At 55.2% G+C, this 57,671-nt stretch carries 52 protein-coding genes and 1 other RNA gene (1 of these 53 running past the window's edge); 28 read left to right on the forward strand and 25 right to left on the reverse strand.

All coding sequences use genetic code 11. The features are described 5' to 3' along the window. From IIA05_05630 to IIA05_05640, 3 genes are all read right to left on the reverse strand, one after another. Window positions 1-176 (reverse strand): hypothetical protein (locus IIA05_05630; protein ID MCH9026581.1); only part of this gene is annotated, 176 nt, incomplete at its 3' end. Window positions 177-443: 267 nt separating this feature from the next. Then, window positions 444-986 carry a hypothetical protein gene (locus IIA05_05635; protein ID MCH9026582.1) on the reverse strand — a complete coding sequence of 181 codons (543 nt, stop codon included), beginning with the start codon at window positions 984-986 and terminating at the stop codon, window positions 444-446. 350 nt (window positions 987-1,336) lie between these two features. After that, a complete protein-coding gene (locus IIA05_05640; GenBank protein MCH9026583.1) occupies window positions 1,337-2,281 on the reverse strand; it encodes a hypothetical protein in 945 nt (314 codons plus the stop codon). A 165-nt stretch (window positions 2,282-2,446) separates the two neighbouring features. On the opposite strand from IIA05_05640, the gene IIA05_05645 reads away from it, so the two are divergent. Continuing rightward, a complete protein-coding gene (locus IIA05_05645) occupies window positions 2,447-3,073 on the forward strand; it encodes a tyrosine-type recombinase/integrase (protein ID MCH9026584.1) in 627 nt (208 codons plus the stop codon). 66 nt (window positions 3,074-3,139) lie between these two features. On the opposite strand, the gene IIA05_05650 is transcribed toward IIA05_05645, so the two are convergent. From IIA05_05650 to IIA05_05670, 5 genes are all read right to left on the reverse strand, one after another. Next, window positions 3,140-3,610, reverse strand: coding sequence for a hypothetical protein (locus IIA05_05650; protein ID MCH9026585.1), 471 nt, complete (start codon window positions 3,608-3,610; stop codon window positions 3,140-3,142). A gap of 29 nt (window positions 3,611-3,639) precedes the next feature. Next, on the reverse strand, window positions 3,640-5,235 hold the full coding sequence (locus tag IIA05_05655; protein ID MCH9026586.1) for a hypothetical protein: 1,596 nt from the start codon (window positions 5,233-5,235) through the stop codon (window positions 3,640-3,642). Between the two features lie 316 nt (window positions 5,236-5,551). Next, window positions 5,552-5,908, reverse strand: coding sequence for a DUF1428 domain-containing protein (locus IIA05_05660; protein ID MCH9026587.1), 357 nt, complete (start codon window positions 5,906-5,908; stop codon window positions 5,552-5,554). A 339-nt stretch (window positions 5,909-6,247) separates the two neighbouring features. After that, a complete protein-coding gene (locus IIA05_05665) occupies window positions 6,248-6,592 on the reverse strand; it encodes a glutaredoxin family protein (protein ID MCH9026588.1) in 345 nt (114 codons plus the stop codon). Between the two features lie 207 nt (window positions 6,593-6,799). Next, entirely contained in the window at window positions 6,800-7,273 is a 474-nt protein-coding gene (locus IIA05_05670; protein ID MCH9026589.1) for a nuclear transport factor 2 family protein, read from the reverse strand. Window positions 7,274-7,386: 113 nt separating this feature from the next. On the opposite strand from IIA05_05670, the gene IIA05_05675 reads away from it, so the two are divergent. From IIA05_05675 to IIA05_05685, 3 genes are all read left to right on the forward strand, one after another. Then, a complete protein-coding gene (locus IIA05_05675; GenBank protein MCH9026590.1) occupies window positions 7,387-8,082 on the forward strand; it encodes an IS6 family transposase in 696 nt (231 codons plus the stop codon). Window positions 8,083-8,255: 173 nt separating this feature from the next. Next, window positions 8,256-8,552 carry an RNA-binding protein gene (locus IIA05_05680; GenBank protein MCH9026591.1) on the forward strand — a complete coding sequence of 99 codons (297 nt, stop codon included), beginning with the start codon at window positions 8,256-8,258 and terminating at the stop codon, window positions 8,550-8,552. A gap of 109 nt (window positions 8,553-8,661) precedes the next feature. Further along, on the forward strand, window positions 8,662-8,904 hold the full coding sequence (locus IIA05_05685) for a hypothetical protein (protein ID MCH9026592.1): 243 nt from the start codon (window positions 8,662-8,664) through the stop codon (window positions 8,902-8,904). A gap of 88 nt (window positions 8,905-8,992) precedes the next feature. On the opposite strand, the gene IIA05_05690 is transcribed toward IIA05_05685, so the two are convergent. Further along, the gene (locus IIA05_05690; protein ID MCH9026593.1) at window positions 8,993-9,379 is read right to left on the reverse strand and encodes a hypothetical protein; all 387 of its coding nucleotides are present in this window, start codon (window positions 9,377-9,379) and stop codon (window positions 8,993-8,995) included. A gap of 620 nt (window positions 9,380-9,999) precedes the next feature. Between IIA05_05690 and IIA05_05695 the strand changes: the two genes are divergently transcribed. Further along, window positions 10,000-10,272: a hypothetical protein gene (locus tag IIA05_05695; GenBank protein MCH9026594.1), complete on the forward strand. Its 273-nt coding sequence runs from the start codon at window positions 10,000-10,002 to the stop codon at window positions 10,270-10,272. A gap of 94 nt (window positions 10,273-10,366) precedes the next feature. Continuing rightward, entirely contained in the window at window positions 10,367-12,142 is a 1,776-nt protein-coding gene (locus IIA05_05700; protein ID MCH9026595.1) for a tetratricopeptide repeat protein, read from the forward strand. 33 nt (window positions 12,143-12,175) lie between these two features. Here the strand turns inward: IIA05_05700 and IIA05_05705 are convergent, their stop codons facing one another. The 3 genes from IIA05_05705 to IIA05_05715 form a co-directional block, all read right to left on the reverse strand. Continuing rightward, entirely contained in the window at window positions 12,176-12,604 is a 429-nt protein-coding gene (locus IIA05_05705) for a CBS domain-containing protein (protein ID MCH9026596.1), read from the reverse strand. Between the two features lie 174 nt (window positions 12,605-12,778). Beyond that, window positions 12,779-13,936, reverse strand: a complete 1,158-nt coding sequence (locus tag IIA05_05710) for a pyridoxal phosphate-dependent aminotransferase (GenBank protein ID MCH9026597.1) — start codon at window positions 13,934-13,936, stop codon at window positions 12,779-12,781. A 50-nt stretch (window positions 13,937-13,986) separates the two neighbouring features. Beyond that, entirely contained in the window at window positions 13,987-14,361 is a 375-nt protein-coding gene (locus IIA05_05715; protein ID MCH9026598.1) for a DUF2784 domain-containing protein, read from the reverse strand. Window positions 14,362-14,481: 120 nt separating this feature from the next. On the opposite strand from IIA05_05715, the gene ffs reads away from it, so the two are divergent. The 5 genes from ffs to IIA05_05740 all read left to right on the forward strand — a co-directional run bounded on the left by ffs (window position 14,482) and on the right by IIA05_05740 (window position 17,525). Further along, an RNA gene (ffs, locus tag IIA05_05720) (signal recognition particle sRNA small type) lies at window positions 14,482-14,578 on the forward strand. 49 nt (window positions 14,579-14,627) lie between these two features. Beyond that, window positions 14,628-16,199, forward strand: a complete 1,572-nt coding sequence (gene dnaX / locus IIA05_05725; protein MCH9026599.1) for a DNA polymerase III subunit gamma/tau — start codon at window positions 14,628-14,630, stop codon at window positions 16,197-16,199. Between the two features lie 37 nt (window positions 16,200-16,236). After that, entirely contained in the window at window positions 16,237-16,560 is a 324-nt protein-coding gene (locus IIA05_05730; protein MCH9026600.1) for a YbaB/EbfC family nucleoid-associated protein, read from the forward strand. 16 nt (window positions 16,561-16,576) lie between these two features. Continuing rightward, window positions 16,577-17,176, forward strand: coding sequence for a recombination protein RecR (recR, locus tag IIA05_05735; GenBank protein ID MCH9026601.1), 600 nt, complete (start codon window positions 16,577-16,579; stop codon window positions 17,174-17,176). A 1-nt stretch (window position 17,177) separates the two neighbouring features. Continuing rightward, the gene (locus IIA05_05740) at window positions 17,178-17,525 is read left to right on the forward strand and encodes a histidine triad nucleotide-binding protein (GenBank protein MCH9026602.1); all 348 of its coding nucleotides are present in this window, start codon (window positions 17,178-17,180) and stop codon (window positions 17,523-17,525) included. Window positions 17,526-17,532: 7 nt separating this feature from the next. Here IIA05_05740 and rsgA read toward each other — a convergent pair whose 3' ends face one another. Together rsgA and IIA05_05750 are read right to left on the reverse strand one after the other, a co-directional pair. Continuing rightward, window positions 17,533-18,453 carry a ribosome small subunit-dependent GTPase A gene (gene rsgA, locus IIA05_05745; protein ID MCH9026603.1) on the reverse strand — a complete coding sequence of 307 codons (921 nt, stop codon included), beginning with the start codon at window positions 18,451-18,453 and terminating at the stop codon, window positions 17,533-17,535. After that, complete coding sequence (locus IIA05_05750) at window positions 18,446-19,696, reverse strand: M48 family metallopeptidase (protein ID MCH9026604.1); 1,251 nt, start codon at window positions 19,694-19,696, stop codon at window positions 18,446-18,448. Before IIA05_05750 ends, rsgA begins: the two co-directional genes overlap by 8 nt. Before the next feature lie 83 nt (window positions 19,697-19,779). Here IIA05_05750 and orn point away from each other — a divergent pair, with 83 nt between their 5' ends. The 4 genes from orn to IIA05_05770 all read left to right on the forward strand — a co-directional run bounded on the left by orn (window position 19,780) and on the right by IIA05_05770 (window position 24,512). Further along, window positions 19,780-20,349, forward strand: a complete 570-nt coding sequence (orn, locus tag IIA05_05755) for an oligoribonuclease (protein ID MCH9026605.1) — start codon at window positions 19,780-19,782, stop codon at window positions 20,347-20,349. Beyond that, window positions 20,350-20,964: a DUF938 domain-containing protein gene (locus IIA05_05760; protein MCH9026606.1), complete on the forward strand. Its 615-nt coding sequence runs from the start codon at window positions 20,350-20,352 to the stop codon at window positions 20,962-20,964. Next, window positions 20,954-21,910 carry a pyridoxal-phosphate dependent enzyme gene (locus IIA05_05765; GenBank protein MCH9026607.1) on the forward strand — a complete coding sequence of 319 codons (957 nt, stop codon included), beginning with the start codon at window positions 20,954-20,956 and terminating at the stop codon, window positions 21,908-21,910. The genes IIA05_05760 and IIA05_05765 overlap by 11 nt, the downstream gene beginning before the upstream one ends. A 238-nt stretch (window positions 21,911-22,148) precedes the next feature. Next, a complete protein-coding gene (locus IIA05_05770; GenBank protein ID MCH9026608.1) occupies window positions 22,149-24,512 on the forward strand; it encodes a TonB-dependent receptor in 2,364 nt (787 codons plus the stop codon). Here the strand turns inward: IIA05_05770 and IIA05_05775 are convergent. From IIA05_05775 to IIA05_05785, 3 genes are all read right to left on the reverse strand, one after another. Continuing rightward, entirely contained in the window at window positions 24,484-26,283 is a 1,800-nt protein-coding gene (locus IIA05_05775; protein ID MCH9026609.1) for a tetratricopeptide repeat protein, read from the reverse strand. The genes IIA05_05770 and IIA05_05775 overlap by 29 nt on opposite strands. 316 nt (window positions 26,284-26,599) lie before the next feature. Further along, complete coding sequence (locus tag IIA05_05780; GenBank protein MCH9026610.1) at window positions 26,600-27,646, reverse strand: efflux RND transporter periplasmic adaptor subunit; 1,047 nt, start codon at window positions 27,644-27,646, stop codon at window positions 26,600-26,602. Between the two features lie 72 nt (window positions 27,647-27,718). Further along, window positions 27,719-30,817, reverse strand: a complete 3,099-nt coding sequence (locus IIA05_05785; protein MCH9026611.1) for an efflux RND transporter permease subunit — start codon at window positions 30,815-30,817, stop codon at window positions 27,719-27,721. Window positions 30,818-31,052: 235 nt separating this feature from the next. Here IIA05_05785 and IIA05_05790 point away from each other — a divergent pair, with 235 nt between their 5' ends. From IIA05_05790 to IIA05_05805, 4 genes are all read left to right on the forward strand, one after another. Then, the gene (locus IIA05_05790; GenBank protein ID MCH9026612.1) at window positions 31,053-31,520 is read left to right on the forward strand and encodes a GNAT family N-acetyltransferase; all 468 of its coding nucleotides are present in this window, start codon (window positions 31,053-31,055) and stop codon (window positions 31,518-31,520) included. After that, window positions 31,517-32,500 carry a hypothetical protein gene (locus IIA05_05795; protein ID MCH9026613.1) on the forward strand — a complete coding sequence of 328 codons (984 nt, stop codon included), beginning with the start codon at window positions 31,517-31,519 and terminating at the stop codon, window positions 32,498-32,500. The genes IIA05_05790 and IIA05_05795 overlap by 4 nt, the downstream gene beginning before the upstream one ends. A gap of 22 nt (window positions 32,501-32,522) precedes the next feature. Next, window positions 32,523-32,915, forward strand: a complete 393-nt coding sequence (locus IIA05_05800) for a GFA family protein (GenBank protein ID MCH9026614.1) — start codon at window positions 32,523-32,525, stop codon at window positions 32,913-32,915. A gap of 114 nt (window positions 32,916-33,029) precedes the next feature. Then, the gene (locus tag IIA05_05805; GenBank protein MCH9026615.1) at window positions 33,030-33,695 is read left to right on the forward strand and encodes a TIGR04211 family SH3 domain-containing protein; all 666 of its coding nucleotides are present in this window, start codon (window positions 33,030-33,032) and stop codon (window positions 33,693-33,695) included. 32 nt (window positions 33,696-33,727) lie between these two features. Here IIA05_05805 and ppsA read toward each other — a convergent pair whose 3' ends face one another. Further along, complete coding sequence (gene ppsA, locus IIA05_05810; protein ID MCH9026616.1) at window positions 33,728-36,091, reverse strand: phosphoenolpyruvate synthase; 2,364 nt, start codon at window positions 36,089-36,091, stop codon at window positions 33,728-33,730. Between the two features lie 37 nt (window positions 36,092-36,128). On the opposite strand from ppsA, the gene IIA05_05815 reads away from it, so the two are divergent. The 3 genes from IIA05_05815 to IIA05_05825 all read left to right on the forward strand — a co-directional run bounded on the left by IIA05_05815 (window position 36,129) and on the right by IIA05_05825 (window position 38,672). Beyond that, on the forward strand, window positions 36,129-36,995 hold the full coding sequence (locus IIA05_05815; GenBank protein ID MCH9026617.1) for a kinase/pyrophosphorylase: 867 nt from the start codon (window positions 36,129-36,131) through the stop codon (window positions 36,993-36,995). Between the two features lie 123 nt (window positions 36,996-37,118). Beyond that, window positions 37,119-37,607 carry a DUF1249 domain-containing protein gene (locus tag IIA05_05820; GenBank protein ID MCH9026618.1) on the forward strand — a complete coding sequence of 163 codons (489 nt, stop codon included), beginning with the start codon at window positions 37,119-37,121 and terminating at the stop codon, window positions 37,605-37,607. A 15-nt stretch (window positions 37,608-37,622) separates the two neighbouring features. Beyond that, window positions 37,623-38,672, forward strand: coding sequence for a hypothetical protein (locus IIA05_05825; protein ID MCH9026619.1), 1,050 nt, complete (start codon window positions 37,623-37,625; stop codon window positions 38,670-38,672). Between the two features lie 17 nt (window positions 38,673-38,689). Here the strand turns inward: IIA05_05825 and IIA05_05830 are convergent, their stop codons facing one another. The 5 genes from IIA05_05830 to IIA05_05850 all read right to left on the reverse strand — a co-directional run bounded on the left by IIA05_05830 (window position 38,690) and on the right by IIA05_05850 (window position 49,496). After that, window positions 38,690-41,740, reverse strand: a complete 3,051-nt coding sequence (locus IIA05_05830; protein MCH9026620.1) for an efflux RND transporter permease subunit — start codon at window positions 41,738-41,740, stop codon at window positions 38,690-38,692. A gap of 10 nt (window positions 41,741-41,750) precedes the next feature. Beyond that, complete coding sequence (locus IIA05_05835; GenBank protein ID MCH9026621.1) at window positions 41,751-44,954, reverse strand: efflux RND transporter permease subunit; 3,204 nt, start codon at window positions 44,952-44,954, stop codon at window positions 41,751-41,753. Window positions 44,955-45,004: 50 nt separating this feature from the next. After that, the gene (locus IIA05_05840; protein ID MCH9026622.1) at window positions 45,005-46,075 is read right to left on the reverse strand and encodes an efflux RND transporter periplasmic adaptor subunit; all 1,071 of its coding nucleotides are present in this window, start codon (window positions 46,073-46,075) and stop codon (window positions 45,005-45,007) included. 36 nt (window positions 46,076-46,111) lie between these two features. Next, window positions 46,112-47,170: an efflux RND transporter periplasmic adaptor subunit gene (locus tag IIA05_05845; GenBank protein ID MCH9026623.1), complete on the reverse strand. Its 1,059-nt coding sequence runs from the start codon at window positions 47,168-47,170 to the stop codon at window positions 46,112-46,114. Window positions 47,171-47,378: 208 nt separating this feature from the next. After that, complete coding sequence (locus IIA05_05850; GenBank protein ID MCH9026624.1) at window positions 47,379-49,496, reverse strand: carboxy terminal-processing peptidase; 2,118 nt, start codon at window positions 49,494-49,496, stop codon at window positions 47,379-47,381. A gap of 129 nt (window positions 49,497-49,625) precedes the next feature. Here IIA05_05850 and IIA05_05855 point away from each other — a divergent pair, with 129 nt between their 5' ends. Then, complete coding sequence (locus tag IIA05_05855) at window positions 49,626-49,916, forward strand: hypothetical protein (GenBank protein ID MCH9026625.1); 291 nt, start codon at window positions 49,626-49,628, stop codon at window positions 49,914-49,916. 15 nt (window positions 49,917-49,931) lie between these two features. On the opposite strand, the gene IIA05_05860 is transcribed toward IIA05_05855, so the two are convergent. Continuing rightward, entirely contained in the window at window positions 49,932-50,513 is a 582-nt protein-coding gene (locus tag IIA05_05860; GenBank protein ID MCH9026626.1) for a DUF1232 domain-containing protein, read from the reverse strand. Window positions 50,514-50,825: 312 nt separating this feature from the next. Here IIA05_05860 and IIA05_05865 point away from each other — a divergent pair, with 312 nt between their 5' ends. The 3 genes from IIA05_05865 (at window position 50,826) to IIA05_05875 (ending at window position 53,295) form a co-directional block, all read left to right on the forward strand. Then, window positions 50,826-51,287 (forward strand): hypothetical protein, encoded by a 462-nt coding sequence (locus IIA05_05865; GenBank protein ID MCH9026627.1) that lies wholly within the window; start codon window positions 50,826-50,828, stop codon window positions 51,285-51,287. Continuing rightward, entirely contained in the window at window positions 51,265-51,561 is a 297-nt protein-coding gene (locus IIA05_05870) for a hypothetical protein (protein MCH9026628.1), read from the forward strand. The genes IIA05_05865 and IIA05_05870 overlap by 23 nt, the downstream gene beginning before the upstream one ends. Before the next feature lie 81 nt (window positions 51,562-51,642). Further along, window positions 51,643-53,295 carry a M28 family peptidase gene (locus IIA05_05875; protein MCH9026629.1) on the forward strand — a complete coding sequence of 551 codons (1,653 nt, stop codon included), beginning with the start codon at window positions 51,643-51,645 and terminating at the stop codon, window positions 53,293-53,295. 29 nt (window positions 53,296-53,324) lie between these two features. Here IIA05_05875 and IIA05_05880 read toward each other — a convergent pair whose 3' ends face one another. Next, the gene (locus IIA05_05880; GenBank protein MCH9026630.1) at window positions 53,325-53,906 is read right to left on the reverse strand and encodes a hypothetical protein; all 582 of its coding nucleotides are present in this window, start codon (window positions 53,904-53,906) and stop codon (window positions 53,325-53,327) included. Window positions 53,907-54,428: 522 nt separating this feature from the next. Between IIA05_05880 and IIA05_05885 the strand changes: the two genes are divergently transcribed. Both IIA05_05885 and IIA05_05890 read left to right on the forward strand, forming a co-directional pair. Beyond that, complete coding sequence (locus IIA05_05885) at window positions 54,429-56,051, forward strand: amidohydrolase (protein ID MCH9026631.1); 1,623 nt, start codon at window positions 54,429-54,431, stop codon at window positions 56,049-56,051. A gap of 24 nt (window positions 56,052-56,075) precedes the next feature. After that, window positions 56,076-57,671, forward strand: the 5' portion of a protein-coding gene (locus tag IIA05_05890; GenBank protein ID MCH9026632.1) for a hypothetical protein. It continues 348 nt past the right edge of the window; 1,596 of the gene's 1,944 nt are visible here — the first part of the coding sequence; it begins with the start codon at window positions 56,076-56,078; its stop codon lies beyond the right edge, outside the window.

A 57,671-nucleotide genomic window follows, 5' to 3' on the forward strand; every position in this document is an offset into this window, starting at 1 on the left:
GCCAGCGGGAAGCCCACGATCACCAGGAAGGTGAACACCTGCATGATCCATTCTGGAGCCTTGAATGTGGGAAGGACGACGGAGGCCACTTCCACCAACAGCCAGCCAACGATGGCATAGGCCACCGCGACCTTAACGACGTTGCGTCGTCTTAACTCCGTCCAGACTGAGGCCATGCCTCCCCCCGCGTACGAGAGCAAGAGATAAGTCGGATTCTACCTAGATTGGGGCCCTCGAAGGCCCAAATTGGATGAAATCTCACCAAATTGTGGTCGAAGTCGGTCCACTAGAGGGAAATTTTGAATGTCCGCTTTGGGTCGTAAAGCGACCTTTTACCAGGATTAGAAATCTTCAGGCTTTAATGTCCGCTTTCGGCCAGAAGCGGACAATACGATTTAGTGCGCATAGGCAGCAAGTGCAGCACATTTTTGGGCGATTCTTGATCAAATCAAAAACCGCCGTACGAGCAAGGACCAAACAGCTATAGAAACTAAAAAGTACCACGCTATCCAGCGATGAAGACTTGGCCTATTGACGAAAACCGCGAGCAACGCGAGAGCGATCCAGTGCAACACGAAAGGCAAATAGAACCATGGCGAAAATACATCGCCCCGCGCAGCCGTTTGCAAAATATCCATCGAGGCAATACCAACGAAGGCCCACAGGAACCAATTTCGCCGATACTCGAATTGACGATCGATACCCGCCGGTTGCGGCGGGTACAGAGTAATAGCTGCGAGATAGTGTGAAACAGACCAAAGGATGATCACAAGAAATAGATCAAAACTCCATACCTCCTGACTTTGCCAAGAAAACCCAGTCCACCAATTAAGGACCATCACAAAAAACAAAAAGGCGGTTAATACGAGGCGAGTTTCGTCAAATTTCCCGTGATATACAGAGCGGATTAAGCCCGCAAGTATATGAGTCAGGCTGATGCCAAAGATTATTGAGACGAAGACTGCAAGATATTCAAATTCATTCATTGGCCGAAGTCTCGTCTGATCTTAAATTATCTTACAAAAGTGCTGCATATCATGCCGTGCAGTATATAGGCCGAACGTCCGCTTTGGGTCGTTAGCGACCCTTCGTGGCAATATTAGCTGAATGTCCGCTTCCGGGGGTAAAGCGGACGTTCGATTTGAGCAAGAGCCGATTTTTGACAGTCCGCTTTCGGCCACAAGCGGTCGTTCAATTCGCTGGCAATTTGATACAGTGACGGGTGGCACACGGCCAAAATGAGACGTAAATCAGATTGTTGAAATATGGCGCCAGTCTCCGATGCAGCGTCGCGAGCAATGACTTCATCTATCTCCGCCCTAAACTATGCTGGATTTTATAATTGTCCGGACAGCCATCGATACACGTTAACGGTGAACTGGGGGTTGTAAACGCCGAGAACGGCCTCTTTCTCACTTTCCAGGTAAGGAGGGGCAAGTTGCGAAGGTGGTATATTCAGGAAATTGTCACCCAGCACGGCCAGGCGCCCCTTTCCGACTTTCATGACACCGCCCTGCGACCATCCCGAAACGGATCGGCGAGGAGTCGTGGAATCAAACATCCAAGATACAGATGGCTCAAGGGATATAGCGTCTGATCCAAAAGTCATAAGCGATACGGCACGTTCCGGCAATCGAAAGGCAGACCCATGATCTGTTGCAACAAACTCAATGCGTTCATGGGGTTGCCGGCCCGTCAGAATTGGATGCTCACTCAATGATCCGTTATCTTTGCTAAACACGAACCAACCGGCAATCGAAATAATTTCCTTTGAATAACCATTTAAGAGACGTTCATCGAATACGAATCCGTTGTTGGTCTCTACATTAAATGCTTTTGCCAAGTCCTCATACGAACCACCAAACGGCATGTGTTCGATGATCATCAGCAGCGAGCCGCCGTCGTGGACCCAGTCATAGATTATGCCGATTTCTTCAGGAGTGAACGCAGATGGTGTCGGTAGAGTCCAGTTGTCCTGATTCTGATTCTCTGGTGCAAGAGCGTTGTCAGTATGAAGTACGCTCACGCCTTGAAGGGCTTCTCGAGTTATTTCTCCCATATATTGTCTAAGCTCAAATCCCTCCCTAGCGAGAAACTGTTCCATCTCTGCATTAGAAGAATCCCTATCGTCACCAAAATTATTGTGGCCTTCGGCAAAAACAATGATCGGACGTACAGTGTCATCGACCAATGGATCAGATAAATCCGAGTACGTGGGGACAACATATCCCTGACACGAATTTAGAAGGAGAATTACGGCAATTGTGAGGTATGCGCGCATGCAGAAAATTCCTTACACTAATAACCCCCTAGGCGTTAAATTATTCGCTGGATACAACAATTTCGCCTCTAAATAGAAGTAGTTGACTATGTCCGCTTTGGGTCATAAGCGACCAATTGACGCGTCGCACAATACATCTCCATTCACAAAAAAATGGAGACAGTGATGCACCTACCCGAAAATAACACGAATCGCAGGATTCCCTGGAATAAAGGCAAATTGGTCGGCCAGAAGCCACCGTTAAAGCTCCGAGAAATCTGGGCTATAAGGATCCGGCTTCAACTTGCCTGCCGGACTCGCGATCTGGCTCTTTTTAACCTGGCAATAGACAGCAAGCTCCGAGCCTGCGATTTGGTCCGTTTACGAGTCAGGGACATTGCGCACGGCGATCAAGTGGCCCGAAGGGCGATGGTCATGCAACGGAAGACTCAGCGACCGGTTCAATTTGAGATCACCGAGCAGACTCGCCAGGCAATTCGCACATGGATTGACGAGGCAAACTTAGGAACAGCTCAGTACTTGTTTCCTAGCTGTATCAACGGCGCGGATCATATTTCGACGAGGCAATATGCTCGACGCCTTCGGTCTTGGATTGGCGACATTGGGCTCAACCCGATGGACTACGGCACTCACACAATGCGAAGAACAAAAGCGACATTGATTTATCGAAGGACCAAGAATTTGAGGGCCGTTCAGCTGCTACTTGGGCACAGCAAGCTAGAGAGCACAGTCAGGTACCTCGGAATCGAGGTCGAAGATGCGCTCGAAATCGCTGAACGCACAGACGCCTAGTTTACTAGCCGGGAGCGGCCTTCAAATGGTCGCTTTCTGGCCACAAGCGGACGTTTGACTCATACTCTATTCGTGTTCCGGTTCCGGTTCGGCTTCCGGCTCCGATGCTGGCAGCGCCAGGTTGCTGACCCAGTTGTCGACTTGATCCTGACCCATTTCCGCAAGCAATACCGCCAGCATCTCATCAGACAATCCTTGCGGAAATCGGGCGACCAGGCGCAACCGGTTCACTTGCTCCTCATCCAGTTCCTTTCGCTTTGATCGTACTTTCACTCGGTACATCTGTTCAGGCTCGGCAGTTTTCACCATCGACACCGGTATCAACACCACTCGACTTTTAGCGTTCGGAGAATCCGGGTTATCAATGACATTCAAAAGTATGCGATCTGCACGGACCGCCAGAAGCTCTCCCGAGATCGTGTTTCCACCAATCACCTTGCCTTTGAGCCTTAGCTCAATATGCACACCCTGCGGTCCCTGAGCTGGCTTGAAATCCTCAATTTGGACGCCAACGCTACATCCCGCAACGAACAGCATCAGCAGGAATAGTAATGAGTGTACCGTCCTCATCGAACGTTTATCCTTGTCGACTCGAATCGCTCGCGAAATTCCTCACGTTGTGGCTCCCAAAGTTGCAAGGCGGCTAGCAGGGCGGCCTGCAGCGAGACATCATTCGGTACGAAAGCAGAGGCACTTGTTTTCTCCAGCCATTCCTTACGCATCCATTCAATATAATAGCCTTCGGCGGCCAAAAAATACGTTCGTTTGAAGTCTTCTGGGGCGTCGCCGACCTCGAACCGCAAACGGATATATTCGCCCGGTTTAGTAATGACATATGCGGCGTCCGCCGCATGCAGGTTCTTTCTTGCCTGTTTGAGCTCATCTCCCGCTGCGCTGGTTACTTGGGTGACCGGGATTTTTTTGGCTTTGGCGTGGCGTACCACCGTCGCGAGCGCGAGGTGATCGATGCGCCAATTATCGGCGACGAAAGAGAGGCGTAACTGCAACTTTTCACCTTTTACGGCCGGCAACGGTATTGCCAGTTCAGTCCAGGCAATGGGTCCGGTATCGCCAATCGTAGCCACTTGCCTGTATCGGCCTTTATCCCAAATCGAGACGCGCATGCCCATTGTTTTTCGGTACCAGCGCGCCAACTTATACTTCGGGCCCAATCGATCCAGGTCATCGCTCATCCAATCGAGTGCTCTGAAGCCTTGGCCCTTTAACATGACGTCGTAGAACAACACGGTATTCAGAAGACTGTTTTTTAGGCGAAGAACGAGCGCCGCCTTGCTACCGGCAGTTGGAATTTCGAACTCCAGATCGATATAGTCCTCCATATCGTCAGTGGATACGTTCTGCAGACGCACCTCATCGGTACGCCACGCTTTTCCGTCAGCGGCGCCCACAATTCCATCGATATGACGACCGCTGCGATCGATAACCAGATCCGGGGCCCTGAGCGAGCCGACGATGATCGGGCGGCCTTTGGGGTCCGGAAAGACCGATTCGGCATCCGAATGAACAACTTCTATTAACTCGATGTGATTTATGTAATGTGTTTCCAGCGCCTCGTTGCGTACCTCTAACTCAACCGAATCTCGCGTGCCAGAATCAATGCCCAGTCGGTCAATGTCTCTTGCCTCGAAGCCCGGCGCGATGCTGTAGGAGAATAATTCCGCTTCGAGTAGTGGTTCCGCGCCCTCGAGTGAATAGATAGTGGGGCAGGAGCCGAAAATAGCCACTGCGAGAGCAGTACCGGCGGCAACGGCGACGACAGTTGTCACGGAGCTGTAAATGATGGTTGCCCCGGTATTCACTGGTGTCTGGTAGCTTTCCATTGCCGCGACTTCGTCGAAATCAACTTCGGTCACCCGTTCACCGTGATCGAGAGTGATGTCGTACTTGAATCCCTGACCTTTGACGATGCCATCTTCGATGGTAACGCCGTTTGGGAATACGACAGTGGAACCATCTACAAGATGCGCCTTGACAGGTGATTCAACGGTTATAGGGGACTCGGTTTCCTCATATTCGACGGCCGTAATCTTAAGATTGGTGACGACGCAGGACACCAGAAATAGACAAGCCAGCGAAAGGAATAGGCGCATAAATTTCCCCAATCGAATAGGTGGCGCTCGGCCGTCGATTTTTGTAGTCATTTTCAGTCTCCCGCGCAGCGTTTCTTATCGGTTTCTGGCTACTTCGGGAGGTCTTCCATGGCGTCTCAACGGAAGCGACGATCTGTGGCTTTGCGTCCCTGACTTTTGGGGGTTTGGCTATATAGTTGCAGTTACTAAGTATAGCAGAAGGTTATCGGATTGCCGGATGGTTAACATGATCGGGACGTATCCGGGGCCCTAGTAATGTCTGCTTTCGGCCAAGAACGGACCTACGCGTTCAGCTTCGCCCGAATCTGATCAAGCGCCTGACGAAATATAGGGCGCCCTCTGGAAGTCGAGCGCCTTCGCCTAAACCTCAGCCCTTGTGGTAGGTAAGGATCGGTTCGAAGCCACCCATGATCATGCGCTTCCCGTCAAAGGGCATTTTGCCCATATCCTTCATCCGGGGGTCGTCCCACATGCCTTTATGCGCAACGGCACCCGTTTTCCGGTCGGGCCAGACGACCCAGGAAAAGACTATCTTTTCACCCGGCAAGGCCTTTACGGCCCGGCGGTAATCAGTCTGTTCGCCATCGGGGACCTCGAGTTCCCAATTCTCGAAAATCTCGAGTGCCCCGAAATCCTTGGCGACCTCGGCGAATATCTTTGTCGCCGCGACATAGGCATCCTTCTTTTCCTCGGGCACTGCCAGAATATATCCGTTGACATACATGGTCTTATCTCCCTCCAGGCTAGAGATTTATTCAACGGCCGTTCTGGATCATTTGCTGCCGTTCAACATTTTACAATACGAATGTCCGCTCTAGGTCGTAAACCGACCTTACACGGGACCATTAATTAGGCCGTAACGGGCGGCCAATCAGTCAAATCCCGTTTGGGCCCGATCAGGACCAAAATTTATCCCTCTTACAGCCCAATGATAGCAACGGTTGCAAGACCGGATGCTCACGATTTGGCCGGCGAACACGTTGCTGAGGTTGATTTTGCGTCTGCCGAAGCAGATTCGTCCGCAGCGGGTTACGCGGACGGATCGATGTAACGAGTGAACGGGTTAGTCTGAGTTCACAGCCACGAGAATCGATTGCGGTCTGTAGCCGTGGATTACATAGCCGTTGATCTTCAGCAAGGGGACGCCCCTTCCACCAAGGCGCCTGTGTTCCTCCGCGTGCTTTTCTGATTTTTCGATATCGTACTCCACATACGAAATATTGTTCGCTTGGAAAAGTTCGCGAGTTTTCTGGCAGTAGCCACACCACTCGGTGGCATAAAGAATGACTTCGCTCTCGACTGACGAATAGGTGGGCGGCCCGAAAACGAAATGGTCAATGCGATCCCAATTTTGGTAGGCCCCCACCAACAATGCAAAAAAAACCAGTTTTTTGATAGCAGATTCCATTTGGTCAAGTACACCAAACGATCTCGCACATAAAGCCTGTACTTTTGTGGATTCGCTGGTCCTGCACACCTCCGTCCTACGTAGGTACGACAGTTTCGCTGTTTCCGGCCAACGATTCGGTGATTCAGATCACAAGATTGAGTTTGAGGCGCTGTGCCGCTCACGCCGGCACAACCGTTGGTATAGGAATTCGCATTGTTATGTGAGTTACATGTCTATAGTGCCAACCACCTTGGTAATTAACGGCTTCCCGTCTATTAACTTCATGGTTACTTTTTCAAACGTTCTGGTGTTAATATTCCGGCCTCGAACGGTCATTGACTCTCTAATAATTGCTGTGACTAACGCTTTATTGCCTTGCATATCGATTTTCAGGTTTGACCTCGTATATTCATAATTCGAAGCCGCAGCCCATCCTTCCTCCAGCATTACGATATATTCTTGCTTGGAGGGTCTGATAACCTGGCTCTGCCCTTGAAAATTAATGGTGATAACTATTTTTACGTCGTCACTTAATGCATCTGAAAATACATTCGCATCCATATTTTCAGTAGCATCGTCAAGTTCAGAAATTACGCTCCTGACAAGCTCTTCTGTCAGGCTATCGTAAGAGGATGAGCAGGAAATTACTGTGGCAAAAGAAATAAAAACCAGGAAACTTACTCTCACTAAATTATTCATAGTTCACTCCAGTAAATACTCCCGCGGTTAAGTATAACGGAACTGGTGCGGGTGCCGAGTTATTGGTTTATCGGGTATTGACAAGTTAAATGGTGATAAAGCGTAATTGTTGGATGAAAAGATCCACCACGATGTACAAACGCCACCGATTCCCACCAGAAATTATTCAATATGCTGTATGGATTTATCATCGCTTTAGCCTGAGCCATCGGGATATTGAAGATTTGCTGGCTGAACGTGGAATCACCGTTAGCTATGAATCAATTCGTCTATGGTGCAACAAGTTCGGATTGAAATATGTGCGTCGTTTGAGGAAAAAGCACCAGGGATACGGAGATACATTTTTCATTGATGAAGTGTTCATGAAGATCGATGGTAGGCAGTATTATTTATGGCGCGCTGTAGATCAGGATGGAGAAATCGTCGACATATTTCTACAGCGTCGACGCGACGGCAAGGCGGCAAAGCGCTTTTTCAAACGGCTGCTTAAAAATAACCGCGGTGAACCGAGGAAGATAGTGACGGACAAGTTGAGAAGTTATGGGGTCGCACACCGAGAACTCATCCCAGACACTATTCATGATACAACCCAGTATGCCAATAACAGGGCAGAACTTTCACATCAACCGACGCGGGTGCGGGAGCGGGGCATGCGCCGCTTTAAATCGACGCAGCAGGCCCAGCGCTTCTTGACCGTTCATGCGGCTGTTTACAATTTATTCAATCTTGGCCGTCACCTTGTTTCGGCCAAGAACTATCGATTTTTCCGATTGCGTGCTGTTGCGTCTTGGAATTACGCTGCAGCGTGATAGGCGATAGCTGCCCAAATTTGCTTAGGCTGAGTATTTAACTTGTCAATACCAGAAATTGCCCATCCAGCTACCGTTTCAGGATACAATGACGCGTTCAGCCGCTCCATTGAGACTTCGGCATTTTGTGCCCCGATCCTCTCTTACGCGGTTTTAAACCATAAGGAGATATCGTGGGTAGGAAACTTTATGTTGGCAATTTGCCTTACTCGGCGACTGAGCAGGATCTTTTGGATAAATTTGCGGCAAGTGGAACCGTGGAGTCCGCCAAGCTGATTACCGATCGGGATACGGGTCGGAGCAAGGGCTTTGGTTTTGTCGAAATGGCGAGTGACGCCGAAGCTCAGGCGGCAATCGATGCTCTAAACGGCACCGACTACGATGGTCGGCCAATGACGGTTAATGAAGCCAGGCCTCAGCAAAAGAGATCCGGCGGCGGTGGTGGTTACGGCGGCGGAAATCGCTGGTAAGCCCTTTCCCCGACTGTCAAAGATCCACTGACATTTTGCGTTACCCGGCCTCGAGGCGGGTAGCCGTTCGATCTGCACGTGACTATCTGTGACCAAGGAATTTTCAGAAATGGGACAACCCTATGAGATTGTATCGGTACAGCGAGCCGAGCCTCCACCCGGCGTGGAAGGTGCTACCTGGTATCGCTATGTAATTACTCAAGGCAACAACACGATCAACGGTTGCCGGCAAGGGAGTCTCAAGGCGGTGACGATAGCGGTAGAGGAGATCGTCACCCAATTGAACGAACGAAGACTGGGCAAGCGCGGTCGCGTCAACCTGGTGCCGACGCCGAAGAAGAAAATCGAATAACAAGGCTCGATCACCCTGTCCAGACCGAGTCTTGTAGGTCTGCCATTCCAAAACGGACATAGTGATTGCTCAAAAGAATTATCGTTTCTTATTGCGCCCCCATCGACACCACCGCCGCTAACGCAAGAACAGCGATCGCGATCACGGCGCCGGCAATCACAACGGGCGTGACCAGGATGGATTTGCCGACATCGATCTTCGTCACTTCGATCGAGTGTACTTCGTCCCAGTAGATCGTCTCGCCAAGCCCGGCTGCGTCGGTACCGATGAAGTACTCGTCCTTGTTCTCGACGACCTCCAGTTCATAGCGGTCGCCGGTCACCAGGATTACCGTCACTTTGTCGCCTTTTGCGATGGCTGTTTCACCCACCTTGGCGGCAGCCGTTTCGACGCCACTGGTCGTGGTGCAGGCGATGTTCAGCAACATGCACAAGCAGGCCAGTGTGGATGCAATCGTGCTTGTTTTCGGGGTCATTGCTCCCTCCCGCCGAGCTTTTTCTTGCTTGGTTTCGACGCATAAGCATCGCCCCGCAGGCCGCGGAAATCAAATTGTCCTGGATCCACGGACAAAAGTGGTCGTTGAAATTGAGAATCTTGCAATCCCGCAAACCCTTGACTATGCTTTCTAACAAAGAAAGACAAGGTGGATTCGACGAATGTCGGTGATGAAAGGCGGAGGTCTTCGCTTCTACGGGGTACCGTATTTACCCAAGGTACTTGGCGGATGAATTTCAAGAGGGCATGACGTATATGAAAACGGGCGTTGTGATATTTCTTTTTCTGCTTATCACTGGTTGCGTTTCTTCACGGGATTTTTACGTTTCAGAAGGCCAGCTAGCGCACAGCATCGATTGTTCGGGCGTTAGTTTCGATTGGGGTCTGTGTTATGTGGAAGCAGGCGAAATATGTCGCGAAAAAGGCTACGAGGTTCTGGAGACAAGTGGCGACACGAGCGGAGCCGCGCAAGAAAACCAACCGGGGCTCCATAAAGGCATTGTTACAAACCGCAAAATGATAATTCAGTGTAAGAGCTGATTCCTGGCTCCGCATGGCCAAAAAGCGATCGTGGTCAAGCAGCAGTAAAGGGATGGCGATATGAAAACGGGTGTTGTGTTATTACTTGTCGGGCTGATATCAGCGTGTGTGACTTCTCGTGAGGTTTATACATCCGAAGGCCACCTGGGGCACCGGATCGAATGTTCAGGTAACACACTTGGCTGGGATCAGTGTCTGGAAAAAGCAGATGAACTTTGTGGTGAAAAAAGATATGAAGTCCTGCACTCAAGTGACGACCAAACAAGAATATCGCTTGCTGCGAGTTACGTACGTATTCAGCACCGTAACATGATCATTGAGTGCGAAAGCTGATCCCCAACCTGGCAAGCACCAAGGCTGAACTGCTAGCGTCGGAATAATGAATGACGTAGGCTTGGCGGTGAACCAGGATCGGATTTAAGCACTGATGTCGCTGTATTCGGAACTCAAGCGCCGTAATGTCCTGCGGGTAGCGATTGGCTATCTCGCCGCTTCCTGGCTGCTCATCCAGATCGTCGAAACACTTTTCCCGGTATTCGGTTTGTCTGATGCGTCGATCAGACTGTCGGTCATCTTGCTGGCCATCGGCTTCCCGCTGATCCTGATCTTCTCCTGGCTGTATGAACTAACGCCCGAGGGTTTGAAGCTGGACAAAGACGTGGATCGGTCCAGCACCCTGGTACACCACACGGGTAAGAAACTGGATCGCGCGATTATCGTCGTGCTCGCGCTGGCCCTTGGCTACTTCGCCTTCGACAAGTTCGTACTCGATCCGGCGCGGGATACTGCAAGAGAAGAAGTGGTCGCCAAACAAGCACGCACGGACGCGCTGGTGGAATCCTATGGCGAGAAATCCATTGCCGTGCTGCCATTCGTCAACATGAGCGATGATGCCGGCAACGAGTATTTCGCCGATGGTATTTCGGAGGAGCTGTTAAACCTGCTGGCGCAGATTCCACAGCTGCGGGTAATCTCTCGCTCCTCGGCGTTTTCGTTCAAAGGCAAGGACATCGATATCCCCACGGTGGCCGAGCGATTGAATGTCGCGCATGTGCTGGAAGGATCGGTGCGCAAGTCCGGCAATAAAGTCCGCATCACGGTGCAGCTTATCGAGGCACGCTCGGACACGCACCTGTGGTCGGGAACTTATGACCGTGAACTGGACGACATCTTTGCGATCCAGGATGAAATTGCAGCCAATGTTGTCGAGCAACTCAAAATCACCTTGCTGGGCGATGCGCCCAAAACCAGGAAAACAGACCCCGAAGCGTATGCCCTGTTTCTGCAGGCCCAGCATCTCAATAACCAGTGGAATCATGACTTTGTTCCGCAGGCCGTGGCGATGCTGAAACGGGTACTGGAGCTAGACCCGGATTATATACCGGCATGGAATGCATTGAGCCGGTCATATCACCAGCTGGGCGACCATGAGCTTTCCATTGCAGCCGCGGATATGGCGTTGTCCATCGATCCGGATGATGCTGTAGCGAACGCCTATCGCGGGTGGCGATACATGATGTTCGAAAAAAACCTGCTGGCTGCAGGCCGGCTTTTAGCACACGCGATCGCGACTGATCTCAGGAACGAGAACGTTCTCCGTACTGCGATAGTCTTTGCCTCAATCATCGGTCGGCAGAAGGAAGCTATTGAACTGGGTGAGTATGCGGTCGCTCTAAACCCCCTGTGCATGCCTTGTTTTTATAACCTGTCTAAAGCCTACCGCAGGGCCGGGCGTTTTGCCGAAGCCGAAGACAGGGCCCGTACTGCAATGCTCCTGGGTCTGTCCATGGACTACAGCATTGCGAAAACGCTGCTCCTGAAAGGGGATGCGCGAGCGGCATTGGTATTGCTCGAGAAGCTAAGTCCTGGGTACCAAAAACTTCATGCCATGGCGCTGGCCTATTATGAATTAGGGCGGCAAACGGAGTTTGCGGCGGCGTTTACTGAGCTTCGTGAGCTTGAGAGTGATGATGCGGCCGAGCTAATAGCGAAGATTTATGCGTGGACCGGCGAACTCGATGAAGCGTTCAGGTGGCTGGACATAGTGTTAGAGAAAGAAGACCCTGTGTGGATCACAGATTACCTGAATCCGTTTTATCGCAATCTGCATACCGGCCCGCGCTGGAATATTTTCCTGGAGAAATTGGGACGATCCCCCGAACAACTGGCGGCGATCAAATTCGACGTGAATTGGCCGGATTGAGGCTGATGGTAAAGTTGGGAAAACGAAAACTGCCTACCCCGTTATATACCTCTCCAACTGATCGATCGTCACTTTCTGCTCGGCAATGATGGTCTTGACCAGGTCGCCCATCGAGATCAGGCCGAGCATCTGGTCGCCATCCATTACCGGTAAATGCCGGATTCGTTTTTCGGTCATTACCGCCAGGCATTCGTCGACGGTCTGATTAGGATCGGCATACACGACCTTGTCGCTCATGATGTCCTTGACCAACGTATCCTTTGACGATCTGTCCTTCAGTACAACCTGTCGCGCATAATCCCGCTCGGAAATGATGCCTACCGGTGATTCGTCTCGCAAAACCACGAGCGCGCCGATTCCCTTCTCGGCCATCAGGTGGATCGCGTCATAAACCGAATCATCGGGCCCAATCGACCAGACTTCATGACCCTTGCCGTGTAAAAGCTGGTTCACTGTATTCATTGGAACTTCCCTCTACCGTTGGTTTTTATATCCTGGGACGATCAGGACCGTTGTCAATCGTCGGCAATATGCCCGAGTATTTCAAGTCTAGTTCCTGACAGGGCGCTTCGCCTTGAGCTGCATCAATACTACTGCCTGTGGTAACTATTGCCCGTCGAAGACGAAAGACAGGGTCTATCCCAGGGCCTGTTTGAACCGCTGGCCAATGCCGCGGAGCCGTGCGACCGGCTCATTGGAAAACACGATCCGCAGATAACGCCTGCTTTTTTCCGTGCCCCAGTCGACCATCGGCGTCGCCGCAATTTTTCCGCGTTCGAGCAGTCGTTTCGATGCCGTGGCGCCGTCCATGCCGAGTTTACTGACATCGACCAGCAGCGACCAGCCGCCCTGCGGTGGAATCACGTCATAATCGCTGAGTTCATCAAGCAGCAAATCTCGTCGCCGCTGCCACTCGTCGACGCAGGCCTGGATGCCGTTGTCCAGATCCTGCATTGCGGCAGCCACTGCACCCATTGCGATGCCGGTCTGGCAAACCACGTTGGCAATACTGACTCGTGCGACATCGGCGATGATCTCCGCCGGCCCGACCACCCAGCCGACGCGCCAGCCGATCATGCGATACTCCTTGGAAGCCGAACCGACGGTGATGGTCTTGTCGCGCATGGCGGCGAAAGATGCCGGGTGCACGACAGCAAGATCGTTATAAAGAATGCGTTCCATTGCCGAGTCATTGATCAGCCAGCAGTTGGCTTGCCGGCAGAATTCGGTGACCGTCCGCCACTCCTCGGTGGAAAAAACCGCGCCGCTTGGCATCGATGGGCTCATCATCAACGCGGCCTTGACCGGTCCCGGATCAATCCTGGCCAACGCCTCGGCATCCAGCCGCCAGCCATCTGCAGAGGGGAGCAGCGGCACAAAGCGCGGTACGCCGCCGGCCAGCCGCACGCGGTTGATCAATCCGACATAGATCGGGTCGGTCATCAGGACTTCGTCGCCTGGTTCGAGCGTGGCGAGCAAAACGTTCAGGATGCCAGCACAGCCACCGGCACTGATAACGCACTCAGTCTTCCAGTCGTATTCCAGTCCCGATGATTTGCCAACCAGATCCGCGGCCGCCCGGCGTAGCGCATCCATCCCTAAAAAGGGCAAATAGCTGTTGGCGTCGTCATCGTCGATCGCCTGTTTGGTGAAATCGAGTGCCGCCTGCGGGGGCCGCAGGTCCGTATCCAGGTTTTCCAGCCGCAATACCTCCGGATCATCGAGGCTGTCGGCCAGGTCGGCCATCTGTTCGACACCGATTCTCGTTATGTGTTTGAGGCGTGAGACCGGCACGATACTTACCCCCGATTGGAAACAGCATGTTATCAGAAACGCTAACGCGGTTACGGTCGTCTTGACTTGCGGCGCCGATGAAACACCCAGCCATAGATCGCGACATTGAGCAGGATTACCACGCCCGCCAATCCCAGTTGCAGGTCGCGGGTCAGGCCGTCCGGGTAAATGACCGGGTAAAGATAATGCTCGATGAAGCTCTCGCTATAGCCGGCATCGCCGGCGGCGCGCCGGAGCCAGACTTCGATCGTCGTTAACGGGCAAAGACGGCCGGTTATTTCGATAAAGGCGCCCCAGGCGGCGGCGGGGATGTGGATCGCCGGCGCCCAGCGGAATCGCAACGCGAACAGGCCGCCGAACAGCACGAACACGATAAACAGGAAGTGGAAAACCAGGAAGAAGTCAGCGACGATACGGTAGTACATTGATCCATCCGCGGCCAAGGAAGTCAGGGGCGGCCCAACGGGTTTCACCGACCAGTATACATTTTGGCCGTGTTTTACTTGCGATTTCTGGCCAAGTGGATAGAGTTTCATCCTGGTCCGCGTCGGTTCCCTCGCGACGGTCAGCCGTGAACCCCGCCAGGCCCGGAAGGGAGCAACGGTAGCGGTGCTACCGGGTGCCGGGGTGTGGCTGGCGCGGACCGCTTTGTTAATTATTGATATTGCCACGAAGAGTTGCTTAAAAAACAATGGCTTACCTAGTATTGGCTCGCAAATGGCGGCCCCGGAAATTTTCCGAGCTGGTCGGTCAGGACCATGTGGTACGGGCCTTGATCAATGCGCTGGATCGCGATCAGTTGCATCACGCCTATTTGTTTACCGGTACCCGCGGCGTGGGCAAGACCACGATCGCGAGAATTTTCGCGAAGGCGCTGAATTGCGAGCAGGGCGTCAGTTCCACGCCGTGCGGCGAATGCACCTCCTGCCTGGAAATTGACGAGGGCCGCTTTATCGATCTGATCGAAGTGGACGCGGCCTCGAACAGAAAGGTGGAGGAAACCCGCGAGTTACTTGACAACGTCCAGTATTCGCCGGCACGGGGCCGCTACAAGGTTTACCTGATCGACGAAATCCACATGCTGTCGAAGCACTCTTTCAATGTCTTGCTGAAAACCCTGGAAGAGCCACCACCGCATGTGAAATTCCTGCTGGCGACTACCGAACCGCAAAAACTGCCGATCACTGTCATTTCCAGATGCCTGCAGTTCAATCTCAAGCGCCTGCCGGTGGCTTTAATCGAGGAACGGCTGAAGCTGATCGCCAAAGAGGAACAGATTCAGGCGGAAGCAGGTGGTCTGCGGCTGTTGGCGGAAGCGGCCGATGGCAGCATGCGTGACGCTCTGAGCCTGATGGATCAGGTCATCGCTTTTGGCGACGACGGCATCACCGAGGCTGACGCCCGGCTTATGCTTGGCACGATTCCCCGGGAGCAGGTTCTCAAGTTGTTGTATTTGCTGGCCGGTAAGGATGGGCCCGGTCTGCTCGCGCACATTGGTCACATGGACGAGCTGGCGCCGGATTACAGCGATGTTCTGGATCAGTTGCTGGGGCTCTTGAAGACGCTGGCGCTGGCCCAGGTCGTTCCCGAAGCGGCCGCGGGCGCGGAGGGTATCGCCGAGCTGACCGGCCTGATCGCACCTGAAGACGTGCAGCTTTTCTATGATATTGGGGTCAAAGGCAGGGTCAGCGTCGCGCAATTGCCCGACCCGCGCACCGCTTTTGAGATGCTGATGGTCCGCATGCTGGTGTTTTCACCGGCTGCCGATACCGAGCCAGGTGATGGCCAGATCATGCCGGTCGGCGACAATTCGAGCATCGGCAGTACCGGCAAAGCGGCGGCAGGCCAGGAGTCTGCCGGGCCGGTAACAAGTGGTGAGCTGGCACACGAGGACTGGGCAGCGCTGGTCGGGAAATTGCCGATCAGTGGCGCGACCAAACAACTGGCTTCGAATTGCGAGCTGGAACGGCAGGAAGAGGGCGCTATCTGGCTGCGTCTCGCCCCCGAAGCCGCCAGTATGCTGACCGACCAGTTGAAGAAACGATTGCGCAAGGGCCTGGCCGATTATTTTGAACGCGATCTGCAGTTGCATATCGAAGCTGGCGAGACCCGGTCTGAAACACTGGCCGGCCGCAAGGGCCGGGAAGCGATCGAGAGACAGCGTGCCGCCGAACAGTCTATCGCCAGCGACCCGAACATCCAGGCGATGCAGGAAGCATTCGGTGCATCGGTCCAGGATGGTTCGGTCCAGCCCCTGGACTGAGCGGCCGTACTGATTAATCCGAGAGTGGAGTGAGTACATGAAAGCGCAGCTTGGACAGCTCATGCGGCAGGCGCAGCAAATGCAGGAAAACCTGGAAAAGGCACAGGACGAACTTGGCCAGCTCGAGGTGACCGGCGAGTCCGGCGGCGGCATGGTCAAGGTGACGATGAGCTGCAAGCACGACGTCAGGCGGGTGGATATAGATCCCGGTCTGCTGGATGACGACAAGGACATGCTGGAAGACCTGATCGCGGCCGCGGTAAACGATGCCTGCCGGAAAGTCGAAAAAACCACGCAGGAAAAAATGTCGGGGCTGGCCGGTGGCATGAGTTTGCCGCCCGGCATCGACCTGCCGTTCTGATCCGGTCCGTGTCGCAATGACCTACAGTCCCTTGTTGGCTCGCCTGATGGATGCACTGCGTTGCCTGCCGGGCGTCGGGCCGCGAACCGCCCAGCGGATGGCATTCCTGTTGCTGGAACGCGAGCGCGACAACGGTCGCGCGCTGGCCGCCGCGCTGGTTGAGGCGATGGACAAGATCGGCCACTGTCAACGCTGCCGCATGTTGACCGAGGCGGCCACTTGCTCGATTTGCGAATCGAATCAGCGGGATAAAAGCCTGCTCTGTGTCGTGGAGACGCCGGCGGATGTCGCGGCGATCGAACAATCCGCCGGCTACAGCGGTTTGTATTTTGTGCTGATGGGGCATCTTTCACCGCTGGATGGCATCGGCCCCGAAGAACTGGGCCTGAAACAACTGGAAGCCTTGCTCGCAGGGGGCGAGATCGAGGAAATCGTGCTGGCCACCAATCCCACCGTGGAGGGCGAGGCGACCGCGCATTTTGTCGCCGAACTCGCGGGACGACACCAGGTCAAGGCCAGCCGCATCGCCCACGGCGTACCGATGGGCGGTGAGTTGGAGTATGTGGATTCGAGTACAATTTCACACGCGATCAGCGGCCGCCAGGCGATGAATTGATATGAGAGAGGATTGTATTTTTTGCAAAATGGTCAGCGGTGAAATTCAGCCGGACATCGTTCATGAGACCGACAATGTGCTGGCGTTTCGCGATCTCAACCCGCAGGCGCCGACGCATGTGCTGCTTGTCCCCCGGCAGCACATCGCGACGCTGGACGAACTGCAGGAAGCGGACCAGGACCTGATTGGCGAGATTGTGGTGGCGGCGACGGAAGTGGCAAGAAAAGAGGGTATCGCTGAGCGCGGTTACCGGCTGGTTGTCAATCACCGGGCCGATGGCGGACAAACGGTCTTTCACATCCATTTCCACCTGCTCGGTGGTCGGGTGATGAACTGGCCGCCGGGCTGAAGCCCACCTATCCGCCCGGGTTTTCCATTAATCTCCGCATCAGGTGCAGCAGTTCACGATAACTGCGGTAACGCCTGGCGCTGATTTCGCCGCTGTCCACGGCAGTCCTGACGCCGCATTGGGGTTCTTTCAGGTGCAGACAATCGTTGAAGCGGCATTCCCGCATCGCCTGGTCAAACTCGGGGAATCCGATTTCGACCCGCTTGAGTTCCGTTGGCGGCGGCGCAAAGTCGCGCACGCCGGGCGAGTCGATGATTTCGCCGCCGTCTGGCAAGTGGTGCAGGATCGCCGTGCTGGTCGTGTGCTTGCCTTCGCCGGTGCCCTCGGACAGCGTTTGCGTGGCGACGGCAAGACCCGGGATCAGCGTATTGCTCAGCGCAGATTTGCCGACCCCCGACTGCCCGACCAGGATGCTGGTGTGACCGGTTAACGCCGTTGCCAGCGATTCCATCGACTCGCTCGTTTTCGCACTGACCGAAACGACCGGGTAACCGATGGTTCGGTATTCGCCGGCCAGATCGACGCCGCCCAGGTCGGACTTGTTGCAAACCACCAGGCTGTCGGCGCCCATCAGTCGGGCCGCGGCCAGGTAACGGTCGGCGAGAAACTCGTCGACTGGCGGAGTGGGCGCGATCACCACGACCAGTTGGCTGATATTGGCGGCCAGGATTTCGACACGGCCGCGGCTGTCGGGACGCCGCAGTTCGTTGCGGCGGGCAGCAATCGCGGTCACTACGCCGTTATGACTGTCGGGATACCACTCGACGTGGTCCCCGCAAACCGCTTTTAGCCGCCGCCCCTTGAGTTGGCAATTCAGCCGCTTTCGCTGGTCGTCCTCGATCAGGACTCGCCTGCCATAGCTTGCGACCACACGGCCCGGCCTGGATTCGGGGTGAGGTTTTCGCAGGCGGCGGCCGGCGTCAGGCATTGCCGGCCATATTTTGCAGCCGGGCCACGCGCACCGGGGCCGGTGGGTGGGAGTCGTAAAAAAGCGAATGCAGGCTGTCGGGGGTCAGTGTCGTCGCGTTATCGCGGTACAGTTTGACCAGCGCAACGGCTAGCAGCGAGGCGTCACTTTGCGCCACCGCATAGGCATCCGCCTCGAATTCGTGACGGCGGGACAACCAGCTGCCCAGCGGTGTAAAGACGAAAGTAAAGACCGGCAAGACGAAAATAAACAGCAACAAGGCTGCAGCAGCAGATGCCTGGGCAACGCCCAGCGCCGAATAAAACCATGGCTGCAAGGTAAGCCAGCCAAGCAATGCGAGACCAGCGAGACCGATGACCAGGCTGAGCAGCATGCGTTTGCGGACATGGTTCAGGCGAAAATGCCCCAGTTCATGGGCGAGCACCGCCTCGACCTCGGCTGGCTCGAGCCGATCGATCAGCGTGTCGAAGAACACGATGCGTTTGTTGTTGCCCAGACCGGTGAAGTAGGCATTGCCGTGACTGGAACGACGCGAGCCGTCCATGACGAATATGCCCTTGCTGCGAAACCCGCAGCGGATCATCAGTTGTTCGATGCGTTGTTTGAGCTGTTCGTCCGCCAGTGGCGTGAACTTATTGAAAATCGGCGCGATAAAGGTCGGGTAGGCCCAGGTCAGCAGCAGCGTGAAAGAAGTCCAGACGACCCACGCATACAGCCACCACTGCGAACCCGCCTGTTCCATCAGCCATAATATGGCCGCGATCAGCGGGCCGCCCAGCAGCAGCATCAGCAGCCAGCCCTTGACCAGGTCGCCAAGGAAGGTGCCAGGCGTGGTGCGGTTAAAGCCAAACCGGGCCTCTATGACAAAGGTCGAATAGGCGGACAACGGCAGGCCCAGCAGGCTGACGATAAAAAAGACGCTGACGCTGGCAGCCGTGCCCGAAACCACCGCGTTCAGGCCGAGACCGCCCCAGAAACCCAGCACCAGGCTCAGACCGCCGGCGAGGGTCCACCCCAGCAGCACCAGCGTATCGACGACGGTATCCAGCATCCCCAGGCGCACCCGGGCCGCTGAATAATCCGCAGCTTTCTGGTGGTCTTCAAGCCTAATGTTTTCGGCAAAAGGTTTCGGCACCTCGTCCCGGTGTTCGCGGACGCTGTCGATCTGCCGTTGCGCGAGATACAGCCGGAGAATCGTCACCAGTGCAAGGAAAAACAGGAACAAGCCGGTAAACCAGTGCATTTTTGTGTCAGCCCCTTTGATCAGCGCGGCACAGCTTAGCCTTTGCTAGAATTAGCCGCAAGCTATGGAACAAAGGCAAAAATATGGCTGTCGACCCACTGAATCTAATCTGGATAGACCTGGAGATGACCGGGTTGATGACAGACTCGGACCGGATCATCGAAATTGCGACCGTGGTTACCGACAAGGAATTGAACGTGATTGCGGAAGGACCGGTGTTCGCCATTCACCAGGATGACCAGCGGATGGATGGCATGGATGACTGGAACACCCGCCAGCACGGCAAGTCCGGTCTGACCCAGCGGGTGCGCGAAAGCATGGTCAGCGAAGCGAAGGCCGAGCAGGAGACCATCGCGTTCCTGCAACTACACGCGTTGGCGGGCAAGTCGCCGATGTGCGGCAACAGCATCTGCCAGGACCGGCGGTTTCTCGCGCGCAACATGCCGGAACTCGAAAAATTCTTTCATTACCGCAATCTGGATGTCAGCAGCCTGAAAGAGCTGGTGTTGCGCTGGGCGCCGAAAATCCTCGAGAGCGTGGAAAAAGAAGCCAGCCACCTGGCGCTGGCCGACATTTACGATTCGATCAACGAACTCAAACATTATCGGCAGCATTTCATCGCCAGTGATTTTCATGCGCTGGCCACGGATTGAATGAAACCCTACTCGGATTCGTGTGAACGCAACCGGCAGCCGATACTCGATGTGCTGGTTGCGGAATTTTCCGATATCACCAAAGTGCTGGAAATCGGCAGCGGCACCGGTCAGCATGCCGCTTTCTTTGCGCCGCGGTTGCGCCAACTGGTCTGGCAGACCAGCGATCTGGCCGAGAATCATGCGGACATCCGGTGCTGGATCGAAGACGTCGAGGAAATCACCCTGCCGACGCCGCTCGAACTCGATGTGTCGAGCGAACGCTGGCCGGACACGGGCGCCGATGCCGTGTTCAGCGCGAACACGGCGCACATCATGCACTGGGACAGGGTCTGCGCAATGGTGGCCGGCGTGGGCAGGCAATTTTCTTCGCTGGATCGCGGCAGGTTCTGCCTGTACGGCCCGTTCAACGAGAACGGCGAGTTCAGCAGCGCCAGCAACCGGAAATTCGATGCGTGGCTCAAGCAACGCGACCCGTCGATGGGTTTGCGGGATCTTGCCGAGATGGCAAGGATCGCCGGCGAAGCGGGGCTCGCTTTGGCCAGGCGCCATCGGATGCCGGCAAACAACCTGCTGCTGGTGTTCGACAAAGTCGAGACGACAGATGCCCGATAAAGGAACCAGACCGGATCTGGCAGCGATCAGACAGGCCGCCGAACGCATTTCAGGCCTGGTACACCGGACGCCGTTGATGCGCTCGCGCAGCCTCGACCGGATGTTCGATGGCGAGCTGCATTTCAAATGCGAACACTTGCAGCGCGTCGGCGCGTTCAAGGCCAGGGGTGCGGCCAACGCCGTGTTTTCGCTGAGCGATAAAGAACTCGGCAAGGGTGTGGCGACACACTCCTCGGGCAACCACGGTGCGGCGGTGGCGCTTGCTGCGAGCACCAAAAACGCTCGGGCCTGGGTGGTCATGCCCGAAGACGCACCGGCCGTCAAAAAATGCGCCGTCGAAAGCTATGGGGGAAAAATCGTCAGTTGCAAGCCGGGACTTGGCAATCGTGAAGCTGCTTTGCAAAGGCTGGTCGACGAAAAGGGCGTTCATGTCATCCATCCCTATAACGACTACCGGGTCATTGCCGGTCAGGGAACAGTCGCGCTCGAGATCATGGAACAACAAGAAGATATCGATTTGCTGATGGTGCCGGTGGGTGGTGGCGGCCTGTTGAGTGGCAGTCTGTTGGCAATCAAGGAACTGCGGCCGCAGGTTCAGGTTATTGGCATCGAGCCTGCACGGGCGGATGATGCGAGGCAAGCGCTCGATAGTGGCGAGCTAGTGATAATCGATTCTCCGGATACGATCGCCGATGGCCTGCGTGCCTCACTGGGTGACAAGACCTTTCCAATCATCGCCGAGCTGGTCGATGACATCGTAACGGTGTCCGAGGATGCGATTATCGAGGCGACGAGATTGGTATGGGAGCGCATGAAGCAGCTCATCGAACCATCGGCGGCGGTGCCGGTGGCGGCGTTGCTCGAAGGGCGAATCGAATTGCAAGGGCGTCGTGCCGCCGTGGTTTTTACCGGGGGCAATCTCGATCTGGATCGTTTGCCCTGGTAGCAAGATTTTTGACGCAAGTCAGTTCTTGGCGTAAGCGGAAATTAGAAGGCCAAGAGTCACTAATGGTTTAGAAAAGCCGCTTTACTACCCAAAGCCGATATTCCCTTCCGCGTGACTAAGGCTAATTGACCTGATTTTCAGGCGATTTGACCAATCTTAAACTATGCTTTGCTTAATAGGGCTTCTCAAATCGTTATGAAGAGACTTTTTTTAATGCGGTAAGGTAGGGAGGCTACCCATGTCCAGAACAATCAAATGCTGGAACCTAGTGGTTGTGTACGCACTAAGCATGTTCTTCGGCGTCTTGCCATTTGCTACCGCGCAACCCCAGGAAGCCACACTGTCCTCGGACAGTGATGATGAATTGGTCATCGAAGAGATCGTCGTTACGGCGCAAAAAAGAGAACAAAACTTGAACGACGTGGGCATCACTGTGCATGTCTTTTCCGCACAGGACATCAAAGACAACAGAATCCTTGTTAGCCAGGATATCGCCGCAAATACATCTAACCTGACAGTTGTCAATCAATTTGGAACGTCTCTACCGCTCTATTACATGAGAGGTGTGGGCCTGAACGACTTCAGTTCGAACAACACGAGTACTGTCGGAATTTATGTTGATGGTGTTTTTCAAACGTCGCCCGCAATGCACGGTTTCCAGCTATTTGATCTCGAACGAGTCGAGGTGCTGAAAGGGCCGCAGGGAACCCTTTACGGTAGAAACACGACTGGCGGAGCCATAAATTTCATTGCTGCCAAGCCAACAGATACACCGAATGGTTATTTGAAAGTTGACTTTGGGACTTACCAGGAGGGAAGGGTGGAAGCGGCATATGGGAACGCAATATCCGAAAATCTCACAGGACGGGTAGCATTCTCGTATGAATTTGGCGACGGTTATGTCAAAAATAGAGTGACCGGCAATGATTTGCAGGCTCGCAATAAAGGTGTGGCGAGAGTATTGCTGGAATGGACGCCGACCGACCAAACGAGCGTCTTATTCAATGTTCACGGTGGAGTGGATCGTTCCGATGCGGGTGTCTACCATCAACAGGGGCTCCTGGATCCCGCCGGGTTAGCCCCGCTACCGCCGATTTTGTTGCCCCAGTGCGGGCCATTGGTGGCCGGCGAGAGCTTCGATTTCAGAGCTACGCCAGGGCAGTGTGTTGACCCTTTTGGGTATTTCGATGCTGACAACGACCTGTATGCGGGTGCATTCGACTTTGAGCCTGTTCAGGAAGACGATTTCATTGGCGCTTCGGTTACGGTCGACTGGGGTATCAATGATAACTACGATTTTGTCTCTATATCCGCGTTCGAGTCTTATGATCGGTATGCTGACGGCGATCTGGATTCATCACCGCTACCAATCCTTCACACGAGTTTTACAGATTCAGTCAAACAATTTACTCAAGAGTTCAGACTGAATTACAACGGCGACCGATCGCACTGGGTAACCGGCCTGTATTATTCGCACGATAGGATCGAGTCCACTAACCAGGACGTTTGTCTGGATGACAATCCTGGAGCCGTGTTTCCTATTTTTTGTGTGGCTGGAGATTTTCGGCAGGATCTGCAGCAAACAACGAATATCACTGCTCTTTTCCTTCACACTGAATATCTGCTGGGTGACACCTGGAATCTGACTTTGGGCGGTCGCTATTCATATGAAGACAAAGATTTCAATCTTGAACTTAATGCTCAGGATTTTTTCCTGCTTATATCCGGCGGTGCATTCGCGGGACCAGTGCTGAGTCCAGTCGACAATGCATCATTCAACAGCTTTTCCTGGAAAATCGGTCTCGACAAAAAAGTCTCGGAGGACGTTTTGCTGTACGGACTCGTCAGCAAAGGATTCAAGACGGGCGGATTCTCCGGCGCTTTCTCATTCGGAGGACCTGACCAGCTCTTGCCTTTTGGCGATGAATCGATTCTTGCTTACGAAATCGGTTTCAAATCAACCAGCCTGGACAATAGGTTGAGCTTCAACGGTGCTGCGTTTTATTACGATTACCAGGATATACAGTTGTTTGCCTTTTTTACGTCCGCGGCAGGTGCATCAATTCAGGTGTTAAGCAATGCTGGAAACGCGGATATCCTGGGGGTGGAAGCGGAAATCGTATATCTGCCGACAGATGCGTTGGCGTTGTCCGCAAATGTTGGGTGGCTGGATCATGAACTGAAAGACTTTCAAGTTGACCCCACGCAGCCACCGGTACCGGGCATTCCTGGTCCGGCCGATGCGAATGGCAATAAGCTGGCAAACACGCCGGATGTCAATTTTACCGGCGCGGTGAAATACGAATGGAATCTCGATAAAGGAAACATCGCATTGCGCGCCAATTTCCAATATCAGTCCGGCATATTTTTGGAAACGTTCAACCAACCATTTCTATCAGAAGATGGATATTGGTTGGTCGATGCAAGCCTGACTTATACCTTGGGAGATGGGACATACGAATTCGGCATTTGGGGTCAAAACCTGTTCGAAGAGGAGCGAATGGTGTTCGGAATCCCGTTTCAATTTTCGGGTTTCAACTCCATTGGGGCTAACCAGCCGAGACGCTACGGAGTCAGTGTTCGTTACAACTTTGGAAAATGACTTGGTTGATAGAGTGATTGCAGGTGTTAGCGGGCACTGTAACGACGAGCTCGCTCTCCGGGTAGTTCATGCGCCGCAGCAGGTCCTGGAAGCGAGGGTCGGAGCGCAGCGGGTCGAACCAGGGCGCTACCTGTAGAAACACCATCCACGCATTGCGGTCTTGGTAAGCCCTTTCTAGCCACTCTAATGCTTCGTCATTTTCACCCAAGCCGATGTGGATGACCGCAAAGGCGAACGGTAGGACATAGCGTTTTTTGGCTAGACCATGTAAGTCATCGAGAATTTTCCGCGCTTCCGCAGTTTTTCCGGCCACCGCATACGCGTGTCCCAGCATCCAGTAATGTTCAATGAAGCCAGGGGAAAGCGTCACCGCTCGTTCCATTTCACCGATTGCTTCTGTGAACATGCCCTTTTGTACATAATTCCTACCGAGTCGTGAAAGTGCTTGAGGCTCGTTGGGGCTTAGATCGAGCGTCTCATGCAGTTGAGTAATGGCCTGGTCATATTGGTTTGAAAGCCAGAATATGTCGGCCGCAGTCATGTATGCCAGAATCGCAAGCGGGTCGAGTTTGAGCGCACGTCTTATGCTCGTGTGAGCTTCCTCCGTGCGGCCCATGGCCGCCAGGAACCAAGCGTAAAATTGATAGTTATAGGCATAATTCGAATTCAGTGAAATGGCCTGTTGGAATTCTTCCTCGGCTTTCTGCCAATCCCAATCGAAATAGAAATAGACTTGTGCGTATTCCGCATGGGCGCTAGCCAGGTTGCTATCGATTTCCAGTGCTCGCGCCGCTGCGGCCCGCTGCTTTTCAAAGGAAAACCGCGGGGGCATATAACCCCAAAAACCAAGTGCGCCATAATATGCGGCCAAGCCCAAATGGGGTTGCGCGTACTGTGGGTCGAGTTCGATAGCCTGCTGAAAATAGCGGATGGCTTTTTCCAGGTCCTCTGGTCCCCACTTGTTCAAGTGGTACTGCCCCAGGAGATAGAGCCGGTAGGCTTCGGGATTGACCTCTCGAACATCAGCCAGACGGGCCTCTTCTTCCGGAGTCACCGCAATTTGGATTTCGCGGGCGATGGAGCGAGCGACCTCGCTGTGTATTGCCAGCACATCGCTAAGGTCGCGGTCGTAGCTTTCGGCCCAAAGGTGTACGTCGGTTGCGGCCTCGATCAATTGCACCGTGATCCTGACCTGGTCTCCGATGAGTAGCGCCGAGCCTTCAACTACCGCGTCCACGTTCAACTTCCGGGCGATTTCCGGCAAGGACATTTTCGTGCCTTTGAATTGCATGACTGATTGACGGGAGATCACCCGAAGTGCGGCAATCTTGGAGAGCTCTGTAATCAATGTCTCCGTCATTCCGTCGCCGAAATACTCCTGCCCCGGGTCCCCACTTAGGTTGTCGAATGGTAAAACAGCAATCGAACGAAGATCGATTGAGGGCACTGCGCCAAAATCGATCCACCGGAATCTGTCCGCCGCGAATAATCCAACGGCCACTATCAGCACGCCGATGATCGCGAAGTCGATCTGACGACCGGTGTGCTTCAAGATTGAATCGCCCTCGGAAACCACCTCTGTACGCGTTACGCCCTGCGTCGTAAGGTCGTAGACCCAGGCAAGAATCAGTGCGACCGGAAATCCAACAGCCAGCGCAACTACGATGGCACGCATCGCCCATGCAGGTGCGGCGAAGGTGTCGAGGAGAATATCGGCGACCTGGATCAGGAGCCATGCAATGACGATATAGGCAGCGGCGCTGCGAAACACGTTGCGCCGGTGTAGCTCGTTGACGAATTTCGAGATACTGGCTATAACAAGCTCCCCCTGTTGATAATTAATAGTATCGTAGTTAGTCGTCGAATTCAGAGTCCGGGGCGCTTGAGAACCGCAACGTACGCTTTTCTAATCGGGCGCAAAAGGTTCCGCTGTTCTATGACATTGTATTGGTCGCGTCCTGGCGTGGTCCAGGTTTCTCTTCGCAGGTTGAAAGGGCGCCGCGCTGGGCTTTACCGGGAGTAATCTCGATCGTCTGCCGTGTCACTAATTTGTAGGCAACGATTGTGCCCCTTGAACAAACAGCTAATCAGTTGGCGGTCGAAGCCGTGTTGCCCGTTTCCGCATCGGTATTCAAGACCATGACCCGCTGACCTGGCCGCAGCCTTTCCGCGCCCCGCACGACGATGGTGTCACCGGCCTTGAGATCGCCGGATACTTCGATCAGGTCGCCATCGCCGCTGCCGGCCAGGATCGAAACCCGTTCGACGAGTTGATCCTTGCCGACCCGAAACACGCTGGCGCCATTGCGCCGCAGGACCAGCGCATCCCTGGGCACGGCCAGCACTTTCCTCGCCTCGGCCGTGGGTACCGCGATCCGCACGCTTTCACCGACCACCCAGTTGGCCGGGTCGACATTGAGCCGCATTTCGAACATGTGGGAACTGGGGTTGCCAAAGGGCACGATGGTTCGTACCGTGCTTTCCTCGCTGCGTTGCGCGCTCGAAACCTGTACAACGGCGCCTTTTTTGAGAAAGGCCGCCGATCGCAAGGGCGCGCGCGCGACGATTTCGATGGCTGACGGATCCACCAGCCGGACCACTTCGCTACCGGTGTTTACCATTTCACCAATATTGCTCATGCGTTCCGTCACGGTACCGGCAAATGGTGCGCGAATCGTGGTTTTCGCCAGTTGATCGCTGACCAGCGCGAGCCGTGCTTTCGCGACCCGGGTGTCGGCGCGTGCCACCTGCAGATCGGATTTGGTCTGGTCCAGGCGGCTGACGGCGGCGTTGTTTTCCGCACGGAGTTTTTTTAGCCTTTCGACTTCCGGCTCCAGGTAGGTCAGACGCGCGCGCTGGCGATCGACCTGACCGGCGAACTCGCTTTGTTGCAGACGAAAACGGGTATCGTCCAGACGTGCGACGGGATCCCCTTCGGCAACGACGGTCCCGACCTCCGCGATCCAGGTAATGCGCCCGGTCACTTCCGCTGCAATTTTCGAATCGTTGCGGCTGATCACGGTGCCGGGCACATCGATTGTCGGCGCCAGCATCACCTGTTGCGCACGAACCACGACCACCGGCGCCGGACCTTGCTGGGCGTTCCCGATACCGGCAATGAGCATCAGCGCCATGCCTGCGAGCGGTCGCCAGCACGATGAAAAAGAATTAGATTGTTCTTGAAATATCAACATTAACCAATTGAATTATATATCAATATGTTTCTGGGCGTATTGCCCTTGCAGGCCGGATCCGGGCTCGGTTCCCAGCATGGTCTTTTCCTCGCCCACTCGCAACAGACTGGGCAGCAATATCAGTGTGAACACGGTGCTTACCGCCATCCCGCCAACGATGACCGCAGCCATGCCGCGGTAGATTTCCGTGCCCGGGCCAGGTATCAGCGCCATCGGCAGCATGCCGAACAAGGTCGTGATCGTGCTCATCAGGATCGGGCGCAGCCTGATGCGCACGGCTTTTTCCACGGCCGAGCGTCTGTCCATGCCAATGCGTTCCGAGGCGCGCGTCTGATAAACCAGCAGAATGGAATTGTTGACCACCAGGCCGAGCAAGATAATAAAGCCGATCATGGTCAGCAGATCCATGGGCTGGAACGAGAAAAGATTGGCTATCCGCAAGGCCAGGATGCCACCGACTGTGGCCAGCGGGATCGCGAGCAAAGCAAGCAGGCTGTCTTTGAACGAGCGGAACAAGGCGCTCATCAACAGGTAAAGAATCGCGACCGCCAACGCGAAACTGCTGGCCAGGTTTGCCAGCGCGACTTTGAGGTTGTCGGCGCTGCCGTAATAGTAAATTTCGCCATCGTTCGGCAACTGCGCGAGGATCGCGGGTTCTGCCTCTCGTTTAATGATTGCGATGGCGTCTGCGAGGGAGATATCCGGCGGCGTTACCCGCAAGGTAATGGTGCGCCGGCGGTCGACTCGCCTGATCTGGTTGGGTCCGGCCGTTCTCTCCATGCGTACCAGTTCGCCGACTTGCTGAATGCCTGCGGCGGGCGTGGACAATGGTATGGCGGCCAGCTCTTCCGGGCTGGCCCATGGCTTGGCGCGCAGAATAATGTCACGCCGCCTGTCCCCGTCAAAGTAATCGCCAACGTACAGGCCGTCGCCCAGCGCACGAATAACCGAAGCCATGGTGTTCCGGCTCCAGCCGGATTCGGCAATGCGCCGCTCGTCCGGTATCAGCCTGAGCTCGGGTTCGGCCAATTCGACGCCCGGGATAGGCCGCACCTGTGAGCCTGGCAGGGCCTTGGTGATAGCGCCCATGCCGGCCAGCGCCGCATCGAGCATCGCATCCATATCGCGACTTTGGATATTGACGTCTATTTCACGGCCGCCGCCGAGGCGCCTGAATATCGATGGCCGCGATGCAAATGCCAGGGTATCGGGAAAACCGGACAGGATTTCCTCGTTCAGAATGGTCAGCAGCTCGTCAACATCGTTCGGATCCTTTGCGCGCACGCCCATGAAACCGCGCCGCCCGAATATACCCATGAAATAGTTTTCGATCTGGGGCTGACGCTCACCGCTCAGAAACGGTTTCATGCGCGCCGACACGACATCGACAAATTCTACTTCGGCGGTTTCGACGCTCTGGCCGGGCGGCGGCATGATGAAAGCGAAAATCCAGTTTTGCCGCCCCTGCGGCAGGTAATCGGCGGCGGGCTTGAGCCACCAGCTAAGCCCGGCGGCGACGCCGACCAGCACGATGATCCAGGTATAGCGGCGTTTCGGCGTATCCGTCAGCTCCATCACCAGGGCCGATCCTTTGGCCCACCAGGCCTTGTGCGGATCGCTCAGTTCCACGTTTCGCATCCAGTAATTAGCCGCCTTGGGGATCAGGGTGACTGCGATCACCAGGGAGACGATGATCGCCATGGAAATGGCATAGGCCATATCGGAAAACAACTGGCCCGCCGTGTCGCGCAGGAAAACAACGGGCAGGAAAATCGCCACCGTGGTAACAGTCGATGCCAGCAGCGCGCCCCAGACCTGTGTGGTACCGACTATCGACGCTTCTTCGCTGGTTCTGCCACTTTCGCGCAGCCGGACGATATTTTCCATGACGATAATGGCGGCATCGAGCACCATGCCGATGGCGAACGCCAGGCCAGCCAGGGAAATGATATTCAGGGTCCTGCCGCCGGCATCGAGCAGCGCAAAGGAAGCAAACAGCGAAACCGGGATCGCGACGGCGACGATCATGGTCACGCGCAGGCGGCGCATAAACCACCACAGGACGCCGATACTGAGCATGATGCCGAGGATCAGATTGTTGCGCAGCATCGCAATCGATTGCTTGATGTAGATGGTTTCGTCGTAGACTTGCACGATTTTCAAACCGGCTTTGCCGACCGGACCGTCATTGAGTTCCGCAACCGCCTGTTTCAGGTCCGCCATCACCTCCAGCACATTGACGTTTTCCGCCGGTTGCGCGTTGAAAGCGATTGCCGGTTCGCCGTTTTGCCGCATCGTGCCGGTCTTGTCGGTCAGCGTCATCTCGATTTCAGCGATATCGCGCAGGCGCACGGGATTTCCATCCCGCCAGCTCAAAACCATGTCGCCGAACTCGTGTAGCTGGTATTTCCCGGTGTAACGCACCGTGTATTGCCGCCTGCCGATATCGCTAAAGCCGCCGCTGGTATCGATGTTGTTCGATGCGATTCTCGCCAGCGTTGGAATGTCAATTCCGTAGGCGGCGGCCAGGTAGGGGTCGAAAGTTATCCGGACTTCACGGGCACGGCCGCCATAGGCATCGGTCTTGGAAATTCCTTTGACTCTTTCAAGTCGTGTCTGAATTACGTCCTCGACAAAATCCTGGTACGCGGACATATCGCGATTCATGTCATCCTGAGGGCGTAACGAGAACCAGGCGATGGCCGCGCCGAACTGACTCTGGCCGACGTAGATCACCGGTTCGTTGGCATCTGCGGGGTAATTCGGCACGCGGTTGAGCCGGTTCATGACCTCGATCAAGGCGCGCTGCAAATCGATGTCTACGGCAAATGTCAGGTTGATCGATGAACGTCCGCGGGACGCCGACGATTCCATTTTTTTGAGACCGGGGACGCCACGGAGCGCATCTTCCTGCGGTTCGAGAATCTCGGCCTCGACTTCCTCCGGCGCGGCGGCGCGCCAGCTCGTGCTGATCTGGATTAATGGTTGTTCAACATTGGGAATCAGTTGAATCGGCAGCCGGGTAAGCGCGATTACTCCAAACAAAATAACCAGCAGCATGGCGGATACCACGGCAACCGGGTTGGCTATTGCTGCTCTGGTTATAAACACCTGGCCCCCATACTTTCACTCCACTCCCAAACCAAATGATACCTGCGCGCCAGGTCCAGTGGTTGCACCGATGCTTCGCTTCACCCTGCCGTGCATACCGGTAAACGCAGGAAATATTACAAATACCGGCTCCGTGTCGTATTGTTGCCGCCGTGTATGGCGACGCTATATATAGTAAGGCTGTTTGCGCATGTTGACCATCCGGGCCGCGGAAAATAAGGATTCCAAGAGGATTTTGGCACTGGTTAAAACGGTGCTGAATGAGCTGGGTATGGAGATAGACCCTGACGGCATGGACTCGGACCTGTCGGATATTGAAGGAAATTACATTGCTGCGGGCGGGTTATTCGTCATTTTGCAGGACGAGAAAGGCGAAATAGCGGGTACGGCTGGCTTGATGCGAATCAATGACCGGCAGTGCGAACTGCGGAAAATGTATTTCTTGGCTGAAGTGAGAGGCCGCGGATGGGGTGAATCACTGCTGGATTTTTTGATAGGCCGCGCCGGCAGGCTCGGTTTTGATGAAATACACCTGGAAACGAACAACACCTTTGCTGCGGCGATCGGCTTGTATCTGAAGGTGGGTTTTGAGCCGAAGGACGATGGGGGCTCATGCGATGTGCGCTGCGATCGCGCATTTTATCTTGGGCTGGCAAATTACCGAAGGCCTGCTGAACTTAGAGAATTAAATATTGCGCTATGACAATGGCCGCGAAAAAATCAATCTTGCTATTGCTTGCCATGTTCGTGGTAACGGCTCTGGCTTGTTCAAAAACGGAACATGAAAAGGAGTACCAGGAGAAAGCCACACGGGAATACCGCACGGATATCTGGCTGGTCGATATGCAGGCCAGCGCCGATTCGCTCAGCCTTGGTGAGCCGATCAACATTACGCCAAGACGCGGTTATGACAACCAGCCAATGTATCTGCTCGATGGCAGTGGTCTGCTGTTTAGCGTCGGTGTCGTCGCTGAAGACATGGAAATGCGCACCGACATTTTTCTGCATGATCTTGCCAGTGGCGAGCAAAGAAAAATGACCGACACCGAAGAATCGGAATTTTCGCCTATACCCATGCCAACCGGCCGCGGTTTTTCGGTAGTGCGCCTGGAGAGCGATGGCACAAGCCGGTTATGGTTCGTTGACGATCAGGGCGATAACACCGAGGTCATTCTTCCCGATACCGTGGCGGTGAATTATTACAACTGGATAGACGCCAACCGGATTGCCATGCTGGCGGGGGTGCCGGTATCGGGCGAGGGAAAAGAGCCCTGGGCGATGATGCTGCAGATCGGTTACGTCAATTACGGCGAGACCAGGCGGGTTGTTGAAATGCCGAAATTTTCGCGCGCACTGCAACTGAAACCCGGCAGTAATTCACTGACTGTGATCCGAGAGAATGAAGCGCGGGAAGCTGAAGTCAGCCTGCTGGATCTCGATAGCATGGAGTTCTCGCCACTGGCAAAAACTCTGCAGGGGAGTCAGTTCGCCGATTTCGTCTGGACCGAGGATCCGTTCCTGTTGATGGCCGATGACAGGATTGTTTACCGGCTCGCCGATGATGGCTGGGTTATGGTCCGTGACTATAGCGATGTGTTGCCTGGACCCATTACCAGGCTGGCGGTCAGGCCGGGCAACAAGCAGCTTGCGATGGTGGTATGGGAAGTACCGCTGGAGAAGTGAGCGCGAACTGGGGCCGTTCTTGATGGATGCTTCCGAACAGATTGAATATCGCGGTGGCTGCCATTGTGGCGCCATCCGCTTTACGGTCAGGGCGCCGTCTGAAATCGAAGTCCTCGATTGCAATTGCTCGATGTGCGCGATGACCGGTTATCAACACCTGATCGTCCCGGCCGAGGATTTCACCTTGCTCAGGGGGAAAGAGGCGCTCTCCGAATACCGCTTTAACACCGGGACCGCCCACCATTTATTCTGCCGCGTGTGCGGCATCAAGTCTTTTTATGTCCCGAGGTCTCATCCTGATGGCTTTAGTGTCAACCTGCGGTGTCTCGATCCGGGTCAGGTCGATGCGGTATCCCGCCGGGCATTTGACGGAGCGCACTGGGAAGATGCGATTTCCGGGTTGCGAAAAGATTGACGTGGTTTTGGCCGAGTGTCGCTGGCTTGCGACACCTTGCGATTGGCCCGAGAAAATGGATAGTTGGCCGTCCGTTTCGGGTTATCATCCACAGCCCCGCACCTGGAAAGCAACATGAAAGTCTATCCTCTGCTTTTTCTTATTACCCTGGTTTCATCGGTCGTAGTCGCCGAGAATGCCTATGTCACCGACCAGTTCGAAGTGACCTTGCGCAGCGGGTCGTCGACGCAGAACACGATTTTGAGAATGCTGCGGAGTGGAACGACTGTGGAAGTTCTGGAAACGGACCCGGAAACCGGTTACAGCAGGATCATCACGGCTGCAGGTACAGAGGGTTACGTATTGAGCCGTTTCCTGATGGATGAGCCCGCGGCGCGCGACCAGCTTGCCGGCATGCGCCGGCAGATGAGCAACTTGCGGCAACGAAACCAGGAACTCGAGGCACGGCTTGGTCAGGCAACAGCGAACCGGGATGAGTTCCGCCAGGAGCGCGACCGCCTGGCAAAAGGCAACCAGGACAAAGACGCCGAGCTGGCGAACATACGCCGTGTTTCGGCGAATGCAATTGAGCTTAGCAACCAGAACCAGGAACTACAGACTTCCTTACAGAGCATGAATCATCGCTTGCAGGCGCAGACCTCGGAAATCCAGGAACTAAAGGCCAAGAAAAACAGGGACTGGTTTATAGCCGGTGCGGCAGTCTTGATAGGCGGAATCTTGCTTGGCCTGCTTCTGCCAAAACTCCGCATGCGCCGACGCTCAAGCTGGAGCGATTTATAGTACATCCTCGGTTGCGGGGACGCGGCACCGCCTCAAACCTTTGTTCCGGCGAGAAACATCCAGGTTTCCACGACAGTGTCAGGGTTGAGAGACATGGACTCGATGCCTTGTTCGAGCAACCAGCGCGCGAAATCCGGATGATCGGAAGGCCCCTGGCCGCAGATGCCGATATATTTGCCCTGTTTCAAACACGCTTGAATCGCGAGCGAAATCAGGTATTTGACCGCATCGTCTCTTTCGTCGAAGACCTCGGCCACGATTCCCGAGTCACGATCCAGGCCCAGCGTTAACTGGGTCAGGTCATTTGAACCAATGGACATTCCGTCAAAGCTCTCAAGGTACTGTTCCGCCAGCAGGGCGTTGGTCGGCAGTTCGCACATCATGATCACTTTCAGTCCCCTGACGCCCCTCTTGAGACCATTTTTCTCGAGCAGTTCAATAACGGCTGCACCTTCCTTTACCGTGCGGACGAAGGGCACCATGACCTGGACATTTTCCAGTCCCATTTCATCGCGAACCTTGCACAGCGCCTGGCACTCCAGTTCGAAACAGGGCTGAAAATCCGGGTCAAGGTAGCGTGAAGCTCCGCGAAACCCCAGCATCGGGTTTTCTTCGTGCGGTTCGTATTGGCGGCCGCCGATCAGGTTCGCGTATTCATTCGATTTAAAATCGGACAACCGGACGATCACCGGCTCCGGGGCAAACGCGGCGGCGATGGTCGCGATGCCTTCTGTCAGTTTGTCCACGTAAAAATCCACCGGGCCGGAGTAACCGGCAATATGCTCGGTGATGGTTTCCTGCAATACCCCGTCGAGCTTGTCGAATTCGAGCAACGCTTTGGGGTGGATGCCGATCATTCGATTGATAATGAATTCCAGCCGCGCTAGACCGACCCCCTTGTTCGGGATCGACGAAAACGCAAACGCGCGATCGGGGTTGCCGACGTTCATCATTATCTTGACGGGAATTTCCGGAACCGCGTCCAGCTCGATACGCTGCTCATCGAAATCGAGAATCCCGTCATAAATAAAGCCGGTATCGCCCTCGGCACAGGATACGGTTATTTTCTGTCCGTCCTTTATACGCTGGGTGGCATCGCCACAACCCACGACAGCGGGTACGCCGAGTTCTCTCGCGATGATGGCCGCATGGCAGGTGCGTCCACCGCGGTTGGTGACAATGGCGGCGGCCCTTTTCATTACGGGCTCCCAGTTGGGGTCGGTCATTTCGGTGACCAGTACATCGCCAGGCTGGATGCGTTTCATTTCGCTGACATCCTTGATAACCCGGGCCACACCGGCGCCGATCCGCTGGCCGATGCTGCGGCCGCTGACCAGGACTTCAGCCCGTTTCTTCAACGAAAACCGTTGCAGGGTTCGGCCACTTCGGCTTTGCACGGTCTCGGGCCTGGCCTGGAGGATATAAAGTTTTCCGTCGATGCCGTCGCGTCCCCACTCGATGTCCATGGGCCGTTGGTAATGCTTTTCAATGACCAGCGCCTGCCGGGACAATTCATGAATTTCCGCAGCGCTGAGCGAGAACCGCCGGCGGTCGGCCGGATCCACATCGACGGTTTTGACAGCGCGCCCGGCATCCGGATCGTCCTCATAGATCATTTTGATCGCTTTTTGGCCGAGGTTGCGTCTTAGAATCGCGTGCCGGCCGTTTTCGAGCGCGGGCTTGTAGACATAGAACTCGTCCGGGTTAACTGCGCCTTGCACCACCGTCTCACCCAGCCCATACGACGAAGTGATAAAGACCACATCGCGAAAACCGGACTCCGTATCCAGCGTGAAAGCTACCCCGCTTGCGCCAAGGTCTGTCCTGACCATGTGTTGCACCCCGGCCGACAGGGCGATCTGCCGGTGGTCAAAGCCCAGGTGCACGCGATAGGCGATAGCCCGGTCGTTAAACAGCGATGCAAAAACCTCATGCACGGATTGCAGCAGGCGGTCCCAGCCGGTGACATTGAGGAAGGTTTCCTGTTGCCCCGCGAAGGAGGCTTCGGGCAGATCTTCCGCGGTCGCCGAAGAACGGACGGCTACCGAAATATCCGCACCGTCGCGCATGGCATCCCATTGGCTGCGGAGTTCGCTTGCCAGGCGGTCCGGCAAGGGGGTATCCATGATCCACCGGCGGATTCGCGCGCCGCTGTCAGCCAATGCCGCAATATCATCGATATCGAGACCGGACAGCTCCCGGACGATTTTCTTGTCCAGTCCATCGGCGGACAAAAAATCGCGGTAGGCATGCGCGGTGGTCGCGAATCCGCCAGGAACCGAGATTCCCAGTCCTGACAAGTGGCCGATCATTTCTCCCAAAGAGGCGTTCTTCCCGCCAACCAGCTCAACGTCATTCATGCCGAGCTGATCCAGCTTGATAATATACGGCTGCAATAGGTTCCCCTTGTAATCGGTCCGGCGGAAATACAAAATGCCCGACGAGCAGAACGCCGACATTATACACGGAGGGATTGTGAATCAACGGACCGTATTTTTCGTCTCTGACCAGACCGGCGTTACTGCTGAAACGCTGGGCCACAGCCTGCTGACTCAGTTCGATTCGATCAATTTTCGCCATGTAACCTTGCCCTTCATTTCAAGTCCTGAAAAGGCCGAAGAAGTAGTGCGCCAGATTAACCAGGTCGCCAAGGTCGAGGGGACAAAACCCATAGTATTCAGCACCTTGGTCCAGGACGATCTGCGAGCCATTATTAGTCGCGGCAATTGTCTTTGCCTGGATTTCTTCGACGCTTTTGTCGCTCCGCTGGAGAAAGAACTGAAGACACGCTCATCGCATACGACCGGAAAAGCGCACGGCATGAAAGACATCGTGGCCTATACCCGCCGAATCGAGGCGACCAATTTCGCACTGGCCGCGGATGATGGAGCCCACACACGCGATTACGACCAGGCGGAGGTAATACTGGTAGGAGTTTCCAGATCCGGGAAAACCCCTACGTCACTTTACCTGGCCCTTCAATATGGTGTGTTTGCCGCCAATTACCCCTTGACGGATGAGGATTTCGAACGCGGTGACCTGCCGGACAGCCTTAAGTCACGCCGCCGGAAATTATATGGTCTGACCATCGAGGCGGGCAGGCTACAGCAGATCCGCAATGAAAGGCGACCGGAAAGTAATTATTCGTCGACCCGCCAGGTCCAGTTTGAGATTCGTGAGGCGCTGGCGTTGTACAAACGATATGGTGTTCCGTTCATCGACACCACGGAATGCTCGATCGAGGAAATCGCCAGCACAATCCTGAACGAAACCGGCATTATCCGGCATCTCAGGCCATAGTATAGTTTGAGTTCTCTACCAAGTACCATGGAACGGCAATCGGTATGCCGGATTTTGCCCGATGCTCCGGCACACTGTTAACGCCGTCACGGTACTTCGAAATGGCTGTGTTATATTGCCAGCATGGTGCGAGACAGCCACATCGCGATTGGTGCAGGCGCAAAATTATCCAGTTTTGCGGCCCTCATGTCGTTGTATGAGAGTAATTTCATCCGTTTGAACTGGCTGATCCAGGAGCCGCAAAAATTCATCGGCGAACAACAATCCAGCGTCCCCGGAGACTGCACGCTGCATCTGAGATTGCTGGAGCGTACGCGGCATACCACCACCCTGCACATGACCTATATGTTTGAGGAATCCGGGCAATGGATAGCGGACCCCGATATGACAATTCGCATTTATCACGACGCCAGGCTGGCGGAGGCGATGGCCTGTAGCAGGGTGCATCGCCACGCGATTCTCCGGCAGTTTGATACGGGTTGTAAGCAGGAGGTGAACCGCCGGCGGATGAGAAATTCAATGTTACACAAGTGGCTCGAGTATTGTGCGGATAATGATCACCGTTTTGTTGCTATCGGGCCCGCGGCTGGCCTGAACCGGGCTGCAAGTTAGAACAGGAAAGAGACTATGGCCAGGGACGACAAGTTCGGAGCATTCACGATACGCAATGATCCAAGAAACCGGGAGATAGGCGAAAAACAGCTGATCAAACTTTACCGAAACCGCGCCGAGCTAAAAAAAGAATTTAAACGGCTGCGCGATGAAAGATATACGCTGGAAGAGCAGCTGGAAAAAAAGGACAATGAGTTACAAAAATCGCGTGGCAAACTGACCGCGTTCGAAGCATTGCTTGCCGAGCCAACTACCGCGTTCAACACATTGGTTTTTTTTCAGCTCAGGGGAATTTCGGAGGATTGCAGCGGGCGGGTAAAAAAACTGGTTCTCGAAATGACCCAAATGCGGGAAACCAGGGAAAGGCAACTGCATGTCGCCGATTTTAGCAAGGTTCAGGGTGTGAGGGCCGGGAAATTCAAGGTCAAAGAGAGTGCGCTGCAGGCCGAACAGGAAGAGTTCAGCGAGATTATTGAGAAACTTCGGAAAAACTGTGACGAGTTGAAGGGGTTTTGGAATTTTTTCAAGCGGCGGGATTTTCGTGCACAGATTTCCGAGAACGAGACGCAGCGTCAGGAACTGAAGCAAAAATCCAGCCGACTCGCGCAAAAACGGCAGGATATCGAAGCGGAACAACCGCCAGAATTCGGTGGCCTCAGTGTGCAGGGGAAAAGAGCGATAAACTTGGTCGGTCTGGCGTGTGCGCATCATCTCTATGAACACTACGCTTCGGGTGGCCTGTATAAGCTGGTCAAGGCTGCAACCGTGGGCAAACCACGCAATGCGCGCTACGGCGACAAGGCATCATGTGAAAAAATAATGAAAAGAGTCAACGAGTTAAAAATCGCGCTGGACAAACAAAAAAACTTTAACCAGGTTTTGCGAGAACGCACCGAGCGCATAAAAAGCATCGTCAGTTACCGCAAGGATACAGATTGCATTCCGTTGGCCGCATCACTGGCCAAGGTGCCATCCAGGGACGCGAAGGCAGATGGCAAGCTACCGGAAAGCGTCAACCTGCTTGCTGACCAGGTCTGGGATGTCCACGACGCATTGTTGAATTGACCCTGTTGACCTGCGGACTAGGTCGTCCCGACACCAAGCCGGGAGATCTGCATAACCTTTCTGCCCCAACGCACCATTCCGTCGAGCACCACGTACAGGTATGGCACGACCAGCAACGAGGTGACGGTCGAAAACGCCAGACCGCCGATAATGGCTCTGGCCATCGGGAAATACGGAGGCCCGTCGCCACCGACCTGAGTCGTCCCTACCGCCAGCGGGGCCAGGCCCAGGATAGTGGTCGCCACGGTCATCAGGATGGGGCGCAAGCGGTCCCTGCCCGCCTCGATGATCGCTTTGTCGCGCTCCATGCCTTCATGACGAAGGTTGTTGATATGGTCAACCAACACGATCCCGTTGTTAACGACCACACCGATCAGGATCAAGATGCCGATAGACGCCATGAACGAAAATGTAGTACCGGTGAGTAAAAAGAACCAGAACACACCAATAATCGCAAAAACGATCGACACGATAATTGCCAGCGGAAAAAGCACCGACTCAAACAATGCCGCCATCACGATAAATATCATCGCGATGCCGAGTAAAGTATTTTGCGCCATGATTTGTTGAGTATCATCCTGCCGTTCAAATCCGCGACCGAACTTCCAGCTATAACCAGGCGGCAGCGCGAACTCATTCATGAGCTTTTCGACGTAGGGTTTGACGTCTTCCAGCGACTTGTCTTTCTCCATATTGGCGTTAATGACAACCGCGGTCCGCCGGTCGACGCGCCGGATAGCCTGTGGACCGCGGGTCACATTAAAGTCGGCGATCGCACCCAGCGTTACCCTTTGCCCAGCGGCCGTGTACAGGGGGAGGGCGGCAAGATCTTCCAGGCTTTGCTTGTCGCTATCGCGGAAAGCCATGCGCACGGTGATCTCGCCATCCTCGCCGCGGAACTCCCGCAGGTTTTCTCCACGCAGGGCAAGAGACACGAACTGGGCGACCAGTTCGGTGCTCAATCCCTGCGCCATGGCTCTTTCCCGGTCGACGATGATCTGTATCTCCGGCGCGCCTGTGTCGGCATCCGAAATAACATCGGTTAAACCGTCTACGCTTTCAAGGATACGCTCGACTTCAAAACTCAGCTCGTTGAGCAACACCGTGGAATCACCGGAGATTTGTATGCTGAACCCCTCGCCACCGCCTTGCTGGTCGAATTGAAAACTGGGTTTTCCGATAACGAGTTCGGGAATGTTTTCGGTAATAAAAGCGATGACTTCCTTGGTTGAGATTGTTGCATCGTCTTTATCGGTAAGGAGAATGGTCGATTCGGCGCGCCCGGTGTCAAAATAACTGTATACCTCGACGATATCGAGTTTTTCCTGGTTTGCATAAAGGAAGTCTTCGATTCTGTCCACCGCGGCCTCGACTCGTTCCAATGGATAAATCTCGTCCACGTGATACGGCATGAATAAACGGCGTCCCGATTCCTGTGGGAAGGTGTCAAATTTTATTAATTTCATGGGTATCGCCACGCTAGCCATGATCACGATGATGAAAAGCGCGGTCCACCAGCGATGTTTCATCACCCAGACCAGGGCGTTGACGTACCTGTTGGTCAGGCGCGTCATCAATGCGCCTTTTTTGGGGACCGGTGGCGGTGGTACCCGGGCAGCCAGCATCGGCACGATGGTCTGGGCGATGGCCAGTGAGGCCAGCAGCGCAACGACGATGGTAATGGCAACGTGGGTCAGAAAAACGGTGATGTCCGCTTTCTGCCCAAACATGATCGGTAGGAAAACGATGATCGAAGTCGCCGTGCCGGCAATCACCGCCAGACCCACTTCGTTGACCCCAAGAAGGGTCGCCTTTACCGGCTCATTCGGGTGCATGATCCGGTAGCGGAAGATACTTTCAGTGACCACGACCGCGTTGTCGACGAGCATGCCGACAGCCAGCATCAGACCCATCATCGTCAGAATATTCAGCGTCAGGCCAAAGAAATACATTGCCGCCAGCGTTATAAGCAGCGAAAAGGGCACCGCCAGCGTGACGATCAGTGTCGTGCTCCACTGGCGCAGAAACAGAAACAACACGCCAATGGCAAGCAGCGCGCCAACCAGGCCGGCGCTCAGCAGATCATGCAACGATTCACGCACATTGTCGGCCTGGTTATCCAGATCGAAAATATTGATCCCCTGCATCTGTGGCAGTTTTCCGATTTGCCGGATTTCCCTTTGCACCCGGTCATTGACCTCGACCATATTGGCGCCGGTTTGCTTGAAAATATTGATGCCAACCGCATAGGTCCGGTTGAGGTGCCGGCCATAATTACGATCGGGACTGCGTAATTCCACGGCGGCGATATCAGACAGGCGCAGGTTGCGGTTATCGACCACAATGTTTTCGATGTCTTCCAGGGATGTGAATTCGCCGCGCGGGCGTACGCTAAGACGCTGACCCGCATCGGTAATCTGGCCGGCGCTGACCGCGAAATTGCTTTTTTCCAGCAAGTCGCGAAGCTTGCGGATATCCACGCCGTGCGCGGCGACCCGATCTACATCGAGCAGTATGCGTATTTCCCTCGGTTCGACGCCCTGCAATTCAACGCGGGACACGCCCTCGAGGCGTGCCAGTCGTCTTTTGACCGTGTGGTCCAGCATTTGATAAGCGTCCGACAGATCCCGGTCGCTGGAGATGCGCAGCACGAGGATCGGCTGGTCACCAAGCGAGCCGGTAAAAACCAGGATACGCTCCACGTCATCCGGAATATTATCGCGGACCGCATCGATCCGCGCTCGCGCTTCGATACCCATCCTGGACGCGTCTTCGTCCCAGCCGAATTGCACGAATATTTGCGACTGGTCCTCGGTCGATGTCGACTGCATCCGTTCAACGCCACTGAGCGTGGCCAGCGATTCTTCGATGGGCCGCGTGATCTGTTGTTCGATCTCCTCGGGTGTCGATGAGCGATAAGGAATCTGCACAAACAGTCCTGGAAATTCGATATCCGGGAATTTTTCCAGCGGCAGCAATTGCGAGGAAAGGGCCCCGACCGCGGCCAAGGCGACAAAAAGCATTATCACGGTTACCGGGCGGCGTAGCGCTAACTCAGTATGTCGCATGGAAATCCTCTCAAACCAGCCCGGGTTCTGCCGCCGATATCGGTGCGGGTCTGCGATCCATCAATGAATAGACGGCCGGGATCACGATAAGCGTCAGCAGGGTCGAGGTCAGCAAACCGCCAATGACGGTGATTGCCATCGGTGTGCGCACTTCCGCACCCTCGCCAAATCCGATCGCCATTGGCAACAGGCCGAGCGTCGTGGTCATCGTCGTCATCAGGATGGGCCGCAATCGCGCCTTGCCCGCTTCGATGATGGCGGCAGTCTTTTCCATGCCGGCCTCGCGTAGTTTATTGATCATGTCGACCAGGACGATGGCATTGTTGACGACGATTCCGGCCAGCATGATTACGCCGATAAATGCAACGACGTTGATCGGCGTGCCGGTGACAAACAGGGCGAGCACCGCACCCACCAGCGCCAGCGGAATTGTAAGCAGGATGACGAAAGGATGGATCAGCGATTCAAACTGAGATGCCATCACCAGGTAAACCAGAAAAACGGCGAGCAAAAGCGTGAATTGCATCGATCGCATGGAGGCCTGCATTTCCTCGTTCTGGCCGGTGATTTGTACGCCGATTCCGGCGGGCAACGGAGTCGCATCGATAATTCCCTGTAATTCGGCGGCGGCGGCCCCCAGGTCTCCAAAGGCCAGGTTGGCCGATATGATTGCGACGCGCGACTGGTCGACCCGCCGGATCTCGGCTGGTCCGCTCGCCAGGCTGATGTCGGCGATCGCCTCCAGTGGGATCGGGCGGTCGCTGGCCGGGTTGACGATCAGGTTACGGATGTCCGCGACCGATGCCTTGCTGGTATCGACACTGCGAACCAGGACATCGATCTTGCGGTCTCTCCAGGTATATCGCGTAGCGACATCGCCACGAATGTTCGACACGACGCGATTGGCAATATCGCGTACGACGAGGCCCAGGTTAGCGGCCCGTTCCTGGTCAAAAACAATCTGGATTTCCGGGTTCCCCGATTCGACCGTTGTTTTGATGTCGATGAATCGGCTGGACGCGGCCATGGCCTGCTGAATCTGATTGCTCACCGAGTTTATCTGGTCAATATCAAAGCCCGAGACTTCGACTTCCACGGGTGTGCTGAAACTGAACAGGGTGGGCCGGCCAAACTCGTACTGAACCCCGGGAAGTGCTTGCAGTTTTTGCCGCATGGAGTCGATTGTCCGCTCCTCGAGCAACCGGGTACTTCCCGGTTTCATTTTCACGCTGAATTTTCCGGTGTGTTCGCCCGAATCGACCGGGTTGGCATCCAGCCGGTTGCCGGTTCCGGCGACCGAGTAGGTCAGTTGAACCGAATCGTCTTCGGCTAGCGCTTGTTCGACCGTCCTGAAGCTCCGGTCCGTCTGACTCAGCGGAGACCCAGGCGGCAGGCGTACATCGACGAAAAACTCGCCTTGTGCAAGCTGTGGTATCAGTTCGCTGCCCAGTCTCGGTACCAGCGACATGGTCCCTGCAAAGATGCCGCTTGCAATCAGGATAACCAGCCAGCGGCGGCGCAGCGACCAAGCCAGCATCCCCGGGTAAACGCCGGCCAGCGCGCGGTAAAAACCCTGGAAAAGCCACACCCCCGGGCGCAACAGCTTGTTCATCACCCAGGCGATCAGCGAGAAAAACTTGCGAAACATTCGAACCACGAACCCGATGCCACGCGTTAGCAGCGCCGGCGGGCGCTTATCGGTGGCGTCGGCGAAGCGCCCACCTGCGCCCATCGCCGCCAGCATCGGGATCAGGGTCAGGGCGACGATCAGCGAGAACATCAGGGCGAAAGTCACGGTCAGCGCCTGGTCCTTGAAAAGCTGGCCGGCGATACCGCTGACAAAGACCATCGGGAAGAATACGGCGACCGTGGTCAGGGTTGAAGCGATAACGGCGGTGGCGACCTCGCTGGTTCCATCGCGAGCCGCCTGCATCGCCGGCAAACCCGATTCCTTCTTTCTGACGATATTTTCCAGAACGACGATCGAATTATCGACCAGCATGCCGATCGCCAGCGCAATACCCCCCAGTGACATGATATTCAGCGATATTTGGCTGCTGTGCATCATCAAGAATGTGCCGACGACCGAAACCGGGATCGCGGCGCCGATAATAAAGGTCGCGCGTGCGTCACGAAGGAAAAAATACAACACCAGGATGGCCAGCAGGCCACCCCAAAGTGCGGCTGAGCGAACCTGGGAAATTGCGTTGGAAATAAATGTGGACTGATCGTAAATCGTGATCAGTTTCATGTTGTCGGGCAGGTCTGCTTCGATATTTTTCAATCGTTGCTTGATTCGATTGGCCACCTGGACCGTATTTGCGTCACCTTCTTTGTAAATCCCCAGTTCCACGGACTCCTGGCCATCGACCCTGGTAATTGCCTCCCGTTCCTTGAAACCGCGTTTGATCTCCGCGATGTCACGCATATAAATGATGCGGCCATCGACGTTGGCAACGATGGCGTCGGCGATTTCATCGATGTTCTGGAATTCATTGATGGTGCGGACGAGGAATCTTTGCGATCCTTGTTCGAGCCGCCCGCCGGACAAGTTGACGTTCTCCTCGCGGATTCTGCGGGTGACGGTTTCGATGGACAATCCGAGCTGAGCGAGCCGACGCTGATCGACCAGGACCTGAATTTCGTCTTCGAGGCCGCCGCTGGTCTTGACCGCAGCCGTGCCATCGCTGGCCTCGAGATCCGTTTTTAGCCGTTCTTCGGCAAAACGGCGCAGGGCCTTCAGGCGGTCTTCGGCATTTTGAAACTTGATCTCGGCATCCGGGGCCTCGATCAGCGCCAGGCGCATGACCGGCTCGCTCGACGGGTCGAATCGCAGGAGCATCGAACGGCTGGCTTCCAACGGGAGTTGCAGGATGTCGAGTTTTTCCCTGACATCCACACCGGCGATGTCCATATCGGTGCCCCAGGCAAACTCGAGTACGACATCGGATTGGCCCGAGCGGGACACAGACCGGACCCGGCGGACATTCTTGATTACGCCCACCGCCTCTTCGACCGGTTTGGTAATCAGGCTTTCGACCTCGATTGGCGCCGCGCCGGTTAAATTAGTACGGACTGTCATGGTGGGATAAGAGAGGTCTGGCAGAAGATTGACCTTGAGCCGGGACAGCGAAACCATGCCGAACATGATGACCGCCACAGTGAACATCATGATGGTCACTCGGCGCTGGGTGGCAATATCAATAAGTCGCATGGGTTCCTTCCGTTTTTATGACGGGCTGTAATGCGTCAAGTGTTGGGTTGTCAACCGCTGGCGGGGTTGACTATCGAAATCCTGGTGCCGTCTTTCAGACCGGACTGGCCGACAATGACGATCTCTTCGTCTCCTGTCAGGCCTTCCAGGATTTCAATATTTCCATCGCTGGTATAGCCCGTAGTGATCGGGCGGCGGCGCGCTACTCCATCCTCAATGACATAAACAACAGTGTCCAAGTCGCCTACGATGATCGCGGAGCGGTGAACCAGAATCGCCTGTTCGCGCTGGTCGAAAACAATGTTGAAGCGACCGAACATACCCGGCTTCAGTTGACCCTCGCTTGCCGCCACTTCAACAGTGACTTTGAAGGTGCCGGTTTCGGGCGAGACGGTCGGGCTTATCCTGGCTACCACGCCGGAAAAGGTTTTTTCCGGTATGGCGTCGACGGATATCCTGACCGGTTGCCCCGGGCGCAGTTTGCGAAATTCGCGTTCGGGAACGTGCAGATATCCCAGCAGGGGATTCATGTCGCTGATGTGAAATACCGGTTCATCGGCACTGATCGTGTTGCCAAGTTTGACATATCGATCCGCGACTACACCGTCTATGGGTGCCTTGATCTCGGTGTAACTGAGCTCCAGGCGAGCCATATTGTAAGCGGCTCTGAGCGAGTCCATTTCGTACCTGATATTTTCGAACGCGTCCGCGCTGATCAGACCCCGTTCACGGAGGTCCGTGTTTCTTTTGTGTTCTTGTTCCAACTTTGAAAGATTGGCTCTTGCCTGTTGGGCTTCCAGGCGCAGACGGTCGCCATCCAAACGCGCGAGTATCTGGCCGGATTTGACGATATCGCCTTCTTCGACCAGCAATTCGACGATTTCTCCGCCGACCTTGGCGACTACTTCGGCTTCGCCATCGGCCTCGAGGGCCGCCGTTGCTGAGTAGACGGCGAAAATGTCACCGCGGGTCGGGTGGCCCACTTCCACCGGGATGGCGGCAGTCTCTTCTTCATCGGCCGCGTCCTTGTCGTCATCGCCGCTGGCTTGCATTTCGCATGCGCCAAGGACCATCAGCGGTAGTAGAAAAAGCACCCGTCGATACAATGGCCGGATACGCATCGAGCCGAACTCCCTTGGTGACTTTGTTAGCGCGCCTCAACCGGCGTGTTCGGTTACCAGTGTCCCGTCTCGCAGGCCACCTTGACCAATGACGACCACGGTATCCGAGTCGCTGATTCCATCGAGAATCTCCACCATGCCGCGATCGGTGATGCCGGTTTCAATGATTCTCCGGCGTGCTATGCCGTCTTCAATAACGTAGAGGCTTTTTTCGATATCCTCTTCAAGGATAGCTTCTGCCGGAACCATGACCGCATTGTCATGTACATCATAAACCACGGCAACCCGCGCAAACATGCCGGGGCGCAGAGTGCCACTGTGGTCAAGAATTCTGAGCGTCACCCGGAAAGTGCCTGTTTTCTGGTCGATACGGGGGCTGATACGCTCAATCGTGGCTTCGAAGATCTCCGCGGGCAGGGCATCTGCCTTGATATCCGCGGTCTGGCCCACCTTGAAACGACCCATGTTTTGTTGCGGTAGGTAAAGTTCCAGAATGAGCTGACTCGGGTCAGTGATGATAAACAGCCGCTGATTCACCTGCAGGTGATTGCCCGTTTTGACCAGGCGCTCGGCGATCACGCCGTCTATCGGGGCTTTGACCTGGGTGTACCCGTAATCCAGGCGTGCGATTTCATAGGCGGCTTTTAATGCGTCCGCTTCGTATCTCAGGTTTTCAAAGGTTCCCGGCGCAACCAGATCGAGCTCCAGCAGGTTTTGGTTCCGCTCATATTCTTTCCTGGCCCGTTGGTACTCGGCACCGGCTCTTTGCATCGCCAGTTTCAGGCGTTCTCCATCCAGACGGGCGAGTACCTGGCCAGCCTTAACCCGATCGCCTTCTTCGACCAGGATCTCGACCAGGTCGCCTTTGACTTTAGCAACAACAGGCGCTTCAAAATCTGCTTCCAGGACGCTGGTACCGGTATGGCGGGCATATATATCGCCCCGGTGGACCCGTATTACGCTGACCGGAATCGATGCCTGGACGGCCGATTCCGCTTTCGCATCCGTACTGCTGGCTTCAGTGGTGCCGCATCCGCCAAGGGCTGCGCTACCGGCAAGAAGTATAAAAGCTGAGAGATATTTCCAGAATTTCATAATGAGCCTGCTGTTTGAGAATAGCGAGTGAAGATAGTTCACTCAATTAGTGTTGTAGTGAAGTATAACACTAGAGATGTAAATCGCAATGGGTGCCGGGGAAAATTGGTGATTATTCGGCTATGAGTTTGTAACTGACTGTTTTTATTTAAGAAAGTAATGAGCCGTTCGAGGCATGGTTTTTGCCGTGGGCCCGATCCGATTCGAGTCAGTTCAAAGATTCGCTGGATCCGCGCAGGCTCGCGGTGACCTGGCCATCCAGATTTGCCATATCTGCGACTATTTGCGCAGCTTCCTGGAGTATGAAATCCTGATTTTCGAGTTCTTCCAGTGCCTCGATCGAGTCCAGGGGCGGCAATCCGTGTTTAGCACGGCGAGTGTTTTCCCTCGCCAGGCGCTCTTCACGTATTTTTTGCTGCTGCTGGCGTCGCACTTCCAGGTTCAAAGAGACCGTATCCTGGTTGCGGATGTCTGCAAACGCAGCGTACTCGTCGATCAGAAAATTGAAATCGGGATCGGTCTTGGCCCGCAGCGAGTGGCTTTGGGCGATCAAATTGATGGCTTCACCAAGCTCGAGATCGACTGTGTAAGCTGTCGCATCGATATGGTCCCAGGGCAGGGCGCTCTCCCGGGTGCTTTCGCCAACCACGCTGGCATCGACCAGCGACGGCATTTCAATATCCGGATGTACGCCACGATGCTGGGTACTTTCCCCGCTGACCCGGTAAAACTTGCCTATCGTCAGTGTCAACTGACCAAAACCAGGGTCCGAAGTGCGCGGCGCGTACCTGTCCAGCGAATAAAGATTCTGGACCGAACCCTTGCCAAAGGTTCGCTGGCCCAGGATCACGCCCCTTTCATAGTCCTGGATAGCGGCGGCGAAAATCTCGGACGCCGATGCGCTGAATCTATTGACCAGGACCCCGAGCGGTCCGTTGAACACTTCCCCAGGATTCGGGTCTTTGAGAATCTCGATTCTGCCATTGGTCTGGCGGACCTGGACCACCGGTCCGTCTTCGATGAATAACCCGCTCAGTTCCTGCGCCTCGGTCAAGTGTCCGCCACCGTTGCTCCGCAGATCCATGAGCAGTCCATCGATACCTTCTTTTTGCAATTCCTGCAACAGACGACGGACATCCCTGGTCGTGCTGGTGTAGTTTTCGTTACCCGACATTCTGGCTTCAAAATCCTGATAGAAACTCGGTACGGTAATCACGCCGATCCGCAATTCCTGGTCGCCACGCTGGATCGTAATGATTTCCTTCTGCGCGGCCTGCGCTTCGAGCTTTATTTTGTCTCTGACCAGCCGCAATATTCTTTCTTCCGAGCCCGGCACAGCGCCGGCCTCCAGGATCTGCAGACGCACAACGGTTCCCCCCGGCCCCCGAATCAGCTGGACCACATCATCCAGACGCCAGCCGACGACATCGACCATTTCGCCGTCCTCGTCCTGGCCGACGGCCGTGATCCGGTCGTTGGGCGCCAGGCTTCCGTCTATGGCCGCAGGGCCGCCGGGAAGGATATTCATCACCATTACGAAGTCGTCGTCGATTTGCAGGGATGCGCCTATGCCTTCATAAGAGAGGCTCATTTGAATCCGGTATTCTTCTGAAGTCCGTGGGAGCAGATAATTGGAATGAGGATCGAGCGTATGTGTGTAGGCGTTCATGAAAGATTCAAAAACGTCGTCACTTTCGAGCTGGGCCAGGTTTTTCTGAGCCCTGGTGTATCTTTTCTCAAGAATTTCACGGGTTTCCGGCCAGTCTTTTCCGGTCAGGAACAAACGCAAGGCGTCGCTCTTTACGCGTTGCCGCCAGAGGTCGTCCATTTCTTCGGGTGTATCGATCCAGTCGTTTCCCGAACGGTCGAACTGGTATTGTTCGTGCACCGAAAAATCCGGTTCTGTTTCCAGTAACCCCAGGCTATACGCGAGCCTGTTCGTATTGCGTTGCCTGAATACCGAGAAAATCCGGAACACAGGATCCAGGTTTCCGCTGCTGACGGCGTCGTCCAAAATTGTTCTGTACGACTCGAATCCCTGTATGTCCCTGGCGTAAAAAAACATCCGGTTGCCATCAAGGGTCTCCAGGAAACGGTCGAACACCTTGGATGACAATGCATCGTTGACCCGTGGCTCACTGTAATGATTGCGTTCGATAAATTTGGTTACCAGGCGGCTGACCGCACTGTGCCGATCGCTGTGCCGCAATTGGCCAGCGGATTGATCGTCGATTCCCGGAACTGCGCGCGCATCGTTAGCGGCCAGTGACAACAATATCAGCGAGGAAAACGCCAGGGTCAGTGCGAATTTCTTGGCAACGGCCATACTTTTCCTATCCTTATTCATAGCGACATCAATCAGTCGCAATTCATTGCAACAGTCGCCTAAACTATGGGTTGTGCGGTCTGCAATCAAGCATCTGGTTAACGTTTTGGACAACTTCGGAGGGAAAAAATGCTGCCATTGACCATAATTACCGCCATTTTGCTCGGTTCAAGTGCAGCCATCACCGCCAGTTTGAGCGTTGTCGCGTTCCTGTTTTTCCTGATGGTCGATGAATATCCTCATTTGCAAGCCCAGTTTGTGCCGCTGCTCAAAGGCACAGGTCTGTTCCTTTTACTGACAATCTGTTGCGTGCTTGGTTTTTTTGGGCTGCTCAAAAAAACCATCTGGCGATGGTGGGGTCAGGCGTCAATGTGGACAATGCTGCTGGTCATCGGCCTTTATTACTGGCCCGGCCAATAAAACGCTGGTCGGGGACTAAAGCAGCGAGAACGGCGACCGGCCCCTACCGGATCGTCTCGACCGATCCCGGTCCCGGCGCCGGCGCCGGCGCATGCGTTGCTGAAGAGATATTCGTCTGTGTTTGAGCCATTCTTCACGGGATACATGATCCGCTTTGCCCAGCCTGCGTCTGCGGGTCTCTTCCGTGGCCCGGTATTTGCAAAAATCCTGATACGCCTCAATCTCATGCCTGAGTTCGCGCACAACGAGTTCGACCATGATCGCATCATCGAGAAATCCGAGTCCGGGAATATGGTCGGGTATCAAGTCCTCGGGCTCGCTGAAATATGCCAGGGCATTCAGAATCCTGCTGATTTCCGTGGCCGGTAGGTTCCATTCCTCGTCCTGGATCATCTGCACCATGACTTCCAGTTTCATCAGCCGCTCGCTGATGAAATCCGGCGTCTTTACGGAGCGGACCTCGGCCAGCAGTTCGTTGGCAGCGCTGATGATTTCCTCGGCGCTGAGGTTTTTTGCCGCTGCGCGCGCTTCGCGCATAATGGTCTGGAAATGTTTTAGATCGGAAGGAGCCAGTTCAAAAGTAATTCTCAGCGGCATGCCGTCTCTCCCCAAAGCGTATTGCCAATGGCGTATTGTTATGGCTGGCAGCGTACCCGGCAAGCCACAGGTGGTCAATTATTCATGCCTTGCTGCCACTGGCTCGAGGCTACAGAGTTTGGCGATCACGCTATATGATTTTCGAATGGCACGGAAGACGGGAACTAGCCAGTGCTAAAATTGCCAAAAGTGTTAGCGCGGGCAATTGGGCTTGTAGTTTCCCGGGTATAGGTTCCAAATAGCCTTTATGGAGACCGGGAATCAGGGTCCGGTAGTTCGCAAAAGCGGTCGAACAAAATGGCAAGAGACATCATGAGGAAAGTCAAAAATCGTTTTTTTGCCTCTGGGTTTATCCTGAGGCTTGTTGCAGTATGGATGCTGGCAGCCGCCATCGTGATGCTGGTCCTGGTTGTTGATAGCGCCCCGGTGGCAACGAAAAATGATGCTTCGACAATGGCCCTCGTTGGCGATGGTACCGACCTCGTATTGCGAATTCGTGGCCTGCCTTATTCGCAGACCGCGAATCGTTATGGCAACCGGGTTGCGATGTTGGAAGCGCAACTGTTGATCAGGACCCGCCTGCTGACCGGAGAGAACGGCATTTCCAGGTTGCTGATTGACGCCAGGCTGGTTTCGAGCGATGGACAGAAAATCTGGTCAAGCACGACGATCAGCGAGTATAAAGGGCTCGAGTTTGTCCAGGAAGAAATCGGCCGAACCCTGACCGAGGCAATGCAGTACGTGGGCGTGGATGGCGGCAGGATTTCAATCTAAAGTGAACAAGACTATCCTGACATCGCTGCTTTGTTTCTCGCTTTTGTCCGCCTGCGCGATCCGCGAAGAGCAAACCAGTCGCCGGACGGTCGACATGACTCATGTGAAATCGCTCAATCAGCAGGCAAAATTCCGTAACGTCGATATCATCTGGGTCAACCCGCCGACCATCATAGAGAACGGAACAACAACCACAATAAAGATACCGTTACGAGGCGGGGATGCCGATTCCGTCAGCGACGCTGAGAAGAAAAAAAATCCGCAGCAACAATAAGCAGCATCGCACAAACCGGCCGGCAGCCTGCATCACAATGGTTTATGCTCCCCCGCGAGCTTTCCAACAGTGAGATCTGACATGTTCCAAGCGCCACGATGGCCATTATTAGTTTGCGTTTTGCTGGTTGCCTGCGAGTCCGCATCTCCCCCGGATGAAAATCTGTTCAGGTTCTCCGCGAGCCGTGTTTCGACAGACGTGCAGCGGTTGGCATCGGATGAGTTTCAGGGCCGCGCGCCCGGAACCGAAGGGGAAAAAAGGGTTCTCGACTTTCTGGTCGCCCAATTTGAGGATATTGGCCTGCAACCGGCTAACGCTGGCAGCTTTCTGCAAGCCGTGCCTTTGGTAAGTCTGACCGCCAGCCCCGACATGACTCTGGATATAGAGGGCCCGGAATTTTCGGCCCGTTATGCCGTGGGTAGCCAAACGACGCTATCGACCAAACGAGTGCAGCGGGAGATTACGCTGGATACCAGCGAAATGGTGTTTGTCGGCTATGGGATAGTGGCGCCCGAGTATGGCTGGGACGATTACGCCGCTGCCGATGTCCGCGGGAAAACCGTCGTCATCCTGGTCAACGATCCGGGTTTTGCGACCGCCGACCCGGAGCTTTTTCGCGGCAATACAATGACTTATTACGGTCGCTGGACCTACAAGTACGAAGAGGCGGCACGGCAGGGTGCGGCAGCTGCTTTGATCATCCACGAAACAGATGCGGCTGGTTATGGCTGGAACGTCGTCGCAACCGGTTGGTCGGGAGAGCGATTTGACCTGGTGCGCGCGGATGGCAACCAAAGCAGGGTGGCCGTAGAAGGCTGGCTGAGCGGAGCGACGGCATCAGAGATCCTCGCGGCTGCCGGACTCGACCTGGAATCCGCACGACAAATGGCGCTGGCCAGCGATTTTCAGGCGATTGAATTGGGGCTTACTGCGTCCACTCGATTGAGCAATGAAATCAAGACCCTGGACTCCAGTAATGTTGCGGGCCTGCTCGTGGGGACCAAGAGGCCCGGCGAAGTCATCATTTACATGGCGCATTGGGATCATCTGGGTATAAAGCCAAACCTGGAGGGAGACCAAATCTTTAACGGTGCGGTCGACAACGCAACCGGAACCGCCGCGATTATCGAGCTGGCGCGGGCGTTTTCCGCGATGGAGCCGGCGCCGGAAAGATCGATACTGTTCCTGGCCCTGACCGGTGAAGAATCCGGCCTGCTGGGTTCCGCGTGGTATGCGGAGCATCCGTTGTTCCCGCTGAACCAGACTGTCGCCGCTTTGAATTTCGATAGCCTGATCACCGATGGCGCGACCCGGGACATTACCGTTTTTGGTCTCGGTAGTTCGGAACTCGAAGAATACCTTGCGCGGGCAGCGGCAAAGCAGGGCAGGGTGCCGGTCAACGAGCCGACGCCCGAAAAAGGGTATTTTTTCCGCTCAGATCATTTCAACCTGGCCAAGGTCGGCGTTCCCGTTTTGTACGCCGAGGCTGGAGTGGATAATCTGCAACATGGCCGCGAATGGGGTGTGGCGCGAATGCTGGATTACCGCCGCGACCGATATCATCAGGCCGCGGACGAATATAGCGCCGACTGGGACTGGGGTGGCGTTTTGCAGGATCTCGAGTTGTATTTCGAGATTGGCCGGGAGCTGGCAGCGGAGACCACTTTTCCGAACTGGTACGAGAAAAGCGAGTTCAGGGCCCGCCGTGACGAGAGCAGAAGTTCGGTGGACTGATCCCACCCACCGAACCGAAAAGCCTTAAATTATCTTGCCTCGGGTGACGACGCACCGCTGAGATCTTTTTTCTCGTAGGTCAATGACTCGGCGTGAACCAGGGGCGGCGAAAGCGGGCCGACGGGCCTGCTAGCGAGGCTGTCAGACCTCGTACCGGTCCGGTAAGCTCTTGGCCTGATTTTTTGCGAAAAGTTCAGCCCGGCAAATCCGTCGCTGTTGATGCCGAAGAAAATTTTTGAACCACTGGTCTGCCAAAAAGTAAACAACGGCAATTCTTCAATCCGAGAAATTTTCTGTACCCAGGATTGCTCTTCGCGGACCAGGAGATAGACAGTTTTATGCGTAAATTCGGTCCATTCGCTTGGCGAACCCTGTTGTCGGATGGCGCGCTGATCGGTGCCAATGACTGGGTGTAACCGAAAGGCGCGCCAGGAAGCCGGCGCAACTTGTTCGGCCTGAACCTGGTAGACGCTATTCGCACACCAGCCGTCATTGCAGCCGACCGCAACCGGCATTAGAGCCGCCTGCAGTTCAGGTTGCTCCTGAGCATGCGCGGCGCAGGCCGCGGCCAGCGGGATCAATGGTATGAGCCAGGCTGCGATCCTTTTCATCCTGAGCTGTCCCCCGGATACTGAAAATGGCTTCGGGTCGTTTCTCACCCTACCGGTCATCCAGCGGCAAGATGTAACGGCCGTCACATTCCTGCTCGCTCTGATTATGTCAAATTACTCGTAAACCATGGGCGGGGCACAAAACTACGGCCAGACGTGCGCCTGGTGCGGCAAAGAGTGCGTCTTTTTAACGCCGGCAGCACTCTAAATACTGAGATCGGAAAGTTTCCTGAGGCACAGTTCACGATGAACCATTTACAAAGACACAGTTTGCAGCTGCTCGGTCGGCAAGAAACATCAGCCCGTTCGACCAGGAGGATTATCGCCGCGCGCCGGCGAGTCGCGCCAGCGAACTGACAGGCGTTTCCCGCCAAGACTGAAATTGATGTCCTGCGGCTGGTTCGAGGCCGCTCCCCATGGCGTCGGGGCCATTCCCTGCCCGATTCTGTATCATACGCAACTTGACGCCGGTCCCTGAGCCTGGTTGAGGCCTGGGCTCGTCGCTATTAGGGGAGTTGCCAGATGCCCGTCGTTTTTTTGATCGCGATTTTATTGTTTTTACCGATGAACGGTCAGTCGGCAGACGTATTGATTGACCATGCGAACGGCTATGCGGACACTGAGCAACGATTTACCTGGATGACGATACGCGATGGCCGGGTCGTCGCCATCGGCAACGGAGAGGCGCCGCAAGCCGAATATTCCAGCGTCGTCGATATGCAAGGCAAGACTTTGATGCCTGGGCTGATCGACGCGCACGGACATGTACTGGGGCTGGGGCAGTACCGTATGCGAGTCGACCTGGTCGGTAGCGACAGTCTGCAACAGGCGCTGGGGAGAGTAACTGAACAGGCCCCGCCGGGCACGGGCTGGGTTCTGGGCCGTGGCTGGAACCAGGTCCTGTGGCCGGGGAAAAAGTTTCCAACTGCTGCCGATCTTGACCGGGTAATAGCCGACCGCCCGGTGTGGCTGGTTCGCATCGATGGTCACGCGGGTTGGGCGAACACACGGGCGCTGCAGATCGCCGGTATCGACAAATCGACGCCCGACCCGGTCGGCGGGAAAATCCTTCGGGATGCCGAGGGCAACGCATCCGGCATATTCGTCGACGCCGCGATGGCGTTGATCGAACGAAACCTTGCCAGGCCTGGCGAGGATGAAATTCGCCATGCACTGGAAGTGGCGCAAAAAGAGCTGAACAGCCTGGGCATCACTTCCGTGCACGATGCCGGCGTGGATACGGAAACGCTGGCGGTCTATAAGGAAATGGTCGATGACGGTGAGCTGTCCGTGCGCATCTACGCAATGATTTCGGATGCCGGCGAGAACCTCGATGCCATCGGCAAGCCGCTGCTTTCATACGGTGGCGACCAGTTGACTGCGCGCAGCGTCAAGCTTTATATCGATGGGGCCCTGGGCAGCCGCGGGGCGGCGATGATTAGCGATTACTGCGATGAGCCAGGCAACAAGGGCCTGGTATTCTCTAGCCAGGATGAACTCGACCGGATGGTGTCGAAGGCGCTGGGCATGGGGTTCCAGGTTGGTATTCATGCGATCGGCGATCTTGGCAACCGCATGGCCCTGGATGCTTTTGCAAAGGCTCAGCAAGGCGATAGCGTGCGCTATCGCAATCGAATAGAACATGCGCAAATCGTCGCACTTGAGGATATTCCCAGATTTGCCAGTCTTGGTGTCATCGCGTCCATGCAGCCTGTGCACGCGACCAGCGATAAAAACATGGCGGCCGACCGGGTGGGCGAAAAACGCCTGGCCGGCGGGTACGCGTGGCGCAAGTTTCTCGATAGTGGGGCAGTCATCGCGGCGGGTTCTGATTTTCCCGTGGAATATGCCAATCCGTTCCACGGTATTTACGCGGCGGTCACCCGGTTGGACCAAAACGGCGAGCCGCCCGGTGGCTGGTATCCGGGTGAGCGCATGACTCTGGCTGAGGCGGTGAGGGCATTTACTGTCGATGCCGCCTATGCGGCGTTTCAGGAGAATGAGCTCGGCGACCTGCAGCCAGGAAAATGGGCGGATTTCATCGTGCTCGATCGCGATTTATTCAAGGCGGATAAATCCGAGCTTTGGCAAATACAGGTTGAAGAAACCTGGCTGGCCGGCGTTCGTGTTTTTGCCCGTCAGTGATTGACTAGCCGCTAGCGGCAAGACATGTCGGCACACAAGTTCTCAGAAAGCGAGCAGCAACTTTTGCGGAACCTGGCCCGGGAAAAAAACGACACCGGGTCTATCCTGGAGTTGTCCAGAATCTATCTTCGCACCGGGCGCGCCGATCAGGCGCTGATCCTCCTGGCGGGTTTGGCGGAACGACAGGGCATGGCGCTCAAGAGCCTGGCCCTTGCCCTCAGTGGCCGGAATGCTGAAGCAATTGCCCTGGCCAGGTTTTCAGCCGAGCCCAAAGAGGACCCGCATTTACTGCATATGCTGGCATACTGGCTGAATCAGCAAGGATGCTACGCGCAGGCGCTGGGCATTTTTCAGGCAGCGCTGTCCCGGGCGAGCAGCGATGCGGGCATACGTCATGATTACGCGATCGCCTTGCAGCGGACTGGCAATTTGCAGGATGCGCTTTTGCAATACCAGGCGGCTTTCGGCCAGGACAGCGGAAATCCGCACCTGGCTTTCAATCTTGCGTTGGCGCTGGAACAGTCTGATCGACTCGACGAAGCCATGTTGCAGATTGAGAAGGTGTTGGCGATCGCGCCAGAACACCTTGGCGCACTGTACCGGCGCAGTTATCTGCAGCGCCTGCTTTGCGCCTGGAAGAATTATCCGAGCGACCTGGCTGAATTGTCGGTGGCGCTCGAGCGCCACCTGGACAACCCCGGTGTGGAAATGATTTCACCCTATGGCCTGAATATTCATTTTCCCGACGGCAAGCTGCACGATCGTGCCGCGGCCTGTTACGCAAAACAAATAACAGAACAGGCGATGAATCAGGGGTCGTTGCAGCCGGTCAAACAACTCAAGAAAAGCGGAAGATTGAACATTGCTTACCTTTCACCCGATTTTAATTCGCACGCGGTGGGCAGCCTGATCAGCGGTCTGTTTGCCTGTCACGATCGGAAAAAATTCAAGGTGTTTGCCTACTCTTTGGCACAAAATGGCGATGGGATTCAACAACAAGTCGAGACCGGCGTCGATGTCTATCGTGATGTTTCCCTGGCTGCGCCGGCAAGGATCGCCGCACAGATATCGGGAGACGATATCGATATCCTGATCGACTTGGCCGGCTATACGAGAAACGCGCGGCCGCAGATTCTCGCGATGCGGCCGGCGTTGTTGCAGGTTTCTTTCCTGGGTTATCTAAACACGATGCAGGCGCCGTTCATCGATGCGGTGATTGGCGATGATGAGGTGTTGCCGAAAGGCGAGGACTCTGTTTTTAGCGAGCACATATTGCGCTTGAACCGATGCTTTCTACCGGCCACGCCAAGAGACGTCGGTTCGAGTCCTGGCCGGGCGGAACTCGGCTTACCGGCGGATGCGTTCGTTTTTTGCTCTTTCAACCACAGCTACAAATTGCAGCCGCGAATTTTTGCGCTGTGGATGAAAATTCTGCGAACGGCTGCAGGGAGCGTTCTCTGGCTGTTGGCGGACCGGGCGACCATCAGGAATAACTTGCTCGCGGCCGCAGCCGAAGCGGGTATCGATCCTGAGCGGCTGATATTTGCCGACCGGGTGCCATTGACAGAACACCTCGCCAGGATGAAGTCTGCGGACCTGCTACTCGATACGCCGGATTAC

The sequence above is a fragment of the Pseudomonadota bacterium genome, assembly GCA_022572885.1.
Taxonomy (GTDB): Bacteria; Pseudomonadota; Gammaproteobacteria; order Steroidobacterales; family MnTg04; genus MnTg04.

Bases quoted from the DNA above. Each gene is read 5' to 3' on its own strand.
- IIA05_05635 (MCH9026582.1), bottom strand. From the start codon at position 986: ATGAATGAATTTGAATATCTTGCAGTCTTCGTCTCAATAATCTTTGGC.
- IIA05_05640 (MCH9026583.1), bottom strand. From the start codon at position 2,281: ATGCGCGCATACCTCACAATTGCCGTAATTCTCCTTCTAAATTCGTGT.
- IIA05_05645 (MCH9026584.1), top strand. From the start codon at position 2,447: ATGCACCTACCCGAAAATAACACGAATCGCAGGATTCCCTGGAATAAA.
- IIA05_05650 (MCH9026585.1), bottom strand. From the start codon at position 3,610: ATGCTGTTCGTTGCGGGATGTAGCGTTGGCGTCCAAATTGAGGATTTC.
- IIA05_05655 (MCH9026586.1), bottom strand. From the start codon at position 5,235: ATGACTACAAAAATCGACGGCCGAGCGCCACCTATTCGATTGGGGAAA.
- IIA05_05660 (MCH9026587.1), bottom strand. From the start codon at position 5,908: ATGTATGTCAACGGATATATTCTGGCAGTGCCCGAGGAAAAGAAGGAT.
- IIA05_05665 (MCH9026588.1), bottom strand. From the start codon at position 6,592: ATGGAATCTGCTATCAAAAAACTGGTTTTTTTTGCATTGTTGGTGGGG.
- IIA05_05670 (MCH9026589.1), bottom strand. From the start codon at position 7,273: ATGAATAATTTAGTGAGAGTAAGTTTCCTGGTTTTTATTTCTTTTGCC.
- IIA05_05675 (MCH9026590.1), top strand. From the start codon at position 7,387: ATGAAAAGATCCACCACGATGTACAAACGCCACCGATTCCCACCAGAA.
- IIA05_05685 (MCH9026592.1), top strand. From the start codon at position 8,662: ATGGGACAACCCTATGAGATTGTATCGGTACAGCGAGCCGAGCCTCCA.
- IIA05_05690 (MCH9026593.1), bottom strand. From the start codon at position 9,379: ATGACCCCGAAAACAAGCACGATTGCATCCACACTGGCCTGCTTGTGC.
- IIA05_05695 (MCH9026594.1), top strand. From the start codon at position 10,000: ATGAAAACGGGTGTTGTGTTATTACTTGTCGGGCTGATATCAGCGTGT.
- IIA05_05700 (MCH9026595.1), top strand. From the start codon at position 10,367: ATGTCGCTGTATTCGGAACTCAAGCGCCGTAATGTCCTGCGGGTAGCG.
- IIA05_05705 (MCH9026596.1), bottom strand. From the start codon at position 12,604: ATGAATACAGTGAACCAGCTTTTACACGGCAAGGGTCATGAAGTCTGG.
- IIA05_05715 (MCH9026598.1), bottom strand. From the start codon at position 14,361: ATGTACTACCGTATCGTCGCTGACTTCTTCCTGGTTTTCCACTTCCTG.
- dnaX (MCH9026599.1), top strand. From the start codon at position 14,628: ATGGCTTACCTAGTATTGGCTCGCAAATGGCGGCCCCGGAAATTTTCC.
- IIA05_05730 (MCH9026600.1), top strand. From the start codon at position 16,237: ATGAAAGCGCAGCTTGGACAGCTCATGCGGCAGGCGCAGCAAATGCAG.
- recR (MCH9026601.1), top strand. From the start codon at position 16,577: ATGACCTACAGTCCCTTGTTGGCTCGCCTGATGGATGCACTGCGTTGC.
- IIA05_05740 (MCH9026602.1), top strand. From the start codon at position 17,178: ATGAGAGAGGATTGTATTTTTTGCAAAATGGTCAGCGGTGAAATTCAG.
- rsgA (MCH9026603.1), bottom strand. From the start codon at position 18,453: ATGCCTGACGCCGGCCGCCGCCTGCGAAAACCTCACCCCGAATCCAGG.
- IIA05_05750 (MCH9026604.1), bottom strand. From the start codon at position 19,696: ATGCACTGGTTTACCGGCTTGTTCCTGTTTTTCCTTGCACTGGTGACG.
- orn (MCH9026605.1), top strand. From the start codon at position 19,780: ATGGCTGTCGACCCACTGAATCTAATCTGGATAGACCTGGAGATGACC.
- IIA05_05760 (MCH9026606.1), top strand. From the start codon at position 20,350: ATGAAACCCTACTCGGATTCGTGTGAACGCAACCGGCAGCCGATACTC.
- IIA05_05765 (MCH9026607.1), top strand. From the start codon at position 20,954: ATGCCCGATAAAGGAACCAGACCGGATCTGGCAGCGATCAGACAGGCC.
- IIA05_05770 (MCH9026608.1), top strand. From the start codon at position 22,149: ATGTCCAGAACAATCAAATGCTGGAACCTAGTGGTTGTGTACGCACTA.
- IIA05_05780 (MCH9026610.1), bottom strand. From the start codon at position 27,646: ATGGCGCTGATGCTCATTGCCGGTATCGGGAACGCCCAGCAAGGTCCG.
- IIA05_05795 (MCH9026613.1), top strand. From the start codon at position 31,517: ATGACAATGGCCGCGAAAAAATCAATCTTGCTATTGCTTGCCATGTTC.
- IIA05_05800 (MCH9026614.1), top strand. From the start codon at position 32,523: ATGGATGCTTCCGAACAGATTGAATATCGCGGTGGCTGCCATTGTGGC.
- IIA05_05805 (MCH9026615.1), top strand. From the start codon at position 33,030: ATGAAAGTCTATCCTCTGCTTTTTCTTATTACCCTGGTTTCATCGGTC.
- IIA05_05815 (MCH9026617.1), top strand. From the start codon at position 36,129: ATGCCCGACGAGCAGAACGCCGACATTATACACGGAGGGATTGTGAAT.
- IIA05_05820 (MCH9026618.1), top strand. From the start codon at position 37,119: ATGGTGCGAGACAGCCACATCGCGATTGGTGCAGGCGCAAAATTATCC.
- IIA05_05825 (MCH9026619.1), top strand. From the start codon at position 37,623: ATGGCCAGGGACGACAAGTTCGGAGCATTCACGATACGCAATGATCCA.
- IIA05_05830 (MCH9026620.1), bottom strand. From the start codon at position 41,740: ATGCGACATACTGAGTTAGCGCTACGCCGCCCGGTAACCGTGATAATG.
- IIA05_05835 (MCH9026621.1), bottom strand. From the start codon at position 44,954: ATGCGACTTATTGATATTGCCACCCAGCGCCGAGTGACCATCATGATG.
- IIA05_05840 (MCH9026622.1), bottom strand. From the start codon at position 46,075: ATGCGTATCCGGCCATTGTATCGACGGGTGCTTTTTCTACTACCGCTG.
- IIA05_05845 (MCH9026623.1), bottom strand. From the start codon at position 47,170: ATGAAATTCTGGAAATATCTCTCAGCTTTTATACTTCTTGCCGGTAGC.
- IIA05_05850 (MCH9026624.1), bottom strand. From the start codon at position 49,496: ATGGCCGTTGCCAAGAAATTCGCACTGACCCTGGCGTTTTCCTCGCTG.
- IIA05_05855 (MCH9026625.1), top strand. From the start codon at position 49,626: ATGCTGCCATTGACCATAATTACCGCCATTTTGCTCGGTTCAAGTGCA.
- IIA05_05860 (MCH9026626.1), bottom strand. From the start codon at position 50,513: ATGCCGCTGAGAATTACTTTTGAACTGGCTCCTTCCGATCTAAAACAT.
- IIA05_05865 (MCH9026627.1), top strand. From the start codon at position 50,826: ATGAGGAAAGTCAAAAATCGTTTTTTTGCCTCTGGGTTTATCCTGAGG.
- IIA05_05870 (MCH9026628.1), top strand. From the start codon at position 51,265: ATGGCGGCAGGATTTCAATCTAAAGTGAACAAGACTATCCTGACATCG.
- IIA05_05875 (MCH9026629.1), top strand. From the start codon at position 51,643: ATGTTCCAAGCGCCACGATGGCCATTATTAGTTTGCGTTTTGCTGGTT.
- IIA05_05880 (MCH9026630.1), bottom strand. From the start codon at position 53,906: ATGAAAAGGATCGCAGCCTGGCTCATACCATTGATCCCGCTGGCCGCG.
- IIA05_05885 (MCH9026631.1), top strand. From the start codon at position 54,429: ATGCCCGTCGTTTTTTTGATCGCGATTTTATTGTTTTTACCGATGAAC.